The sequence below is a fragment of the Dokdonia sp. Asnod2-E02 genome, assembly GCF_045063915.1.
In the GTDB taxonomy this organism is placed as follows: domain Bacteria; phylum Bacteroidota; class Bacteroidia; order Flavobacteriales; family Flavobacteriaceae; genus Dokdonia.
Genome location: NZ_JBEFNX010000005.1, coordinates 575,718 through 633,388, shown reverse-complemented (window position 1 = coordinate 633,388; position 57,671 = coordinate 575,718). Strand labels below are relative to the sequence as shown.

Below are 57,671 nucleotides of genomic sequence, written 5' to 3'. Positions count from 1 at the left end.
ATGGCAATTGCTATTGCTCAAGAAGGTGGTATAGGAGTATTGCACAAAAATATGACTATAGATGAGCAGGCTATCAAGGTGCGTAAAGTAAAGCGTGCAGAGAGCGGGATGATTATAGACCCTGTGACATTACCTCTTAAATCTTTAGTAAGTGATGCAAAAGCTGCAATGCGTGAGCATAGTATAGGAGGAATTCCTATTGTAGATGATAATGGGAAATTGATAGGTATTGTTACAAACCGTGACTTACGTTTTGAAAAAGACAATGACCGTCCGGTAAGCGAGGTAATGACATCAGAAAATCTTGTTACTGCAGCAGAGGGAACCTCTCTACAACAAGCAGAAGAGATACTTCAAAATCATAAAATAGAAAAACTACCTGTTGTAACAGGAGATAATACACTCGTGGGTCTCATCACTTTTAGAGATATCACAAAACTTACGTTAAAGCCTAACGCAAATAAAGATAAATTTGGTCGCCTACGCGTAGCTGCTGCTATAGGTGTTACTGGTGATGCTGTAGAGCGTGCTGGAGCACTTGTAAAAGCTGGAGTAGATGCTATTGTTATAGATACAGCTCACGGTCATACTAAAGGTGTGGTAGAGGTCTTAAAGTCTGTAAAAGCATCTTACCCAGAACTAGATTGTGTGGTAGGTAATATAGCTACTGGAGCAGCAGCAAAATATCTTGTAGAAGCGGGTGCAGATGCTGTAAAAGTAGGTATAGGCCCAGGATCAATCTGTACAACACGTGTTGTTGCAGGAGTTGGTTTTCCTCAGTTTAGCGCTGTGCTAGAGTGTGCAGCAGCAATTAAAGGAACAGGAGTACCAGTAATTGCAGATGGAGGTATACGTTATACAGGTGATATTCCTAAAGCAGTTGCCGCAGGAGCAGACTGTGTGATGCTAGGTTCTTTACTTGCAGGTACAAAAGAGTCACCAGGAGAGACTATTATTTATGAAGGACGTAAGTTCAAATCATATAGAGGTATGGGATCTGTAGAGGCTATGAAGCAAGGCTCAAAAGATCGTTACTTTCAAGATGTAGAAGATGATATTAAGAAACTAGTGCCAGAAGGTATTGTAGGTCGTGTACCTTACAAAGGTGAGCTTAACGAGAGTATCCACCAGTTTGTAGGAGGTCTTAGAGCTGGTATGGGTTACTGCGGAGCTGGCAGCATCGAGGCTCTTAAAGAAAACGGACAATTTGTAAAAATCACTGCTAGTGGTATAAACGAGAGTCACCCACACGATGTGACTATCACAAAGGAAGCTCCTAACTATAGTAGATAGAATTTTTTTAATTACGCTTTCGCGAAAGCGTAATAACACCCACAATAATAGGGTCTTCTTATAAATAAAGAAGACCCTATTTTCTTTCTGTAAATTAACGGGTGAAGTGTCTTAATGTCTCCTTAAAATCCCGTACTTTTACATCCCGTAAACGAACCTTCAGAAAATCCTTAAATGGCATCTACAAAATACATCTTCGTAACGGGCGGAGTATCCTCTTCACTAGGTAAAGGTATTATCGCAGCATCACTAGCAAAACTTTTGCAAGCGCGAGGATACAGAGTCACTATTCAAAAACTAGATCCTTATATTAATATAGATCCTGGTACACTTAATCCTTATGAGCACGGAGAATGCTATGTGACAGATGATGGTGCAGAGACAGATCTTGATCTGGGACATTACGAGCGTTTTCTTAATGCACCTACCTCACAGGCTAACAATGTTACAACGGGGCGTATCTATCAAAGTGTGATAGATAAAGAGCGTAGAGGTGAGTTTTTAGGTAAAACAGTGCAAGTAATACCTCACATTACAAATGAGATCAAGGAGCGTATCCAGATTTTAGGGAAGAGCGGAGATTATGATATCGTTATTACTGAGATAGGAGGAACTGTAGGTGATATAGAGTCACTACCATATATAGAGAGTATACGCCAGCTCAAATGGGAGCTAGGTAAAAAGAACTCGCTAGTTATACATCTTACACTTATACCATACCTTGCAGCAGCAGGAGAGCTTAAAACTAAGCCTACCCAGCACAGTGTAAAAACACTTATGGAGAGCGGTATTATGGCAGATATACTTGTATGCCGTACAGAACACGAGCTAGGGTATGATCTTAAGGCAAAACTTGCACGTTTTTGTAACGTAGAGCAAGAAGCTGTTATAGAGTCTAGAGATGCTAGTACTATATATGACGTACCAAACTTGATGCTTGAAGAAGGTCTTGATGCAATCTCTCTTAAAAAATTAGACCTGCCAGATGCTACACAACCAGAACTTACGAGATGGAATGAGTTTCTAGCAAAGCATAAAAACCCAAAATCTGAAGTAACGATAGGCCTTATAGGTAAATATGTAGAACTTCAAGATTCTTATAAATCTATACTTGAAGCATTTATACACGCAGGTGCAGAAAATGAGGTAAAGGTAAATATAGAGAGCATACATAGTGAGCATATCACTCCAGAGGTGATTAAAAATAAAATTGCAAACCTTGACGGTGTGCTAGTAGCACCAGGTTTTGGAGAGCGCGGTATAGAAGGTAAAATTAAGGCAGTGCAATATGCAAGAGAGCATAAGATTCCGTTTTTAGGGATATGTCTTGGTATGCAAATGGCAGTTATTGAGTACGGAAGAAATGTTTGTGAGTTTACAAAAGCAAACTCAACAGAGATGGACCCAAACACTCCGCACCCAGTCATAGATATAATGGAGGAACAAAAGAGTATCACAGATATGGGAGGAACAATGCGTCTAGGGGCTTGGGCTTGTAAGCTTGCGCCAGATAGTATTGTAAAAGACGTATATGGCGATGAAATCATTATGGAAAGACACCGCCATAGATATGAGTTTAATGACGCATATCGCGAGCGATTAGAAAAAGCCGGTATGAAAATTACAGGTACTAACCCAGATACAGGTCTTGTGGAGATTGTAGAAATAGAAGATCACCCTTGGTTTGTAGGCGTGCAATATCACCCAGAGTATAAGAGTACGGTAAGCAACCCGCACCCGCTATTTGTAGCGTTTGTGAGAGCAGCCGTTAGTTATGCTCAAGACAGTACGCGTGCCAGTATGGCATAAATAAACCCTTTGGCGAGTAAATTGCTTTGAGAAAATCACGCTTTCGCGAAAGCGTAATCAAAAAACACCCACCTAAACAGGATTAATGAAAAAGAACTTTGACACAAATTCACTTATTGGAATGCTCCTTATGGGAGGAATCCTTTTATGGATCATCTACTTTAATAAGCCTACAGCCGAAGAGCTAGAAGCTGAGAAAGCAGCACAAACAGAACAGGTAGAATCACAAGATACAGATGTAGCTAGCCTGCCAGTTGCACAAACAGCTCCTGCAGTAGCATCAGACTCTATTACAAATATTGCATTACAAAACAGACTAGGTGCATTTGCTTACTCTGGCTCTTTACCATCTGCAAAGGAGGGAGCAACCACTACTATTTCTAATGATGTTTTAGAAATTAAAGTGAGCAATAAAGGTGGATATATAACAGAGGTGAAGATGCTACAGCATAGCACTTATGACTCGATACCTGTATACCTTATTAAAGATGGAAACAGTACTTTTAATGTAAGTTTTAGTACGTCTGATAACCGTAATCTTAATACTAAAGACTTGTTTTTTGAGCCTAGTCTTTCTAAAAATGGTAACAATGATGTGTTATCTATGAAGCTTAAAGTTTCTAATAATGAGTACCTAGAGTACCGTTACGAGCTTAAGGAAGGCGATTATATGATGGATTTTGGGATGCGTTCTCAAGGACTTTCTACTAGGCTTAACACATCAAACCCTATGCGTATGCAGTGGGACTTTAAAGGGATGCGTCACGCACGTAGCCAGTCTTATGAAAATAGATACACGCGCCTTACATACAAGTATGAAGAAGATAAAACAGATAAGCTCTCACCAGCAGGAGATGATGATGAGATAGAAGAGGATCTTGTGTGGATGAACTACCGCCAGCACTTCTTTAGCTCAATGCTTATTTCTGAAACTCCATTTAAAGAAGCGAGACTTACCTCAAAAGATCTTTATAAAGAAGCAGACGATAGAGATGAAGAAACCATATTTACAAAACAATATGGGTCTGACGTTTTACTAGAAGCCAAAAATGGAGAGTTAGACTATGCAATGCAGATGTACTACGGTCCTACAGATTACACAATCCTTAAGTCTTATGATCAAGGACTAGATGAGGCTATGCCATTAGGGTGGGGGATATTTGGGTTCTTAAACAAGTACCTTGTGATTCCGTTTTTTGGATTCTTATCTGGATTCTTACCAGCAGGTATTGCTATTATAGTAATGACTATTGTTATAAAATTATTTTTATCTCCTGTACAGTATAAACAGTACACGTCACAGGCTAAGATGAAGATTCTTAAGCCAGAAATTGCTGCTATCTCAGAGAAGTATAAAGATAACGCAATGAAGAAGCAGCAGGAGACTATGGCGCTGTATAGTAAGGCAGGGGCAAGTCCCGCCGCAGGTTGTTTACCAGCGTTATTACAAATTCCAGTGTTTTATGCGCTATTTACGTTCTTCCCATCTGCGTTTGATTTAAGAGGAAAAAGCTTCTTATGGGCAGATGATTTATCTAGCTATGATGAGATTGCAAAGCTTCCGTTTGAGATTCCTTTTTATGGTGATCACGTGAGTTTATTTCCTATACTAGCTGCAGTTACTATTTTCTTCTCTATGAGATTAACTACAGGTAACCAGCAAATGCAACAGCCTACTCAAGAAGGTATGCCAGATATGAGTAAGATGATGAAGTATATGATGTATTTCTCACCATTACTTATGCTTGTTTTCTTTAACCAGTATGCAAGTGGTCTGAGTTTATATTACTTTATTTCTAACTTACTTACTATAGGTATTATCTTAGTTATTAAAAACGTGATTATCGACGAAGAGAAGATAAGAGCAAAGATAGAAGTGAAAAAAGCTAAGCCTAAGAAGCAAGGTAAGTTTGCAAAGAAAATGCAACAAATGATGGAGCAAGCAGAGCAACAGCAGAAAAACAAAAAGTAAGCTGCTCTTTTATAAGTATCATATCACAAACTCCTACCTCTTCAGGTAGGAGTTTTTTAAGTTTTATGGGGTATGAGAGCGCTTTCGCGAAAGCGTAAAAAGAAAATGTAACAACTGCTGTAACAAAACCTATGATGTATCGTCTTCCTAATAACTAACCAATTAATCGATGGACCAACACTCGTTCATAAAGCTTGTAAATCCTTTTAAGGATAAGATATATCGCGTTGCAAAGCGATTGCTCGTATCACAAGATGAGGCGCAAGATGCTACGCAGGAAGTACTACTGCGACTATGGACAAAGAGGTCTAAAATAAAAGAATATCGAAGTGTTGAAGCATTTGCGATGACGATGACAAAAAATTATTGCTACGATAAGCTTAAAGCTAAGGGAAGCAATAATCTTAAAATCGTTCATAACAATTATGAAGATCACTCAGGTAATACAAGCAAGCATATTGAGGTTGCAGATGAGGTCGCGTGGGTGTTTAAACTTATGGAAGACCTACCAGAGCAACAACGACTTATTGTACAAATGAGAGATGTAGAGCAAATGGATAATGCAGAGATTGCCGTGGCACTCCAGATGAATGAGACCGCTGTGCGAGTAGCACTCTCTAGAGCCCGCAAAAAACTAAGAGAAGAATTGATTAAAAAACGAAATTATGGAATCTCATAATATAGAGAAACTACTAGAAGATTACTTTGAAGGAAGTACTACGCTCCAGCAAGAAGCACAACTACGTGACTACTTTACGGGTGATAACGTGGCGCCACATCTTAAAGAGTATGAAAGTATGTTTACAGCATTTGCCGTAGCAAGTGAAGAGACTTATGATAGACCTATTGTATTACCTAAGCAGCACAAGCCTAGATATAGATTTATGGCAAGTGCAGCAGCAGCGGTAATAGTAGGACTAGTAATCTGGACACAAGGTACTCAGGTAGATAATCGTATCTCTACAAATTATGAAAACGAAGAAGTAGCCATCTTAAAAACCAAGCAAGCCCTTGGTATGATGTCTCAAATGATTAACAGTAGCACCACACAGCTGGATGTGGTAGAAGAATTTGACAAAGCCTCTAGCACCTTATTTAAATAAAAATCAAAAAACAAAGAAGATGAAAAAGTTAATAATGATAGCAGCTCTTGCATTAGTAACCCTAGCAAGTAAAGCTCAGAGCCCTTTTGATAAGTACGAAGACCTTAAAGGAGTAAGCTCTATAGTAATGAACCAGAAGATGTTTAAGCTACTCAGTAAAGTAGACCTTAACTCATCAGACCCAGAGATGCAGCAGTACATAAACCTAGTAGATAATCTAGAAAATGTAAAGATGTATACCAGTGCAAATGCAGGTATAATGGACCAGATGAACGCCTCTATGAAAGGCTACATAGCAAGCAGCGGCTTACAAGAACTAATGCGAGCAAAGGATGATGGTAAGAATGTAAAGTTTTACTATAAAGAAGGAAGTAGTGAAGACTATGTAAAAGAGTTTGTAATGTTCTTAAACGGAAATATGGAAGGTGAGCAACGCGCTGTATTCTTTCAGGTAACTGGAAACATAGATTTAAAGCAAATATCTAAGCTAGCTCAAGACCTAGATTTTAAAGGGAGTGAAGCTCTTAAGGAAGTTCAAAACGCAAAAAAGTCATAATATGTATAACACAATAAAAACAGTAGTAGCAGCCTTTGCGGTGGTGCTCACACTTGCAAGTTGTAGTAATAAACAATCGTTGCAAGAGTATTATGTAGATAATCAAGAAAACGGCGACTTTATTCTTGTAGACGTACCTACTAGTTTACTAGGTAAAAATGTAGAGGCGTTAAGTGAAGAGCAGCAAGAGGTTTTTAAAACCGTGCGTAAAATAAACCTAATGGCATACCAGACTAAGTCTGGTGACACGGCAGCAATGCAAGTAGAGCGCGATAAGGTAAAAGACATCCTTACCTCAGATGATTATGAGGAGCTTATGAAAGCCAGCGGAGATATGGGACAAATGCGTCTCTATTTTAAAGGAGAAGAAGATGCTATAGATGAGGTGATCTTCTTTGGTGCAGATGATAATAAAGGTTTTATGCTTGCTCGCTTACTAGGTAATGATATGAATATAGGAGATATGATGCGTATGGCAGAGTCTCTAGAAAAGAGTGATATAGATGTATCACAATTTGGAAGCATTATGGAAGTTTTTGATAATAAATAAAGTCAAAAAATGTTGAACGCATAAGCCCTATTTGGCGATAGGCTTTCCATATATAGAGGTACCCGCAAGGGTGCCTCTTTTTTTTTGGAGTATATTCAGCAGGTGTATTTACAAGAGCAGTATCCCGCTTTACGTTGCAATTCCTCAGGATGGCACAGCCAGCCCTGCGGGATTTACACTACAATCGGGGCTAGCTATGAGATTTATAGAGTACTCCCTTAGTACCTTATAATTGGCAAGTATATTTTCATCTAAACGTGTATCTTAGACAACCTAATTTTACGATATGAAAAAATACAGCATTCTTGCCATTTGTTTATTAGTCGCAACCAGCACCTTTGCACAGTTTTTAGATTCAAAAAAAGATCTAGTAACCTCAAAAGGATTTTTCACACTGCATTATGATGAGAGTGATGATAAGATATATGTAGAAGTAGATAAGCTAGATGAAGAATTTTTATACGTACACTCACTGCGTACAGGCTTAGGAAGCAACGACATAGGTCTAGATAGAGGGCAACTAGGTGGTAATGCAGTAGTAAAATTTCAGAAAGTAGGTAATAAAATAATGCTGGTACAGCCTAATATGCGCTATAGAGCAAATACTACAAATGAGCTAGAACGCAAATCTATAGAAGAAGCCTTTGCAAAGTCTGTACTCTTTGGGTTTCCTATAAAAGAGCAAAAAGGAGGGAAGTACCTCATAGACTTCACACCGTTTTTACTAGAAGACACACACGGTGTAGCTGCGAGATTAAAACGTGGTAAGGAAGGTACTTATAAATTAGACAAAACAAGAAGCGCTATGTATATGGAGCGCACAAAGGCTTTTCCAGAAAACACAGAGTTTGAGGCGTTACTCACTTTTAAAGGAAGCCCAACGGGAAGAAACATACGCTCTGTTGCACCAGATGCAAAGGCACTTACTGTGGTACAGCACTACTCATTTGTAAAGTTGCCAGATAATAAGTACGTGCCTCGTCCTTTTGATCCTCGTGCTGGAGTAAACGCAACTACATACCTAGATTACGCAACACCGGTACAAGAGCCTATAATAAAGCGCTATGCAAACCGTCATAGACTGGAGAAGAAAAATCCTAATGCAGCTATGAGTGAAGCAGTAGAGCCTATTATCTACTACCTAGATCCTGGTACACCAGAGCCAGTAAGATCTGCATTACTTGAGGGAGCAAGCTGGTGGAATCAAGCATATGAGTCGGCGGGATTTAAGGATGCATTTCAGGTAAAAATGTTGCCTAAGGATGCAGACCCTATGGATGTGCGTTACAATGTAATACAGTGGGTACACCGTAGTACTAGAGGGTGGAGTTATGGAGCAAGCGTGCGTGACCCACGCACTGGGGAGATCATAAAAGGTCACGTAAGCCTAGGGAGTTTAAGAATACGTCAAGATTTTTTAATCGCTCAAGCTTTGATGAATAAGCCTTTTGCAGAGCGTGATGATAATTATGAGCCTATGCTAGAGATGGCGCTCGCAAGAATAAGACAATTAAGCGCTCACGAGGTAGGTCACACTATAGGGTTTGCACACAACTTTGCAGCAAGTTCAAACGGTAGAGCCAGCGTTATGGACTACCCGCATCCTACACTTACGTGGGATGGAAGTGAAGTAGATTTTTCTAATGCCTATGCAACAGGTATAGGAGAGTGGGATAAAGTTACTGTACAGTATAACTACGGAGTGGCTCCTAAGGGAGTTTCAGAAAAAGACTTTCTCAATACTATCTTAACTAAAGCAGAGCAAAGCGGCTTACGTTATATAACAGATAGTGATGCAAGACCGCAGGGAGGAGCTCACGCTAAGGCGCATCTATGGGATAATGGCGCTAGTGCTTACCAAGAGTTAGATAAGATGCTTGCTTTAAGAAAAGGAGCTATCACAAACTTCTCTGTAGATAACATACGTAGCAATGAGCCCTACTCTGTGCTTGAAGATGTATTTGTACCACTATATTTTTACCACAGATATCAAACTGAGGCAGCGGTAAAAATGGTGGGAGGTCTTGAGTATAACTATGCTGTAAAAGGAGATAATAATCTTGACGTTACAAAAATTCTTGACGCTGGTGAGCAAAAAGCAGCGCTTAGTAGTGTTTTAATAACCTTAACTGCAACAGAGCTGGCTATACCTAAAGACAAGTTGGCCTTATTCCCTCCTCGAGCACAAGGGTATGGGAGATCACGTGAAAGTTTTAAAAGTAATGATGGCGTAGGCTTTGATGCTTTAGGCGCTGCAGCAACAGCAAGTGATATGACGTTGTCACTGCTTCTTCATCCAGAAAGAGCAAACAGACTTGTGCAACAGAAGGCGATAGACCCGTCTCAAATGGGACTTGATGGAATGCTCTCTACGCTTGTAAATAGCACCATATTCAGCAACGAGCAAGATTCTTATAAAGCAGGAGTACAACAAACTATAAATTACAATGTACTTAAACATCTTATGAATCTTTCGGCGCATAGTAAGTCTATACCACAGACTAAAGCTTTTACGAGAGCACAGCTTAAACAGGTGAGAGCAAAACTCGCTAGTCAAACTACAGATGCAAATGCGGCATTTATGGTAGATGAAATTGAGACATTCTTAAAAGCACCAGAAAAGTTTAAGGTGTTACCATCACCAAAAATTCCAGATGGATCACCTATAGGATGTATGTAAGTACGCTTTCGCGAAAGCGTAAACTTAAAACTCACCACCACATATTATAATTATATCATACACTAGAATTAATGAAAATAGATTTACGCTCAGATACACTCACAAAGCCTACTCCGGCTATGCTCGATTTTATGATGAAAGCACAAGTGGGTGATGATGTTTACAAGGAGGACCCTACAGTAAACGAGTTAGAAAGTCGCCTGGCTAGAATGTTTAAGATGGATAGCGCTCTATACTTTCCTACGGGGAGTATGGCAAATCAAGCAGCCATTAAGTTACACACACAGCCAGGAGAGCAACTTATAGCAGACCAATATGCGCACGTTTATAATTATGAAGGAGGAGGAGTATCCTTTAATAGTGGCGTGTCGTGCAAGCTTATTAATGGCACTAGGGGTATGATAACTGCATCCCAAGTAGAGGCAGCTATAAATCCGCCAGATTTTTATCATAGTCCGCTCACAACATTAGTGTGTCTAGAAAACACAACAAATAAAGGTGGAGGAGCTTGTTATGATCTAGAAGAGATAAAGAAAATTAAAGCAGTATGCAATAAACACGGTTTAGGTTTACACCTAGATGGTGCAAGATTATGGAATGCTCTTGTGGCAAAAGGAGAGGAGCCATCTAGTTATGGAGAACTATTTGATACAATATCTGTGTGTCTTTCAAAAGGTCTTGGAGCGCCTATGGGATCTGTATTAATAGGCAAGCAGCAATTTATGGATAAGGCAATGCGCGTGCGTAAAGTTTTAGGCGGCGGTATGCGTCAAGTAGGTTATATGGCGGCTGCAGGGCTGTATGCGTTAGATAATCACGTAGATAGAATGGTAGAAGATCACCAGCGAGCGCAAGAGATAGCAACTTTATTAAAAAGTCAAACTTACGTTAAATCTGTTGAGCCTACAGAAACTAATATTGTCATATTTAACCTTAAAGAAACAATTAATGAGACTTCATTTGTAAAGTATCTTTTTGATAATGAGATAGCTATAAGTGATATGGGCCAGGGTAAATTAAGAATAGTTACTCATTATGATTATAATAAAATTGCACACGCCCGTGTTCTAGACGTTTTAGGCAGATTTTGAGCGATTTATCATAATTAGAAAAATCACTAAAAATGCGTTAAGACGTGGAGATTGAGTTTTTTTGTGTTGTTGGTCGTTTTAAACGTGTATTTAATCCTTTTTAAACTTTCTTAAAAAAAAGTTAACGTCTTTATAAGGGAAAGCGGTTATTTTTGTACTTTTAAAATTGAATTCCAACACTTTAATCTTTTAACTATCAATTATTATGAAGAAAATTTTATTTTTATGTGCATTAGTAGGATTTGCATTTGCAAATGTTCAAGCACAAGATTTACCTACAAATCCAGAACCAGGTAAGTGTTACGTACGTTGTACAACTCCAGACATCTATGAGACTCAGAGTGTACAGATCCAAAAAACACCTGCTTACAAAGTACTTAAAGTAGTACCAGCTCAATACGATACAGTAACTGAGCGTGTAATGGTAAAAGAAGCTTCTAAGCGTCTTAGAATTATACCAGCTACTTACAAGACTGAAACAGTAACTTATGTAAAGAGTACTTCAGGTTCTTCTTTAAGAGTAGTTCCTGCTTCTTTTTCTAACGATTCTGAAACTATCGAAGTTAAGTCTGCTTACGCGCAGTGGGAATTAGGTGCTCCAGCTCCTGATTGTGCTTCTTCTAACCCAGACGATTGTCGTTACTGGTGTTACAAAGGATACCCAGCTGAGTATACTACAGTATCTAAGCGTGTACTTGCTGCAGATGCAACTGTACAGTCTACTCCAGGAGGTTCTGCAAACGGAACTTACACTAAGAGAGTTGTTGATCAGCCTGCAAGCGTAGTAGAAGAAGAAATTCCTGCTGAATTTGCAACTATCACAAAAACTGTTCTTGTAAAAGATGCTACTACTACTGAAGATGTAGTACCTGCAACTTTCAACACTGTTTCTAAAGAAGTTCTTAAGCAAAAAGGTGGTCTTACTACTTGGAGAGAAGTTGAGTGTGCTCTTGTTGAGTACCAAGCACTTCCTATCAACTGGAATACTAACTCTGCAACTTTAACTCCTGCTGCAAAAAACATTATCGATACTAGATTAATGCCATTACTTGCTGAAAACCCAGGTGTAAAATTAGAGATCGCTTCTCACACAGATTCTAGAGGAGCTGCTTCTTCTAACCAAGATCTTTCTGAGCGTCGTGCACAGTCTGTAGCAAACTACCTTATCTCTAAGGGAGTAAACAACAGTCTTCTTGTAGCAAACGGATTTGGTGAGCGTAAGCTTAAAAACCGTTGTGCAGATGGTGTTTCTTGTACTGAGCGTCAGCACGCTGCAAACCGTCGTACTGAGTTCCGTCTTATCAACAACTAAGACTTACATTAGCACTAGCTAATCAGTTATATATTAAAGCGCCTTCATAATGAAGGCGCTTTTTTTTGCTTTATACTCAAATAAGTGATTATAACAAAAAAGGCAACCACGGTATGTGGTTGCCTTTTTTAATGCATAATATATATTGTATTATTTAAACATATCCATTCCTGGTATATTAGGCATACCTTCCTTAGCAACGGCAGCCATTTCTGTGTCGTGTATACCTTGTGCCTTTTCTAGTGCCTTATTAAGGGTTAATACAAGATAGTCCTCTAGTTGTTCTTTATCTTCAAGTAACGCTTCATCAAGGCTAATCTCTTTTATACGTCCACTTGCTGTAACAGTAGTTTTAAGCAATTGGTCTGACGATACTTCGTCTATTAAAACTGTTTTAAGTCTTTCTTTTGTTTCTTCAGCTTTTGCTTTGGCTTCTTGTAGTTTTCCCATTAAGCCCATCATATCTCCAAACATAAGTATTGTTTTTAATCATTAGTGAGTACAAAGTTATTAAAAGCTTTGATGACCTATTTCATACAAGCCAGAATTGTTAGACAGATGGGTTGTACTTTTGCATTTCTATAAAATATAAAGCTCTTGATAAAAAATAATATACCACCTGTAGCCAAAAAAATCGCTGTTCAACTAGAAAAGCATAATGATACCCGAGTAGATGATTATTTCTGGATGAATGAAAGAGATAGTCCAGAGGTGTTATCACATCTTAAAGAAGAAAATAGGTATTATGATGAGATGACGTCCCATACCAAAGCTTTTCAAACTGAACTTTTTGAGGAGATGAAAGGTAGAATAAAAGAAGATGATACCTCTGTACCTTATAAGCATAATGGATACTGGTATTATAGGCGTTTTGAAACAGGTAAGGATTACCCATTATATTGTAGAAAAGAGGGAAATTTAGATGCCCCAGAAATCATCGTTTTTGATAATAATGAGATGGCTTCTGGTCATTCATATTTTAGTCAAGCTAGTTACTCTGTCTCAGAAGATAATACCATTGCAGCTTACGGTGTTGATACTGTAAGTAGACGCCAGTATACCATACGTTTTAAGAACCTCCTTACTGGAGAGATATTTAGTACAGAAATTAAAAATACAACCGGTGGTGCTGTATGGGCAAATGATAATAAAACTGTCTATTACTCTAGAAAAGACGAAGAGACACTGCGCTCTAATCAGATATTTAAACACACATTAGGTACAGATCCTAGTGAAGATGTGCTTGTTTATCAAGAAGACGACGAGACTTTTTATACATATGTCTTTAAGTCAAAGTCAAAAAAATATATTCTCATAGGTTCTGACAGTACGATGACGAGTGAGTTTAGATTTGCATCTGCAGCCCGAGGAACAACAGATTTTAAAGTTTTTCAAGAGCGTACACGAGGTCTTGAGTATGCAGTATCGCATTATGATAACGCGTTTTATATACAGACTAATAAAGATAAGGCTACTAACTTTAAGGTAATGAGAACCCCAGAAAACCAAACAGCGATGCAGCACTGGGAAGACCTTATACCTCATAGAGAAGACACGCTTATAGAAGATGTAGAGATTTTTAAGGAGTACTTAGTGATAAGTGAGCGCAGCAACGGGTTAAATAAGATAAGAATCAAAAGCTGGGATGATAGCGTAGACTATTACCTTCCTTTTGATAATGAAACTTATGATGCATACCCTACGACAAATATAGATTTTGATACTCCGGTACTCAGATATGCCTACAATGCTCTAAATACGCCTGCATCTGTTATAGACTTTGATATGAAAACTCAAGAAAAAACGGTTCTTAAAGAACAAGAAATTCTGGGTGGTAATTTCTCAAAAGATAACTATAAGATGGAGCGCATCTGGGCACCTGCTCAAGACAGTGCAAAAATTCCAATCTCTATCGTTTATCATAAAGATACAGTACTAGATGGAAACGCTCCGCTATTACAATATGCATACGGAAGCTATGGAAGTACCATAGATCCATCCTTTAGCAGTATACGTCTTTCTCTGCTTGACAGAGGTTTTATCTATGCCATTGCCCATATACGAGGTGGTGAGTATCTAGGTCGTAAATGGTATGAAGATGGAAAACTCTTAAAGAAGAAAAACACTTTTACAGATTTTATAGATGTTTCAAAACATCTAATAGCACAAAATTATACGTCTTCAAAACACTTGTATGCCTACGGAGGGTCTGCCGGAGGGTTGCTTATGGGTGCGGTAATAAATATGGCACCAGAGCTTTACAACGGGGTCATTGCTGCTGTTCCTTTTGTAGACGTAGTTACAACAATGCTTGATGATACCATACCACTCACCACCGGAGAGTATGATGAGTGGGGTAACCCTAATGATAAGGAGTTTTATGAATATATGAAGAGTTACAGTCCATATGATAACGCTTTCGCGAAAGCGTACCCAAACTTATTAGTAACAACAGGATATCACGATAGCCAGGTGCAATATTGGGAGCCAGCCAAATGGATTGCAAAGCTAAGGGAGAATAACACTTCTAATAACCAAATCATCTTTCAGTGTAATATGGATGCAGGTCACGGCGGAGCATCAGGACGTTTTGAGGCTCTAAAAGAGGTGGCGCAAGATTATGCGTTTTTGCTTGATTTAGAAGGGGTTACTAAGTAGTGGTGAGCGGTGTTGTTTATAACTGTGTGGAATAGAACCCATAAGAAAGAACTTATTTTTAAAAATTATGGTACTTTTGCCCTGTTTTGAGCACAAGTTTTAACCAGAAACCGCTCAAGGCGCTAACCTAGATATATGAACAAGGACTTAAATGTTTATGATAACGCGTTACAACTTATAGGTAACACACCACTCATAAAATTAAATAGCATTACGGCAGACTTTGATGGTGAATTTTTAGCCAAAGTTGAAGCTTTTAACCCAGGCCACTCATCAAAAGATCGTATAGCACTTCACATTATAGAAGAAGCAGAGCGTACGGGAGTACTTAAACCTGGTGATACCATTATAGAAACTACATCTGGTAATACAGGTTTTAGTATTGCTATGGTAAGTATTATAAAAGGTTATGAGTGCATACTCGCTGTAAGCTCAAAATCTTCTCCAGATAAAATTGATGCTCTTAAAGCAATGGGAGCAAAGGTGTATGTATGCCCGGCAAATGTAAGTGCAGACGACTCTAGATCTTATTATAGTGTAGCAAAAAGACTGCACGAAGAAACTAAGGGTTCTGTATACATTAATCAGTATTTTAATGAGCTCAATATAGATGCTCATTACTTATCTACAGGTCCAGAAGTGTGGAATCAGACAGAAGGGAAGATTACTCACCTCATTGCTTGTAGTGGTACAGGTGGCACAATATCTGGTACGGCTAGATTCTTAAAAGAGCAAAACCCAGAGATAAAAGTAATAGGAATAGATGCTTATGGGTCTGTGATTCAAAAGTATCACCAGACACGTGAGTTTGACGCTACAGAGATTTATCCATACAGAATAGAAGGTTTAGGTAAAAACTTAATACCTACAGCTACAGATTTTGACGCTATAGACGAGTTTGTAAAAGTAAGTGATGAAGAGGCAGCACATAGTGCTAGAGAGATTGCGACCAGAGAGGGGTTATTTGTAGGTTATACAAGTGGTGCCGCTATACAAGGTTTAAAGCAGCTTGCTGCACAAGGGGAGTTTACAAAAGATAGTAAAGTAGTTATCATATTTCCAGATCACGGAAGCCGCTATATGAGTAAGGTCTTCTCTGATAAATGGATGAGTGACCAAGGCTTTTTTGATAGTCAAAATGAAGAAGCTGTCGCAACTATAGAATACATAAAGTAATCTAAAATATTACGTATATTTAAACTCCTACCTCGTGTAGGAGTTTTTTGTTTTTGGCAATCATACTATTAGATTTTACTGTTAGGTAAAAATGTCAAAATTGTGTACTTTTGCACCTGTTTTCAAAACAAGCATATGAAAGATTTATTTGATAAAATTTACAAGGATAAGGGACCATTAGGTAAATGGGCATCAGTAGCAGAGGGATATTTTGTATTCCCAAAGTTAGAAGGGCCTATTTCTAACCGTATGAAGTTTCAAGGGAAAGAAGTGATCACGTGGAGTGTAAATGATTATTTAGGTCTTGCAAATCGTCCAGAAGTAAGAGCAGTAGATGCACAAGCAGCTGCAGATTATGGATCTGCTTACCCTATGGGTGCTCGTATGATGTCTGGTCACACAGAGCTACACGAGCAACTTCAAAATGAGTGTGCAGCCTTTGTACAAAAGGAAGCAGCTTACTTACTTAACTTTGGTTATCAGGGCATTATGTCTACTATAGACGCGCTGGTAGGTAAGGATGATATCATTGTGTATGATGTAGATACCCACGCTTGTATTATAGATGGTGTGAGATTGCATATGGGTAAACGTTTTACCTACAAGCATAACGATATGGCAAGTATCGAAAAAAATCTTGAGCGTGCTACAAAAATGGCAGAACAGACAGGTGGTGGAATCTTAGTGATTTCTGAAGGTGTGTTTGGTATGCGTGGAGAGCAAGGAAAACTAAAGGAAATAGTTGCTCTTAAGAAAAAATTTAACTTCCGTTTACTTGTTGACGATGCACACGGTTTTGGTACACTAGGTGCTACTGGTGCAGGAGCAGGTGAGGAGCAAGGTGTTCAAGATGATATAGATGTATACTTTGCAACGTTTGCAAAGTCTATGGCATCTACAGGAGCATTTATTGCTGGAGATCAAGAAATAATAGATTACTTAAAATATAACCTACGTTCACAAATGTTTGCAAAGTCACTGCAAATGCAACTTGTGGTAGGAGCACTTAAGAGATTAGATATGCTACGCTCTATGCCAGAACTTCGTGAGAAGTTATGGGAGAATGTAAATGCATTACAAGGTGGTCTTAAGGAAAGAGGTTTTGATATAGGTACAACACAATCTTGTGTAACACCAGTATATCTTAAAGGATCTGTGCCAGAAGCAATGGCACTTGTAAAAGACTTACGTGAGAACCACGGAGTATTCTGTTCTATTGTTGTATACCCTGTAATACCTAAAGGTCTTATACTTCTTAGAATGATACCTACGGCATCACATACGCTTACAGACGTAGAAGAAACACTTAACGCTTTTGAGGCGATACGTGAGCGTCTTGATAATGGAACGTACAAGAGACTTTCGGCAAAGGTGGCAGAGGCTTTTGGAGCTTAAGTCTTAAGGATAATAAAAATGAAAACCCGTTACTAGTTATAGTAACGGGTTTTTTTATGCTTTCGCGAAAGCGTAATAACAACTATTCACTTTCCTTTACCATTGATAGTTTGTTATCAAATTGCAGCGTTCTTATAGGGAATGGAATATTTACATCATTTGCATCAAATGCTTTTTTAATAGCTAGCATCCCTTTGTGCTTTGCTGTGAGCTTCTCTTTTCCGTTTTGACAGTCTACCCAGTAACGACATACAAAGTCTATAGAACTGCCACCAAAGGCCGTGTAAAAGAATTCTACCTCCTCATTAGACCCATCTTGTGCAAATGTATTATTAATGGTCTCTTTAGTAAGCTTTTCTACCATCTCAAGATCAGACTCATAGCCTACACCACATTCTATAACTATACGTGCGCGGTCTGTGATAGAGTAATTCTTGAGTGGATTATCTGTAATCGTTTTGTTAGGAATGATTACAATATTGTTATCTGGTTCACGTAAGCTAAAGTTATTGAGTTTTATGTCTTCTACATAGCCAGTATACCCACTCGTTTCGATCCAGTCACCTATATTAACTCGTTTTCTAAAGGAGAGTATAATCCCTGCAATACCATTTGCAAGCGCTCCTTGTAGGGCTAGACCTATAACGAGTCCAGATACACCAGCACCAGCTATAAGTGTGTTGAGCGTTTTATCAAGATTAAGAACGCCTAAGGCAAGAAATAAGCCTACAAGCACAACGATTACGGCAAGGGCTCTACCTATAAGTTTTGTAATAGACTTTTGCGGTACATACTTCTTTACTACCTTTTGTGAGTACTTGTTTACTAGGCGCGATACAAAGTATGCGATCACAAGTACAAGTATAGCGACTGCTAGATTAGGAAGGTTTCTTATAAATGCTTCTACCCATCCCCATAATTTGGTCGATAGGTTATTTAATGATTCTGTTATTTTATCCATTAGGGTTTTTCTTTGGTTTAAAACCAAATTACCGTCAAATGTTAAAATTTCTATCTCATTTAACCTTCATTAACTAGTAAATATGGGTATTTCTAAAAAAAATTAAGAAAAATAGGAGTACGCTTTCGCGAAAGCTATCTCGTCGCCTCTAGCTCTTCTTGCTCTGCAATGCGGGCAGAAATCCTCCCATCTGCTATGATCTCTTTGATGTCTTGAACTTCTTCTTTTGACATACTAGGGTTAGGAACGTCAACATCTACAAGCGGGAAGGCGATGTTATAATACATCGCAAAATGATCTGAACCAAATCGTGGTAAGCGCTTCATCTGGGTGACGTGCAAATCCTTTGAATAAAATAAATGATCTAGCGGAAATCTAAGCAACCAGTAGTTTGCGTGGAAGGATGGATACAAACCTCTTCCTACACGTGGGTCAAGATATCCTGTCATTTTACTAAAAAGGCGTGAGGTTTTAGACCATACCACATCATTGAGATCACCACATACTACGGTAGCGTCTTGTGACTCTCTACATTTTTTACCCACAAGCATAAGCTCTGCATCCCGTTCTTTTGACGTTTCATTTTCTGTAGGGCTAGGTGGAGCAGGGTGTATTGCTATGAGATTAAATAGCTGGTTTGCGTAGTTTATCTCACAATGTATGGAAGGAATATCCTTTTCTACTAGATAATGTACATCTGCACTCTTAAAGGGAATTTTAGAATATATATGCATCCCATAAAAGTTATCTAGCGTAGCTTTAACAGTATGAATATACTCTGGAAATGCCGCAGAGATGGCGTCATCCCACTTTTGGTCTGACTCCATTGTAATAAATATATGAGGTTTGCTTTCTTTTATGAGCTCTATAAAGGCATCATAATTTGTATTAGTTTGTAAAACGTTTGCTGTGACCAGCGTGAGTTGTTCTTTGTGAAATTGCTGCTTAGGCTTGCGGCGGTGATAAAAAGGCGTGTATGGTCTTATAAGAATGACCTGGTATAGCAGTACAGCAGCAATGGCAGAAATAGCAATTATTTGCAAGACATTAAATTGCTTCCAGAATATAAAAGCAAGGGCAATGAGTATAACTTGTATAACAACCGTTTGTAATCGCACAAAATCAAAAAACCTAACGGTCCAGTGAGATTTAGGCAATAGCGGTAGCAGTGGTGCTACAATAAACAAACAGATAAGCCCTATTAACATAGTAGTAAATGTAAACAGGCTATATGATATTTGCTATATTTTTTACAATACTTTGTGACGACAGCTTTTAGCTCTCGCCTAAAAGCTCTTTCATTTTTGCACCTAGGGCAGATCCTCTAAGGTCTTTTGCGATAATAACTCCATTCTCATCAAGTAAAAATGTAGCTGGTATTGCACGCACACCATAGCTTCTAGGTATTGGGTCTTGCCAGTAGTTTAAGTTAGAGACGTGGTACCAGTCCATTTTATCATCTTTAATAGCTTTTTTCCACCTAGCATCTTGCCCTGGTCTATCTAGAGATACACTTATAATGTTAAGTCCTTTATCGTGATACTGGTTGTATACATTTACAACATTAGGGTTTTCCATACGACAAGGTCTACACCAAGAAGCCCAAAAGTCTATAATCGTGTACTTTCCTAATGCATCAGATAAGGCAAGTTCTTTACCTTCTGGAGTCTTTGCGCTAAACTCTGGAGCTTTATTACCCACACTAGCCAGAGCACTTGCAATGCGTTGTGATTTGAGCTGTGCGATATAGTTTTCTACACTTTCACCTATAGGAGAATCTTGTATGTCTTTTGATAAGCTCTGGAAATAAGCATCAGACTCTTCTACCTTAAGAACTTTTGCATTAATAAGATCAGATAGAGCTATAATTGAGACCATCTTGTCTGTATTATTCTCTACTACGGCTTTTTTATCAACAATAAATTGCTCGTCTATGTCTGAAATTTTTTCACGCATAAGAGTGACCATTACGCCATCTGTCTCACGTTGCGCTTTTTGCATTTCTTTAATGTATTGTTGTTTTTTTACAGCAGTCTGTCTAGCGCTATTTCTGTAAGAATTAAATAATTCATTTTCTAAACTTCCTGTCACAATTGATGCGCCTAGACTATCTTTGTACAATTCTACAGTAAGAGGTTTTGCATCCTTTACTAGTAAGAGTTGGTTATTTGGTTTTCCTTGGCTTAAGATTAAAATGCCTGTACCGTCAGTAATAGGTTTTTGAAAAGTAAACTTTTCTGCTGTTACAAGAGCAGTATCTACAGCTACACGTTTATTGTTAGAACCTAATTCTTCTAAGTAAAGCTCAGTGCCATCAGGCATTCCAGCAGCGGTACCTTGTATTGGAGAAATGTCATTATTCCCACAAGAATAAAGTAAGAAAAGTACGGCTATCGCTACTAATTGTTTCATAAATGATTATTTTAAGTAACAAAAATAAGAATAGTGCGTATAATAAAGAAAGAAAGAGGGCTATAGAAGCCAGAAGTTATGAAAACGAGTATGCAATTTAAAAATCAAGATTTTCCGTTGGACCTACGTTTTAGCGTGGAGAAGCTTATGGCGCACTACACGCAAGAAGCAGCAACAGATCATCTACAGGCTCAAAATAGAATTAAAGAGCTTACTCAAATAACACAAAAGTTTCCAGAGCTTGTAACAGGTATAAGCGATCTAGACAACTTATCACAATATCAAGAGCAGATAGATAATTTACTCTTAGATCTTTTTCCTGCAGTATTACAAGGCAATGAGATAAAAATAGTCTCAATGCCATTTCAAGAGACGGTATTACAATCTACAAAGCGATATAAGTCTATTATAGCTAGCGGAGGTGAAGAGTATACTCCAGAGATAACAAATTTTGATGATAACCATTATTACATAATGGGCTGCAGCATTATCTTAATGCAGTATTACGGATATAAGATTGATTTTAGAAGGCCATTTTATTACGAGATACCAGATGCAAGTGGTATGACACGTTCATATAGAATGCTATATAACGGAGACTTTGTAGGTATAGAAAAAAAGCCAGAAACTCCAGAAATCACAGAAGAGGATGTTGCCGTGTTACTAGATAACTTTGATAACATAGAGGTGTGGAAAGAAAAATTCCCCTCTCAAGGTTATATTTTTAAGGGCTTTGTAATTGCAAATCTATATGATGCTACGGTAGATGTATCCATATCAAACCTTAAATCTGGTCTATTACAATATGACCAAGAGAACACAAACTTTACAGAAGATTTCCATAAAATCTTTCAGGCAATATTCAATTTACCAGAAATCCAAATAGGTTTTTCTAACTATAATGAGCAAGAAGGTAAATTTGAGCTGGTACCCCTTAAAAAAATAAACAGCTATATCCTTTATGGTGAGACTGAGGCTACCTGTACATCTGCACTCTGTACAGGATCATATGACGCCGTTTTTAAGACAGGTAAGTATTTTGCAGTTTCAGACATCAACCATCATCATAAAAGTTTTCCAGACATCAAGATGTATGAAAACTTTAAAGACCAAGGTATAGGGAGTGTGATTCTTGCCCCTGTGAGGTATAAGGGCAAGTTACTAGGTATTTTTGAGTTAGCTTCTCCTAATGTAGGTGAGCTTAACACTATTAATGCAAATAAGCTAGAAGATGTAATGCCTTACATTGTAGAGGCAGTAGTTAGAAATAAAGAGCAGCAAGAAAATGAGATAGAGCTCATTATTCAAAATGAGTGTACCTCAATACATCAGAGTGTTTACTGGAAGTTTGAGCAAGAGGCAAAACGCTTCTTAAAGTTGCAAGCTCAAGGAGATGCAAATGTTCAGTTTAGAGATGTTGTTTTTAAGGATGTATATCCGTTATTTGGTCAGATTGACATAAAAGGGTCATCAGAGTCACGTAATAAAGCAACCCAAAAGGATATCTTGTTACAGCTAGATAAGGCTATAGAAATTCTAAAAGAAGCGCGTAGCATTGAGAATTTACCCATATATGAGCAACTAGAGTTTAATCTTAATGAGTTTCTAATTGAAACTACTGAGCAACTTGAGGTAGACAGTGAGCGTAAAATACTTAACTTTTTAAAAGAGAATATACGCCCATTATTCAGCCATTTATTAAAACGCAGTGATAAGCTTAAATCACTCATCACATCATATAGAAGCCAGATAGAAGATAATCTAGGGCTTGTGTACCGACACCGTAAAGAGTATGATGAGTCTGTTATGTTGCTTAACAAGCGTATGGCGGCCGTACTTGAAAAGAAGCAAAAAACGGCTCAAAAAATGTATCCACACTTTTTTGAATTGTTTAAAACAGATGGAGTAGAGCACAATATGTACCTGGGAGAGTCTATAACAAAAGACGATAGCTTCAATAAAATTTACCTCTATAATTTACGCTTGTGGCAACTACAAGTAATGTGTGAGATGGAGAATGAACATTTCTCGCTTTCGCGAAAAATGGATCACCCACTAGAAGTTGCTTCTATGATATTAGTTTTTAACACCTCATTATCTGTACGTTATAGAATGGACGAAAAACGTTTTGACGTAGATGGTACTTACAACGCAAGATATGAAGTTGTAAAAAAACGTGTAGATAAAGCTTATATAAAAGGCACTCAAGAGCGTATTACACAAGCTGGTAAAATTACCATCGTGTACTCGCAATATGAAGACGAACAAGAATACCTACGCTACATTAAATTTTTGCAAACTAAAAATTATTTAGGATCTGAGATAGAGATATTGCAGTTAGAAGATTTACAAGCGGTTACTGGCCTCAAGGCATTACGCGTTAACGTACTTTACGCTCAGAAAAAGGGAAAAGCAAAAAAGAGCTTCTATACCTATGAAGATCTTATGGAAGAGATAAAGGCATAAATAATATATCTTAGGTTTTATTTATATAAACCCTAAGGTCATATTAGTGAGATCTCCCACGCCTTCTACCACTGTTGCAGCCTTATCTCTATAGATAAAGAATACTGCAAACGTGATTACAGATATGATAATACCTATCATAAAGACATTATAGGTCATACGTAACAACTTATATTTTCTATCCAGTACAACGCCTAAAAAGTATAAGTCCTTTGTAAGTGCAGAGTATATGTATTCTTTATCTTGTAACATCTCTCCTATAGCCCACTCATAATCTTCAAGTTTCATTTTATGAAAATTTCCAAAGAAGAGTAGGTTTACCTTTTTCTGGCGCACATCTTCTTTGTCAAATTCACCACGAGTAACATTTGGTCTAGTAGCTATAATAGACATTACCATAGAGATCATAGCAAATAGTACAAATACGGCAGTAGGATATATTAAGTGAGCATTACTTTCATTCTCAAGTTTTGGGATAAGATTTGCAAGAGCAAGAGAGATCACAATAGCGTTTACAGAGAGTAAAATGTTTGCCTTCGTATCAGCAATATCACTAAGCTTGATATGATTACGCAAGGCGATGCGATACATAGACTGTATACCTTTCTCTGGGCTTGCATCTTTAAGTTGCATTTTAAGTTTTTCCTTCTTTTTGGCTTTTTTTGCCTTTTTACGGGCCTTTGTTAGGTCATTGAGGTTACTATCTTTCTTGGGTTTCCAGTTTTCTTGGGCATAGGTGGTATAGTACCTATGCTTAACTGTAAACATCTCTATATTAGCCTTTGTCCACTCCTCCGGAGTATATTCTTTTATATCTTTAATTTTAAGTTCTTGGCGTAAATATTCGCTAGCTTCAGGAAAGTAGTCTTTTGCAAAGTGTGATGCATCTGCATCTCTAAGCACCTTCTCTAGGTAGGTTTCTGGCTCTACTCGCATATCTGTTGCGAGTATTACTTTTTTAACTTCAGAGATGATATGATCATCTACACCTTCACCTTTTAAGAAGGTCTCAGCCATTTGTGCACTACGTGCTTCGTGCTCTTTTGTACCGTCTACATATCCTATATCGTGCAATAGTGCACCTAGTTGAAGAATGAGTTTTTCTTCATCTTTAAGGTTTTCTTCACTATTATCTATAATTTCTTGGGTACTTTTAAGGACTCTCTTAGTATGTACGTAATTATGATATATACACGTCTTAGGTAGTTCGTTATCAAAAAGTTGTGAGATATAGTTATCAGTTTTTTCCAGTAATTCGGTCATAGTGATCGTAAACGATTAGACTTCTAAAGTACATTAAAAATAGCCATATGAACAAATATTACGTTTTTCTTAACTTCTTACTCGCCCTCTTTTTAAGTGGTTGTGCGACGTATGCGCCTAAGTATGCAAATGAAGTAGCTGAGCCTCAAAATTTTGATAGTAGTACGCTTTCGCGAAAGCGTATACATAAAACCTTTTACCTTATAGGTGATGCTGGTGGTGACAAAGACGGCGGTAGTACATATGCGCTTGATGCTTTCAAAAAAGTAATAGATACAGCAGATACAGAAAATGACTATGCAGTCTTTCTGGGAGATAATATTTATGATGCTGGATTGCCTAAAAAAGATCACCCAGAGCGCGCAGAAGCAGAGCGCAGACTTGATATACAAACCGCTGCTGTAGAAAACTTTAAGGGGAAAACACTTTTTATACCTGGTAATCACGACTGGTATGCAGGTGGAGTAGAAGGTGTAAAACGTCAAGAAAAGTATATCGAAAAGGCGCTAGATGATAAAGAAGCTTTTCAGCCAGAAAATGGATGCCCTATCGAGATGAAAGAGGTAAGTGAAGATGTGGAGTTAATGATTATAGACACGCAGTGGTATCTAGAAGACTGGGATGAAAATCCTACTATAAATGACGATTGTAACATACGTACTCGTGAGGGTCTATTTTTAGAAATAGAAAATGAGTTTAAAAAGAACAATGAGAAAACGATAGTTGTTGTAATGCATCACCCTATGTATACAAATGGGGTACACGGTGGTAAATTCAGTTTTGATAAGCAATTATATCCTACGCAAGGTAAGTTTCCGCTTCCGGTGCTAGCTTCTCTTGTAGCACAGATTAGATCACAAGGTGGTGTTTCTATACAAGATAGATATAATAAACGCTACAATGAGCTTATGAAACGTATAGCGGTACTTGCTACAGATACAGATAAAGTAATTTTTGCGTCTGGTCACGAGCATAGTATACAATATATAGAAAAGGACGGTATCAAGCAGATCGTGAGTGGAGCCGGGGCAAAAAACTCTGCAGCAGCACTGGGAGAAGATGGGCTTTTCTCTTACGGAGGTCAAGGCTTTGCAATATTAGATATTTATGAAGACGAGTCTTCGGCAGTACGATTTTATGCGGCAAACCAAGGAGAGCCAGAATTATTATTTACCTCACAAGTACATCCACCTCGCGAGCCGGTTAATCTAGACTCGCTGCCAGAGTTTTATCCAGAGACGGTAATGGCAACGGTATACGAACAAAATGATACAGACGTCTCAGATGTACATACGTCACTCTGGGGAGATCATTATAGAGAAGTTTATGGTACGCCAGTTACCGCTCCTGTTGCAACGCTAGACACGCTTATGGGAGGTTTTACAGTAGATAGAAAGGGTGGTGGGCACCAGACACGCTCTTTACGACTTAAGGATAAAGACGGGCGCGCTTATAACTTGAGAGCCGTACGCAAGAGTGCAGTTCAGTTCTTACAGAGCGTGGCATTTAAGGATAATTTTATTCAAGAAGATTTTAGGGATACGTTTACAGAAGACTTAATTCTTGATTTTTACACATCTGCACACCCTTATGCTTCACTTGCGGTGGCACAACTCTCTGATGCGGTAGGTATATACCATACTAATCCGCGTTTAATTTATGTGCCTAAGCATAAAGCTCTTGGTAAGTATAATGCAGATTATGGAGATGAACTATATCTCATAGAAGAACGACCAGACGAAGATTTTACAGATGTAGACTCTTTTGGTAACCCAGACAGTATAGATAGTACAGATGACGTATATGAAAATTTAAGAGATGATGAGGAGTACCAGATAGATGAAGCAGCTTACCTGAGAGCACGTATTTTTGATATGCTTATAGGTGATTGGGACCGTCACGCAGACCAGTGGAGGTGGGCTCGATTTGATTCAAAAGGAACAAAACTTTATAGACCTATACCTCGTGATAGAGATCAAGTGTTTTCAAAATTTGATGGAGCAATTTTAGGTCTTCTTAAAACGCTTATCCCAGCGGTAAAACAATTTCAAAACTATGATGGAGATCTAGAAAACGTAAAGTGGATTAATGAGGCAGGTATCAAAATGGATCGCGCACTACTCAAAAATGCCGTAAAAGAAGACTGGCTACGTGAGGCTACATATCTACAAGAAAATCTAACAGATCAAGAGATAGATGAGGCTTTTAAAGCTTTACCTCTAGAGGTGCAAAACCTAGGAGTTGATGAAATTAAAAAGAGCCTGCGAGAAAGAAGGTCTAATATTGTAGATATAGCAGAGACTTACTATGACTATATCTCTACACTCGTAATTCTTACGGGGACAGATAAAGATGATCACTTTGAGATTACAAGAGGTGATGAGAGTACCAGAGTACAAATCTCTAGAATAAAAGATGGAGAGGTTAAAAAACCTTTTGTAGATAGAACAATTTCATCACAAGAGACTAGCGAAATATGGATTTACGGTCTCGATGATGATGATGTTTTTAATGTAAGTGGAGGAGGGAAGAGACCTATTAAAATGAAAATTGTAGGTGGTCAAAACAACGACATTTATGAGATAAAAGACGGTCGTAGACTTAAAGTATATGAGCATAAAACTAAGCCAAATACCGTAAAAGAAAAGAGCGGAGCAAATGTGAAGTACTCAAATATCTATAACTTTAATACATACGACCCACTCAAGAAAAAAAGTACAGCAAATAGTACATTACCAGCCATAGGCTTTAACCCAGATGATGGGCTTCTCATAGGCGTGACTAATGTCTTTTCTACATATGGGTTTAAAAATGACCCTTTTAGCAGTAGGCATACACTTAATGCGACATATTCATTTGCGACAGAGTCACTTAATTTAAAATATGAAGGCGACTTTGCAAATGCTTTCGGACAGTGGAATCTCGTAGTAGGAGGTAAGTTTACAAACGAGGCATTCTCTCGTAACTTCTTTGGTTTTGGAAATGAAACAGTAAATAATGACGACGATTTAGGACTCGACTTTAACCGTGTACGTAATGGCGAGATTGGTGCACACATAGGTGTAGAGAGTGATAATACCTTTGGTAGTAAACTACGTTTTGTAGCAAACTTTGAGCGTATAGAAATAGAGCAAACAGGAGGACGTATTATAGATGATGCTACACTATTTACTCCCGATACAGATAACTTTTTTGGAGGGCAATCTTTTATAGGTGTAGAAGGTTCATACAGTTATATAAGTGCAGATAATCAAGCAAACCCAACTAGAGGTATGGAGTTTGAAACAGTTATAGGTGCTAAGCGCAACTTGAGCTCTGGTGATAGAATGTATGCATATATCAACCCAAAAATAGGGTTTTATAATGCGCTTTCGCAAAATAGGAAATTAGTCCTAAAAACACTCGTACAATCACAAATAAGAATAGGTGACGACTTTGAATTTTATCAAGCAGCCTCACTAGGAGCAAGAACAGGATTGAGAGGTTATCGCTTTAATAGATTTACTGGGGAGTCATCACTAGCAGCTTCTGGAGATATAAGATATAGTTTTGATCGTTTTAGTACAGGTCTTATCCCTATACAGCTAGGAGTTTTTGGAGGAGCAGATGTAGGTCGTGTGTGGGTTGATGGTGAAGACAGTAAGAAATGGCACAACGACTTTGGAGGTGGTTTCTGGATAAATATGGTAGAAACTGTATCTGGACAAATAGGAGCCTTTGCTGGTGAAGACGGGATGCGTATAGATTTTAGATTTGGAGTTAGATTGTAATTATCTATAAATCAAATAGCTTTAACAAATAAAGGCTCCCAAGTGGGAGCCTTTTTATTAGTCTAATCTCAAGCATACCTTTACAAACCTAATGATAACCCAAAACCTAGTCTGCCTCCTTCTGGACCGTAAAAATAATATACATCTGTTTTAAGCACTGCAGCGGTAGTAAATTGTAATCCGCCGCCATAGCTGTAATGTAATGTGCTATCTTCATTTCCGCCAGTCCAGACGCGTCCCGTATCGTAACCTACGTATCCTTGCGTACGCACAGGGAATAAAAAGGTGCGTATGGGTTTGAATTTAAAGCCTATATCTACAGATCCAGCAAGTGATTGCTCACCTCTAAAACGACCTTGTCTATAAGATCTCAATCCATTATTTGCACCTAGCCTTGCAAGTCTATAAAATGGAATATCATCACCAAATCTTAACTCACTAGCAATACTTGTTTTTAAAACAATATTGCGTGATCTATCTATAGCATTCCAGAATGTTATACTAGGATCTATGGCTCCCACATATTGTGATGAGGTAAGCTCATCTGCTACACTACTACGTATTGTAAAATGCATTCCTCTTGTGGTAAAAGCTTCATCATCTCTACTTTCATACTCATATTTCCCAGTGAGGGAGAGATACTCTGTACTTGCTAGTGCAGGAGTCGTGACGTTTATACCTCTCAGATCTGTGTTTTCATAAGTAAGATCAAAAGCTGTAGAAGAGCCATATTCACCAGTATAGTATAGACCTATCCCACCTTGTAAATATTGAGTGTACACTCTATTGTCATCAAAGCTATTTGCATTGTTCAAGCTACCATTACCGAGTCCAAAAAAGTTCTCTGTATAATTTGCAGATGTCAAACGCCCAAAAGCTTTAAAATTCCAATCGTGAAAGAGGTGGGCTTTATGCCACTCTAGTGAAGCGTCTACCGCCTGTGTAAGTGATATATAACGGGCATCTAGCTCAATCTTTGTTGTAAAAGGATGCCTCTCGTAACCCAACGTAGATTTCCCAAAAATAAGTCGCGGTGAGAAGCCCTCATCCGGATTGTAATTTGCCTCAAGGCCAAAAGTACCGCCGCTATCTGGTCTACGCTCGCTGTCATAAATATGATTCTCGTATATATCATCTATGTGGCGAGTTGCTTTCCCTTTATCTACAATCGTATTTTTATAAGACTTTTGATCATAAATGGTAATATTCTTTCCGCCATTTACAGTAAACGTGTCATTCTCTAGTCCTCCTACAAGCACTATTTTTATAGGACTAATAAGTGAGCCGTTTACTTCAAATATATCTTTATCATCAAGGCCATAAATCCATATGTTTTCTGTCACGTCTTTATCCAGTGTTCGGTCAAAGAGTAGTGTACCTTTCTCACCGTCCTTAATACGATAAGCCATCACTCGTACATTTCCATTTGACAGATTTTCAATGATAAAGTGATCATCTTTATCAGTTCCTTTAAGAGATACAAACTTGCTTAAATGGCTATAATAACGTTGTACGATATTGGGAAGATTACGCTTTCGCGAAAGCAAACTCTCCTGTATCTCCATCCACGTAGCATCTTGGATTTCTTTTGGAGCAGCTTTAAAAGCGCTTTGCACAACCTCTTCTGTAATGCGTTCTTGAATATAAGTTACCTCCTCTAGCCAAAGCGATAGATCTGCTCGCTGTAATATGGCTCTGTCTAGGTTTACGGCACTCTCGCTAAATTGCTCAATAAATGGAATGTCTGGCCCATAGTTACCAAACTGTCGCATCCCGCTCATTATTTTTTGTGCGTTTTCTAAAAATGCTCCGTCAAATTTTGCAAACACCTGATCCCTATCTCTTGGGACAGCAAGATATTTTATGACACCATCTGCCTCATCTACCTTATCTTGTGCCCAGCGCCACTGGTCTTCGTGTCTATCCCAGTCACCTATGAGCATATCAAATATGCGCGCTCGTATGTACATACGTTCATTAAGCTGGTTAGACTCATCTTCGCGTAGTTCTTTAAATAAATCTGGTGTGCTTTCTACCTCATTACTAAATTCAAACATATGTGACCTATTAAAGTCACCACTAGGTTTTTCTACAATCATATAAAGCACATTACCGTGGTCTTTATTAAAATTGCCTAGTGCTTTTTGCTTAGGTATATAATATAGTTTTGGGTGTGTATGTGGGACATCTATAGCACCAGCAAGTCTTGGTATTGCAAATGCACCATATGGATGCGCGGCTGTATAAAAGTCTTCAATTACAGTTGCGGGCACGGTATCTTCAAAATAATTTTCGGCATCAAGATCATTATACCCCGCCGATTTTAAAAAAGCAAGCGGATCTTTTGCAATAGCTCGCATATTATACTCACGCCCTTCTTTGTCCTCAAGGCGTAGACCATTAGTTTGATTTCCGCCACCAGCACGTTGTACCGTAAGGCCTCCATACAATGTGTCGAGCAGGGCAACGGGAGCTTCAACAGGCACTCCATATACATACCTATAGTGCTTTCCCCAGAATTTCTCATACTTAGCACTTTTTATAACGCTTTCTTGGGGGTAAATAGATGCCACCATCGTTTTTGGAAAACGGGTAGGAAGGCTGTCTATATTATAATCCTTAGGTTTTTGAAAAGCTGTTTTTGAGTATAGTTCTGTCAGGGCCCCATCTTGTAATCCATAAAAATGAACAGAAGATGCACCTCCCTCATACAGTCTCACCTCAGAAAAACCAGGTTTTGTAGACGTAAAAAGTCCTTTTTTACTCAATCTTGCAGGCTTTACAGAACTTCCCGTACCGGCAATGACTTGCTTTATTTCACTCTGGTCTATGTATTGCATAGATCGCTCGTGTGAAGAGAGGATAATAACCCTAGGTGCGTCAAAACTAGCCAGCTCTATATGAGACATAAGCTCGTTCATAAGTGGGTTGTATCTGTCTTGTTTTGATAATCCTCCTTGTGATCTTAAAAAAGACCAAAATGTTCCCACGCCTGGGATAAAAAGATTTTCTGCCGTGGGACGATATGCAACCTCTGCAGGTATTTCGCCTCCGTATACACCATTTGCATAGAGCGGGTGGTGCATCCCTATAATAATTGTTTTGTGACGAGCCTTGCGTATCTCACTACTTAGTAATGTCGTAAACTGCTCGCGTGTCTTAAGCTCACACTTGTCGTTCATCTCTTTTACTTTACTCCAGTCTTCTATATACCACTGTGAGTTTATGAGAATGAGCTCAACTTCGTCATTAATTTCTATGGTTTCTAATGGGCAACCATTTTTCGGCATAAAATGATCTTCTTCGTCATAAAAGTCTTCTATGGCATCTTCTATTTCTTCCATTCCTTTTAGACCAGTCTCGTTCCACTCAAGTTCTCCTGGTAAAAAGAGTGCGGTGCCCTTAAAGTTTTTGGTGATCTCAAGCTGTTGTAAAAGTTGTTTTTTACTGCGACTATCTTTTAGGTCATTGCGATGTAGGTTATCGCCCGTAAATAAAAAGTAATCTTCTTTTTTACTATGTTTTTTTATATAGTTACCTACATCATTTAGCAATGACTCATTTGCACCGCGCGCATAGGCACCAGCGTTACCTAGCTGGAAGAAACTTACATAATTTTGGCTGGTGTCAACTGTTATGTTATGTGTTTGTTCTCTATACAAGTCGTGATGTACAGCACAAGATGCACATAGTACTATGGCCCCTAGCAGGAGGAATTTTGTGATTATAAATGAAAGGGAGTGTACTGTTTTATTCACGTTTTAATTTTATTCAATCTACACATCATTTTTCATAATTATCCTTAGCAAAAGATTAATGTTTGTTAAATAAAAACTGCCTATCTCATTAATGAAATAGGCAGTCTAAAGAAGCTTTATGTCTTTGTCTAAATGCGAATATAATTTTTGTTGAGGTTCGTATCTGCTATCATATCACGTGTAAAACTTAGATGCCCTTTTGTGGTGATAATTCTAAAGCGATAGTCTTTCATTTTTGTAAGTGTGTCTAGTAGTAGCCACTTGGTTTTAAGTAGCTGAGGCTTTGTAGATTTTAAACTCACCTCAAAGAAGTATTTTATGCCACGCTTTTCGGCCACGATATCTGGTATGATGGTGTTTCCGGTTTCTTGTCTTGTAAAGGATGTAGGCGTCTCATAGCCAACTACATCTGCTTTGATATTTTCAAAACCTTTGTTTTCAAGATAGGTAATGGTCGTGTTTAAAAATGCGTTGTTTTTGTTTTCTTCTTTGTCTAAATGTATCATAACCTGTAAGATACAGTTGTAACATCCCATTTTGTACTAAAAAAGGGTTAAAAGAAAATGACACAATGTTAAAACCTAAAGGGTGTAGTGGTACGCTTTCGCGAAAGCGTAATTCCTCAGCCCCTTTGTTTTATCTCACAATGAGTTTACGTGTTGTGGCAGTTGTTTTTGTCATCACTTTTACAATATATACACCGCTAGGTAGGTTGTGAATTATAGGGCTACCACTCTGAAAGTTATCTTTATAAACCTCACGACCTAGAGTGTCAAACAAGAATACCTCACCAGTTTCTTGAGGGGTAGTTATAGTAATTGCACCCGAAGATGGGTTAGGATATATAGTCATATCACTAAGCTCATTATCTTCAACCCCCAACGGATTAGTCCACTGCTCACCTACGTTTGTACCCCAGATATACTCTACAAGGTCTGGCATATCTATAAAGGGATTACGGTTAAACTGCCAGTTGTAAATAACGTTATTACGATTCATCTCATAATCATCTGGTGGGTCGTTGCGGTGCCAGTCTAGTAAAATATCTAGGTCACCTAGAGCTCCTACAGTCGTATTTGCAGGGTTACCAGATACTACGTCAAGCCCGTTATAGCGTATGGTTAAGAAAAAGATACTACGCGCTACATCACCATAAAAACTACCTTGATTACCTGTGGGGCCACTATACTCGCCGTAGTCTTGGTTACCGCGAGAGCTATTTTCTGGTCCATCTGCTGCACGCAGTGCGTGGGCATCACTATTTGCGTGGCGTAGTGAGTCTGCCTTTGTAGTTGTAAAAATGTCTATGCCATCTGCTACTTGATCGTACTCTATGTCATTAAAACCTCCACGTGATCGTGGGTAGGTGTGCTCTCTGTTCCATAAGCCCTCATTACTACCTCCAGAAGTCTGAAAATCTAACTTAGGTCGCTGCTGCTCTGTATAGACTAGCCATACCTGATTACTGTTAAGCGGACTCTGGTCTGCCTCTTTTAAAATATCTATAATATCTGCATAGGTTTGTGCACGTACCGTAGAAGGATCTGCTATGATATCTTGTAAGGCTTGTATAAGTGCGTCATCTGCAAGTGTGTCAATGGAGTTGTAATAGCCATCAGGTTGTGTACTTTCTACTTGGTCATAGGTAGGAGCTAGTGGAGTACCGAATGAGGCAGTTGTAAAGTCATTGTCTATGATACGTATGATAATATTATCATTTGCTCTTTTAAAACCATCTGGCATTTCGCCAAAGGTGATTTTCAGCTCCTCATCACCCTCATCGTCTTGATCGTCTATAATTGTAATGGTAGTTTGTCCTGTAGAAGCACCCGCTGAAATGGTAACACTTGTGTCACCCATAAAATCTGCCGAGTTAAAGCCTGCATTGTCAAGAATAAATGTAAAATCGGTAGTATTTGTAACGGCTGTAGTCGTGGTGAAGTTTATGGTAATCTCTTCGCCTTCATTATAAGCTGTTTGAGAAGTACTAGCGCCTATAAAATTAAATACCACTCCAGATCCATCATTAAGTTGTCCTGGGGTAGGGGTTGTGACATCATATCCTCCCGTACTATTAAGTTGGATGGAGTTACTAGATGATGCACCATTACCACCTTCGTTTACTTGTGTGGTTTCTCCTAGTAGATTGAGGAGGTTTGTATCATCACTATCATTAGTATCATAAACCAGTGCATCTACAAGATTTGCTGTGGTTGCGAGCGTACCTTCGGGAAAGTCTTGTTCGTCTCCTTGATATATTGCAACGGCATCTGCGCCGTTTTGTATCGTATTATCAAACAATATAAAATCTGGTACAGGCACCACATTATTACTGCCTATAAGTACAATACCGTTTATATCTGCCACAAGGCCATCTAGATCAAGTGCAAAGTAGCTGCTATCACCGCCACTACTAGATCCATTAAATAAAACAAGTACATAGCCGTCTAGAGAAGCTTCTGGAGTGGTAAGGAGTTCTATAAACTCTTGGTCATCTGTACTAGGTGTATCTGCATCAAGTTCATTTATAGTGACCTGCGCTATTAAAGGATTACAGCAAATAGAAATAAGAAAAGCAACTAAGTAAAAATGTTTCATACAAGAGATATTGTAGCTACAAAATTATTACTTAAGTGTTCTAGGGGTGTTAAGTGAGCGTTAAGTCCCTTGAGAACAAATTACTAAAACAACTAGTTTACATCCATATTGAGTAAGTTCTGCTCTTTGAGTTGACTTTTTGCACTTTTTATTTCAGAGTCTGTTGGTTCTTGGGGAAGTTGTAAACTTGCTCCTTGTGGCTCATAGGTAAGCTCTGAATATACTGGGAAATGATCAGATTTTATATGACCTGTGCGCTCTAGCTTTTTTACTCTAAACTCTTGAGAGGTAAAAAGGTGATCAAGAGGCCATCTCATCAATATATTTTTCGCATTAAATGTGTTGTAAAAACCACGGCCTATGCGGGGGTCTAGTAGTTTACTCACTTTTCTAAAGAGCGAAGTCGTTCTTGACCAAGCCACATCATTAAAATCACCCATCACAATTACGGGAAGCGTTCTTTTATTTACTGTAAATGCCGTTTTCATCATCTCTGTGTCTCTATCCGAACTCATAGGGTTGTGTTGAGGCATAGGCGGAGTAGGGTGTATGGCATAAAGTTGTACCTGATCTCCGCTCTCTAAAGTGACTATAGCCTCCATAGATGGAACTTCCTTATCTACGAGGTGTCTTACCTTTTTTTGGGTAAGCGGTAGTTTTGAATAAAGTAGCATTCCATACGTATTACCACGTGGCTCAAGTAAATGGTGGGAGTATGTAGATGCGAGACTACTGTGTACCGCTTTTTTCCAGACTGTATCTGTTTCCATAAGTAATACAATGTCTGGATTATAATCTGCTACTTGAGATAGTAGAAGGTCATATTGTGTGTTTTTTTGTAAAACGTTTGCACTATATATTTTTATAGACTTGCTAGTGTCTGTGATTGTATTTTCTAGTGCTTCTGGAGCTGCAAGTGGTGTATAGTCATAAATCTTAACAAGCTGAAATATAAAACACGCAGCGAGAACACTCACAAAAATATAATCTCCTACATACTTGATATTAAAGCGTATAAAATAGGTGACAAGAGCTATAAACGTAAGCAGCGTAAGCTGCGCGTGCGGAAAATCAAAAATGCGTATCCACCAGTAGTCTATAGCAATAAGCGGTAATAAGGTGAGGATAATGGCTATAATACCAAAACCTTGTAGGAAGTTTTTAAGTGAGAATTTCATTTAATGTGATTGGTTAGTACAGTAAAGTTACTTCTAACCTAGCCTAACTATCTTAAAACCATATTAAATGGGATAGATTTAAGATTTTAATTGTTTCATAAAACAGAGGCTATTTGCTACTCCTTTATATTGCCCATAGTTTGCGATACTAGTGTAACCTAACTTGTTGTAGAGTTGGACGGCATCTTGCATACGCTTACCAGTTTCTAGTACGGTATGTGTGGCACCTAGTTCTTGCGCCCATTCTTCTAGTGCATTTACAAGTTGTATTGCATATCCTTTACCTCTTGCAGTGTGGTGTACGTACATTCTTTTTATTTCAAAGCTTGTGGACTCAAACTTTTTGATGGCACCACAACCTACGGCAACGTTATCATCATAAATTACGAGGCAGTGTTGCAAGGTAGTTATGCCATTAAACTGGTTATAAAAATGGTGGTCGTCACCATCTACTTGAGCTAGATATGCATCAAGTAATGCGACTAGTTTTATAAAGTCTGGATGCGACGAGCTTGTACGTTCTAAAAGTATCATCACCTTAATACTACAGCGGTACCCATTGAAGAGATTCCTAATTTAAAACCTTCATTTATGACCTCTACATCCATTGTAACTCCTACAATCGCGTGGGCTCCCATTTCCTTAGCTTTCGCTTCCAATTTCTTGAGTACTTCTTGTTTTGCAGCGTCTATTCCTTCCTCACTTCGCTCATAAATCTTATCTCTATTGAGTGAATCTCGAAAACTAAGCCCTTTAGTATCGTAAATCTTTGCATAGATGAAGTCTGTAATCACCCCTACGTACTGTGTAATCTCTCTTCCTTGTATACTGTTTGTAGTTGTTATAATCATTTATATGAGTTTGTATGTAAGTAGCTTTTAAAATGGTTTTGTTACGCTTTCGCGAAAGCGTAATTGAAAACAATCAAAATTACAGAGGTATTTAATAGTAAACAATCTCTTATATTAGTACTCTATGCTCACGACCACTGTTTACACCGTTACTGCCATTGTCTGTCTTATTACGGCTGTGGTTATACAGCGCATTTACTTTAAGGAATTACAACGCGGAGCTTCTTTGAAGGCTGTAAACGGTATAAAATGGTTTGGATGGGCCATTTTAGTTTGGGGAGTAGGCGCATTATCTAACCTTGTACTGGTAGGGATATTTGACAGTAATTACAGCAGTAGATCAATCATATATCTAGGTGTACTTTTTTCCTTAGTAAACTCGCTGTGTATTTTACTCTCATTACCATCTATAGAACATAACAAAGAGCGTAGCCTAGTTGTACGACTAGTAGAACGTTTTACAGAGCGTGAGTTTGTGCGCGTATTTTTAGGGATACTTATGATGATCTCTTTTGTTTTTATAGTAACCTCGTATAATAATACAGCTATAAGCAATACACTTATCTGGCTTATAGATATCCCTATTTCTATTGTTGTGGCGGTGGCATTACTTATCGAGTTGCATAAAGCATTTAATAATAGAGATATGCGATTTATGGTAATCCCTGTAATTGCTCTTTTTATCCTGATTGTAATTGCAGTGACGCATCGTATTATACCAAATAGCTATATAGAGAATACATCACTAGCAGCAAGTTGGGCAGCCATAGGTGCGGTAACTTCTATATCATTTAAGTTTCTCTTTATTTTATTATTTTCCATCTTGTTATATAGTTGGAAATTCTTATCAGAAAAAGAACAAGAAGAAAGTAGAGTTGCATCACTCACCCTTGAAAATAGTAGACTACTTAAAAATCAAGAGCAACTTACACTGGCAAATGAGAGCCATCTTGATACTATAAAAAGTATGAAGTCTGAACTTAAAACGCTCAAGGCAGCACATAAGATTGAACTCTCAGACAGGCAAAAAGAAGTTTTAGGCAACTTAGGGTTATATGGCGATATAATGTCTTATGGAGAGATGGCAGAGGCGATGCACATCTCGCTAGATGGTTTTCAAGCCCATATACACCAAATCAAAAAGATGCTAAGCATAAGCGGAACAGGAGGTAAGGAGCGACTTATTGCATTTGCAAAAGCAAATGATTTACTGCAACACGCTTCTATAAAACAAGAGGGTTAAGAAGTACTTAAGTACTTAACTATGTCTTTTTGAACACTGCGTAACCTTTTATAGTGAGCATAAGTATATGACTTTTGAGAAGATCAAAAACATATACTATGAATCTCCTTTTATGTATTCAAAACAGCTCTCTAGATGAGCGTATTAATGAACAATTTGATAAGGCAACTAGCTGGTTTGTAGATGCAGTAATGTGGCAAATTCCCATTACAGAAAATGTAGGCTTGCCTTGGGTACTTATCGTTCTTATTGCTGGAGCTACATATTTCACCTTCTATTTTAAGGCTATTAATGTAAGAGGTTTCTGGACTTCTATTCAGGTTGTGCGAGGTAAGTATGATGCAATAGAAAAGGGAGGAGAAATGCATACACCCACAGTAGATATACCTGACACTATAAGAGATGAAAGTGAGCAGGGAGAGGTGAGTCACTTTCAAGCCCTCACAGCAGCATTATCTGCAACAGTAGGACTTGGTAATATTGCAGGTGTTGCAATCGCGCTTTCTATAGGTGGTCCAGGTGCAACTTTCTGGATGATTGTTGTCGGGTTGCTAGGTATGTCATCAAAGTTTGTTGAGTGCACGCTAGGTGTTTCTTATAGAGAAGTAGCAGCAAATGGAACTGTATATGGAGGGCCTATGTATTATTTGAGTAAAGGTCTTAGAAGTAAAGGATTCACAAAACTAGGAAAGGTGCTAGCTGTTGTTTTTGCTATAATGTGTATAGGTGGGTCTTTTGGTGGAGGTAATATGTTTCAGGTAAATCAAGCATTTAAGTTATTTGAACACGTCACGGGAGCAGAGCAAAGTTGGTTTTATGGTAAGGGATGGCTTTTTGGACTTATAATGTCCATACTTGTGGGCATCGTTATCATAGGAGGAATAAAGAAAATAGCCACGGTTACAGATAAAATTGTTCCAGCTATGGTGGTGATGTATGTACTTGCCGTGCTCACAGTAATAGGACTAAATATAGACGCTTTGCCTGCAGCATTACTAAGTATATGGGACGGAGCATTTAGCCCAGAAGGTGTTACTGGTGGTTTTGTAGGTGTGATGATACAAGGCTTTAGGCGTGGCGCTTTTTCTAATGAGGCGGGTATAGGAAGTGCCTCTATCGCACACAGTGCTGTGAAGACCAATTATCCAGCAAGTGAGGGATTAGTAGCTTTGCTAGAGCCTTTTATAGATACCGTTCTGGTTTGTACAATGACTGCGTTAGCACTTATTATAACAGATACACTAGTGGTAGGGGCAATTTTGAATGATGAGCAAGGCGTCTTGCTCACGGCATCTGCGCTAGAGAGCGGGATTTCTTGGTTTCCTTATTTACTTTCTTTTGCAGTGATACTTTTTGCCTTTTCATCTATGGTATCGTGGTCTTATTATGGGTATCAATCGTGGAGTTATCTCTTTGGGAGAGGTAAAAAAGTGGAGTATGCCTATAAGACGCTCTTTTGCATATTTGTAGTAATTGGTGGTGCAGCTAGTCTAGGAGCGGTCATAGGCTTTTCTGACGCAATGGTATTTGCGATGATGGTACCTAATATGATAGGGCTTGTGATACTTGCTCCTAAGGTTGCAAATGAGTTAAATAAATATATGTCTGTCATTAACAAGAAATCGTAATGCGTTAGGGATAGAGGCAATTGTTGAAGCTCCTCGTAGAGAGCGACTGCCGAAAGCCCGACCGACAGGTAACGCCCAACTATTAAAACTGCATAGGCACCTCGATAAGTAATATTTTAGAGTCAGATTGTGCGGTAATTTCTAGCTGGGCAATGTCATAAACTCCTATGGCATCACGTCTGTCTAGTAGTTCGCCAGCGGCGTGGGCGCTACCTTCAAGTACAAAAATAAAAAGGCCATTTCCTTTTTTATGTAATTTGTGTACAAGTGTTTGCTCTTGTGTAAACTCACCCATATGAAACCAAGCGTCTTGGTAAATCCATACGCCCTCATCATCTTGATTTGGTGATAGTATTTGTATAAATTCATTTTTGAGATGATGCTCATTTATTTTAATCTGGTCATAACGAGGCGAGACTGGACGCTGGTTAGGCATAATCCAGATTTGTAAAAACTGCACCTCACGATCACTATTTTTATTATACTCACTGTGATCTATTCCAGTCCCAGCACTCATCACCTGGATGTCACCTTGCTGTATCACCGTCTGATTACCCATACTATCTTTATGCTCTAGATCACCAGAGAGCGGGATGGATACAATTTCCATATTGAGATGCCTGTGCATATCAAAACCTCTACCAGCCGCAACCGTGTCATCATTGAGCACACGCATCGCCCCAAAGTTCATACGATTGGGGTTATGGTAGCTTGCAAAGCTAAAGGTGTGAAAACTCTGTAACCAGCCGTGGTTTGCGTTTCCTCGACTGTTTGCTTTATATAGAATCGTTTGCATAGGTGATAAATTAGGAGTTTAGTAGCTCTATTTTTAGTGATAAAGTTACGATATGTGTACTTGTTTTTAAATGTGTTTGTTACGCTTTCGCGAAAGCGTAAACCTCATACTACTCTACGTAGGATATATTTTTAATAGTGAGTTTCTTCTCCTCATTACCTAGCTGAAATGTAGTTGTTTCATCCACCTTTTTGCCAATAAGGGCTCTAGCAATAGGAGCGGTGAACGCAATTTTTTTGTCTTTTACACTAGCCTCATCTACGCCCACAATCTGGATGGTAATGGGCTTAGGCATACCAGCGATGGTATAGGTGACTGTGGCGCCAAAACGTATTTCTCCCTCATCCTTTATGTGATCAAGTAGTCTTGCGCTCTGTATGCGTTCCAGTAGTAAGTTGCGCTTCCCATTAAGTACGGCGAGTGCGCGCCTACGCTCGCGCTCATCTGTCTCATCTAGGGTGGAGATTTTATTATCTAGCGTACTAAGCTCTTCCTTAAGTTGCGTTAATCCGTGGCTAGTGACGTAGTTTGTTACACCATCTGGTAGTGCTGCCCTAGGCGGAATTATAGGAGTTTCTTCTTGGTCATCTTCTTTTACAAATCCTCTGCTCATCTTCTTTATTTTTCGTTCTTCATTAAGGCTATACTGCGCTCAGACCAGCTTATAGTGCGCGGTCCAAAACACTCTAAAATTGCATCTACACCTATCACACTTCCCTTAGATAGTCTACCTAATACCGCTAGTGGCACAAAACTTTTACCCTCGGGTACTTCTACATAACCATAATCGTCTGTGCGTATGCCTAGATCAGTATGTTTAGGCTCAATCATTTCATAGCTAAGCAAGTTTTTAATAATTGGTGTATTTACCGTAACAAGCTGTGGAGAGTCTAGTACAGCGTTAAGCATTACGTCTACGGTAACCTTATTACCATCCGATTCAAGTTGCCAGCCTCCATCAACGCAAGTGATTTCTGGATTATTTACAAAGTCAAGATCTAACAATCCTGCTTTTGCAAGCGCAATAAGTTGTTGTATACTTTCAACAGGCGGGCCGTAAGAATATCGTTTTGATGCTTCGTCTAGCGCAATAACTTCTGCCACTACATCATCTGAAATTGCTGGATATGAGAAATCTCTATAGATGGTAGGCTGGCAGTGTCGCCATACTTGACCTATAAAATAGTCAAGACTTATCGGTGCTTCTCCTACTGCCATTTCCACCTGCTGTTGCATCATTTCTAATATGGGCGTATGGTGTGATAGGAGTAGGGGATGCGATAGTGATTTATTGTTGAGGTAATTTATGGTTAAGAAATAAACTTCTTCTTCGGTAAGATCGTGTTGTATGGCTTTGTCTTCTAATTTTAAAAACAAAGGAGCCACAACAGCTGCCATTGCTTCTAGTAGAAAGTATTGATCTTTTGCAGGGTGATCGCCGCAGGCGCCTTTATGTATCGCTTTCGCGAAAGCGTTTATAGCATTATCAGTTGGTATAAACCATTTATCTACCGCTTTATTTATAGGTTTTGGCACCATAGGAAGTCCGTCTAAGGAAAAGGGAATAAACCGCTGCGGATGGTTTTCTCCAGCGTGAAAAGCTACTTCTTTGGAATCATTGTCAAGTATTTCAAAATGTGCACCGCGTCGCAAGGTGAGCGCACGTATCTGATCAATCATTGCAAGTCCAAAACCTCTAAAAGCAACTACGCTCTCTGAGGTGATGTTTGCATTTATCATTTTTTCTACGGGATAGGCTTCTGTAAATAGTAAGGCGTTATCAGTTTGTGCAACGTAATCTTTCCACTCTTGCAACTGCTCTGATAGCTCCGTATCCTGATGTCCTATTGTGAGAACCACTTCATCTATTGTGTTGATTGATGTGTTTTCTGTAATTGCTGTGAATTCTGGTGCGATATAGGTGAGTTTGGTAACAGTTTCCTCAACAATATTTAATAAATCAAACCCCTTAAGCGCACTAGCAATAGTCTCAAAACGAGTATTAAGGTAGGTTCCCATCTTTGCCCGTGGAGGAAACTGATCTGGATGCGTCGCTGGTGGGTTTTGTTGTTTTTCTGGTAACCACTCCGTATATGAGGGAAATGCAGGGATGATATCATCACCTAATTTCATTTCTGGTCTGCCAGGTAAGTCTTGTAAGGCGCGCTCAGTAATATTAAGCCAGTTGCTTTCTACTTGCTCAGGATTCCATACCCAGCCTGCTCCAGGATATTTAAAAGGTTCAAATAAGGTGACCTTTATTTGAGCTTTTGGAGCGTTATTGTAGAGCGCGGTAAAAAGGCTTTCAAGAGCAAAAAGTCCTCTGGGACCTCCTCCTATTATGGCGTAGTGTTTCATAGATTGGTTGTTATACTCACCCTTTATAAAAGGGCAAGTGTAACAAAGCTATGGCATTACTACGCTAGACGGTAGTTGTTTAAGATTGTGTTAGGAGTTATTTAAGACCCCATACTGATAGTAACATCATTTGCAAAGCGCTCGTTGTTAACCACAAACCGTGTGTGCAACTCTTTAAATAAATCCATAAGTGGAAGCACAGGACTGTTCCAATTATCAAATTCTAGATGATATTTTGCTATCAATAGATAATGATCATCTTCGTTTGTACCCTTAATTATAGGCTGGAAGCTATCTTCTTGAGCAATTTCTTTTAAGATTGCAATATGACTGTTGTTTCTTAAAAAGTCAATCATTTTAGAGCTGTCGCTATTGATGTTAAAGCGCTTTGATTTGCCTATAAAAAGTGATTTAATATGCGAGTTTGTAGTGAGTTCAAAAGTGTGACTCTCTGGCTGTTTTGGTAACTTCATAGAGATATGACCAGAAAATTCTTTTCCAGTGATATTAATGATATTCATCTCAGTATCTCCTACAGGTATTTTTAATAAATACTGAACCTTAGGAAGGCGTATGCCGCCACCTATACTAGTATCTTGATCTTGGTATAAAAAAGTACCTCCTTGCTCTGTCGCTATATTTTGAAAAAATGATTTATACATACCCTATATGTAGGAAAGTATTTCATTTTGTTACATTAACTACGTTTTTTTAATCTGTTAAAGTCTAAAAACCAACGCATACGTAAACTCAAGGTTTCTAAACCAGTAGCATCACTAAGTGTATGTATTCCGTCTAAGTAATCTCCATTTACATTATCTGCAAAGGCAGTTTTACCTACACGATACCCTAGTGATAGCTCACTTGCGGGAGCAAACTGCCAGCGCGCAACAAAGTCAAGGTTAAAGGCATTAAATGTGCTGTCAAAACTATCAGGATCTATAGAGAGATTATTTACCGCCAGGTTCCCGTCTTGCTGTAAAGCGTATTGATTTTTATAATCTACTTTAATCCAGTAGTGACGTAGTCTTAGATTCATATTGATTTTTGCGTTTACCGCATAGTTGAGCTGTATTGCATTGGTGAGCTGGTTTATAGAACGCTGGCCTATGATGATCTGTTCCTCTTGATTTGTGATATAACCTATATCGTTAGGGTTATCTGTATAATCTTGCTCAAACTCTGCAAAGAAATGTTGCCCCAGTCTTGCACGTAAACCATAACCCATCACGTACTGTTCGGTTTGTATGTTGTGATTTTTATAATCTACTGCTACAAAGTAGCCAGCCCACGATAAATTTTTGTTTCGGTTAGTTTGATATTCTAGAACGATCTCAGAGAGCGCAGGTCTATTAAAAACGCGGTCTTGTACTCGTGCTTCAAAAAAGTCTTGACGTTTTGAGACGTAGCTTAGCGTGACAAACAGATTTTGGTTACCCTTGGTCGTAGCAAAACTTGAGAAACGATATTGTGAGCGCTCACGTTCCATAAGGCTGTAATAAAATCGCTGCTGGTGATCTAGGTCTAGTTGATACTGCTGGAACCATTTTTTTGGAGCAGTATTGCGATAATTTACATTACCACGGAAAACCATACTGTTGTTACGCTGCAAGAAGCCAAAATCATTATTATCAAAATCTTCATCCTTTAAGTTCCAGCTCACGCCTCCCGTCCAGGCACCACTTACTTTTGATACATAAGCATTATACTCGTGTCCAAAAACATTATCTCCGCCCAGCCCATATTGCTGTGATACGGCTTTCTTAAAGCTAGCCCTATAAGTGCGTTTTGCATTAAACCATTCGTATAAAAGTGCGCTAAAGTTACTGTCATAAGCACTTCCAGATCGTAATACGGAGTTATTTATGAGCGTGACAGAACTATTGTTTTTGAGTTGTTTATCTATCACCAGCGCATTATAATTCGTGAGCGGATTTGTAATTACCTCTCTTACTTCATCTGTAGATGTGTTTTTTATTTCCGCTTTCGCGAAAGCGGTTACCCCATTAAGCACCCCTATGGAGAGTCCGTTTTGTGACTTTCCGGTAAATTTTACAAGATTTATAATATTTGAACTAGTAGGGTTAGTAACCACCGTCTCATTTTCTGAAAGTATAAAAGCATTTGCATTTATAGGTCTACCACCTATGCGACGCGTAAAGAGGTAGCCGCCTTTATCAAAAAGCTCTGTACCTTCAATAAAGAAAGGACGTTGCTCTGCAAACTGTACTTCAAAAGGAGAGAGGTTTAAAACCTGGTCATCACTGCGTGCCTGGCTAAAATCTGGAATAAGAGATACATCAAGCGTGTATGCATTATCAATCACATACTTTACATCGAGTCCAGGGTTAAGCGTGGTCTCTGTAGCGCCATCGCTATCTGTCTCGTGTACGGCAGATACAAAGGGTACAAAAGACAAGTTGAGCGGTGGGTTTACAGGCTCGATACCTACAAGCGACCCAAACTGGTTGAGGTATCCATCTATAGTAGGATCTATGGGACTCCAGAAAGATTCTTCATTAAGCGCCCCAGAAAAACGCTGAAAGTTAATCGTAAAATCTGATAGGTCTTCTTTTGGGAAACGTATGCTATTCCAGGGGATGCGTATCTCAATGTCCCAGTGAGTATCGTGCACGGTGACTTCACTTTCCCAGATAACATTAAAGTTTTCGTCTGCACCAGTGTTACCAGATATCTTACTGTCAAACTGCACACCGGCTGCCGTCACAGTAAAGTCATAACCCTCGCGTGTCTGCCCAAAGGGATCAATTTGCACCCCAAAATAGTCTGCATTACCCACATCATCACGAGCGGTAAGGAGGCGTCTTATTTCATCTTTATCATTTGTATGGAGTACAGCGCCTACGTAGAGGTAATTATCATCATATAGTACGGCAATCTCTGTTGCTCGTAGAGAGGGTTGCCCAGCATTAGGTGCTTTTTGTGTAAACGTTTTGGTTTCTAGTTGTGCTTTCCAGACTGCCTCTGTGAGGTTTCCATCTATTTTAGGTGCCTCTCCTGTGCGATGCGCTTTAAGAGATTGCTGTGCAGTGACGCTTGCTGTGAGTAAGGTGAGTATAAAAATGAGTACTGTTTTCATAAGGTTGGTTCTTTTGTTTGATGGCACAAAAGTGAGATCATCTATTTGATAATCAGGTTAACCACGGGTTAAGGGCTAGGTTAATGTAAAAGCAAGAACAACAGTCGTTGTATTAACCTAAGAGCGAAGTACATACTGAGTAAGGGTTACAAGCAATTTTAAGGTTAATGCTCGGTTAACGATGGGTATTAATTATGTCTAACTGTACTTTCCCACTACATTTACAACATCAACCAGCCACAGATGAAAAGTAAATTCTCCTTATTAATAGCAATATCTGCACTAGCATTACTAGCGTTATGTGCCATACAAGCTTATTTAATAAGTAATACCTACGAGCTCAAAAAAACCGCTTTCTTTAATGAAACCTCAAATGCGGTTTCTGAGATTGCAAATGATAGAGAACTAGATTCTCTCTATGACGCACTTATAGAAGTAGACCTAGAAGATCACCTAGCAGATTACTTTAATGAGAGTATAACTAAGCGACAGGTGGTAGAACGATTTTACCGCAATGCAGATACTTATAACGAGCAGTATATGCAACGCTATGAAGCCTTGCAATTACAAAAAGAATTGGGTTATGAGGTTGCTTATAGACAGAATTTGTTAAGCATTGTCATCATAGACTATCCTAATACAGACACTATTTTTCCTATAAAAGATAATGAGAGAGAACGCATTTTTGGGCAGAAGTTTAAAACAGGAATTTCAAGAAGTATCAACTATGCACGCACCTTTGATACAAATGAGTTTATAGACCGTAGGGGTGACAGTATAAGTATAAGCTCGTACGATTTTGAAGTGCGCACTACACAAGAGATACAAGTACCTAACTGGAAATCTCTGGTACTTAAAAGAATGTGGGTACTCATTGTGGGAAGTATCATTTTGTTCCTTTTTGTAATAGGGTTACTCTACTACTCAATAAAAAACCTAATTACTCAGAAAAAAATTGCCGAGGTAAAAACAGACTTTATTAATAATGTCACTCACGAGCTCAAAACACCGCTCGCAACACTAGGTATCGCTACCAAAAGCTTACGCAATGAAGCAATAAAAAGTAATCCAGATGCCTTTAATAACACGCTGGGTATCGTAGAGCGACAAAATAGTAGATTACAAAAACTCATAGATCAAGTACTTACTAATAGCTTGAGCGCAGAGGAGCTACAACTTAATAAAGAGCAGGTAAGTGATAATGTGTTTTTTAACAACTTACTTTCAGATTTTGAGATTGCTACACAGCACGCACATCTCACAGTCTTAAACAAGGTCTACAGTCCAGAAGTGCTCTTGCGCATAGACAGATTTCACCTCACTACGGCACTCCTTAATGTGCTAGAGAACGCAGTAAAGTATGGTAAAGACCAAGTTACCGTGACGGTCATCACGCGCCTTGTAAATAGAAACTATTGCATTGAGATATCAGATAACGGGATGGGTGTCTCACCAACAGATCAGAAAGCTATTTTTGACAAGTTTTATCGCGCTGGTAATAGTGATATACATAACGTAAAAGGGCTAGGTCTCGGTCTCTATTTTACACACCAAATTATTACTGCTCACGGGGGAACGATAACCCTTAAAAGCATAGAAAACGAGGGAAGCACCTTCACCATAAAATTGCCTTTATAATGATTGCAAAAAACAACATACTACTCGCCGAAGATGATTTTGATTTTGGGAGTATCCTCAAGCAATATCTCGAGATACACAATTTTCAAGTTACTTGGTGTAAAGATGGGGAAGAGGCTCATAACGCTTTCGCGAAAGCGCACTCAGAAGGAGTAACCTATGACATCTGTGTTTTTGATGTGATGATGCCTAAGATGGATGGGTTTACACTTGCAGAGAAAGTGATAAGTATTAACCCAGAAGTTCCCTTTGTGTTTCTCACCGCACGCAAGATGAAGGAAGACCGCATACAGGGGCTCAAGCTAGGAGCAGACGATTATATCGTAAAACCCTTTGAGGCAGATATACTCGTGCTACGCCTTACTAATATTTTAAAACGATCTAGACCTAACCTCGCAAAGGTTAGACCAGATATAAATGAAATCACTGCGATAGGAAACTATCACTTTGATGCTCACAATCACACGCTCACCTTTGGAGAGACCGTACAATCTCTCACAGAAAAGGAAGCACAGTTGATTCAGTTTTTTTACGAAAACAAAAATCAGCTACTTCGAAGAGAAGATATTCTGTCTAAAATCTGGGGAAACGACGACTTTTTCTCAGGCCGCAGTATGGATGTCTTTATCAGTCGGCTTCGAAAATATTTTAAAGATGATTCTTCCATTTCAATCGCTAGCACAAGAGGTGTAGGGTTAACCTTTACAATTGAATTATCAAAAAATGAATAGGTAATCGCTTTCGCGAAAGCGGAAGACTAAAAAAGTAACACAATGAAAACAGTAAGAAATATATGCACAGCAGCCCTCATAGGCTTAGGAATGAATGTAATAGCACAAACAGTACCACCTGCTCCGCCAGCGCCACCTGCACCACCAGCAACGGTTTATGAAGATGCAACCACCACGGTAACTACAAACTCGTCTAATGTATCTGTAATTACCCAAAACGGTAATTATGGAAGTGGCGGCAGTACGTCATACTCAGTAAGTAACTCAAATGATGAGTACCGAGTAAAATCTCGTTACCCGAGTAATAGATATGCCGCTATAAAAGACTTCTTAGTAGCCGAAATGGGCACAAAAAATATGCAATCTAGCGGGAAGGATATGGTCTGGAGTCTTGAGGGTGATGAAGATACCGTTTATGAAATCGCACTGAGTGAGAAACGCCTCAAGATTGAACTAGATAAAACGATCGCTGCACCAGATATGATTGCAAAGTTTACAGATATGGGTAACATCTTACGTACCCTTGTTTCTGGAGGAAGCGAGCGACAAGAAATACAACGATTAGAACGCGATGCAGACCGTGCAAGACGTGATGCAGCACGTATGCAGCGAGAGGCTGCACGACTTAGGGAAGTTTCTGTAAGAGATGCTGCACGGCTAGAGAGAGAGGCACTGCGCCTCTCTAATGAAGCAGAGCGACTAGGTCTTAACTCAAAAAGAGGTGGAGGTATAGATAGTTACGTGCGTGATTTACTAGAGTTACCTAGTACAAAAATGGCAGCAAGTGATGAGAAGAGTAGTCTCTGGCAGTGGCCGGAGGTACAAGAAGCTCTCATTAGCACTCTAAATGCTGAAGGATTACTTAAAGGTGAAGAAACTATTGTATTTGTAAAAGAAGATGCTGGAGCATATATAAACGGTACACGTTTATCTACTACTCAATGGTCTAAGGTAAATAGTGTTTTTAGAAAATATGGTATGCAAGATGTTACAGAGGTGAGTTTCTATAAAAAGGGAAACCATATTGTTATTGTAGATGGCTTTACAGCTGTAGAAAAGATTGTAATGTGGTTAGTACGTAATGATTACATAGCTAGTTCTAGTAGATCTGTAAAAATGATGCTTAACGGAAGTTCAGTTGTAGTAGATAATGTTGCCTTGACTAACAGTGATGTTAAGAAGATAAACAGCTATTTACTTACTGAGGGAGTAATAACAGCTCCGGGCAAATCGCTTGTCATAAAAGAGACTGGTATGTCGCTGGGTTACAGTTATGATAAAAGTACACTAGGCACTTGGGTAAGTAAAGACTAGTTTTTACTCCTCTTCGTCTTGGAAAGTATCTCTTGCGAGCAACTTTGCAGATACTTTGTAGGTTGCAGCGTAGGTAAGACCTGCTTGTTTTGTTTTTGAAGTTAAGAATGCTCTTTTAAACCAGCGATGGTCGGTAGCTCTTTTCTTTAAATCTTCGTGAGTGGTTGTAGCATATGGAGTCCCTTTAAAGAATGACTCAATGGTATAGATACCCAGCCCATAATGCTCTGCACGATCTAGTACAGTTTCAAAATCTGCTTCAGAAAATTGATAAGCAGTATCTGTTCCTGATCCATCATTTTCTGGTGTTAATCCTGCAAATACTTGTTGTTCTAAAAACTCTGATTTTTCCATAATGCAAAAGTCGTTATTTAATCATCAAATCTATCACGATTTATAAAATAAGAATACCCTTATGGCGTTTTACGCACACCATTTAACAATGCCTTGTTAAGCACACCATCATCATCTGACGATGAGGTGTGTAACACAGATATGTCACCTGTAGATTCTAGTACGACTGCCTCTACTTGCTCATAGGTGAGTACATTTGCCTCTCTAAGTTTGGCAATAAGTTGCCCTTTTTCTATACGAGCATACTTTAGGTTTTCTTCAAGAATGGTACTTCCGTCCATAAGGAGTAGGGGTTTATTTGATATAAGTTTGTTTATGGCCGGCACAGCACGCTGTAAGTAAGAAAATATAAATGTAAGAATCAGTAAGGCTCCCACAGCTACAGATCCGTGTGCAATTGAGGTACTAGAAGTTAGTGTAGAAGATATGATACTACCTATTGCGATGGTAAAAGCAAAATCATAAGCCGTAAATTTTGCAAAAGATCGCAACCCTATAATACGTGTTAGAATGATTACTACTATAAAAATCATTAAGCTACCTGCGAGTGTTTGAAAGAGCGGGTCATCTGTGCTGTAAATCCAATCCATATTGTTGTTTTTTGAGCATAGTTTATTCACAAGTTGTGATAAGCTATTATTGGTTAGACTGTAAATTATTAAATAATCACAGTAAACCCACGACCCATAACAAAGGTTTAATATCTATTGTGAAGGTATTAACGTGCTGCTTATTATATATGCCGACAGATAGCTATGTATGGATTGACCAGTTGAGGTGGGAAGCGTGTATTTACGCTTTCGCGAAAGCGTAATTCTCAACTTTATAGATTGAGCAATTATAAGTATGATTTCAGTTTATTAATACTTACTCTCAGACTTGTCATCCTCTTTGAGAGGTTCAAAAGTAATTGTAGCATTAACTCCAAGTTCTGGTCCAGCGTCTATGTAAAGCTCATAATTTTTGAGAAGCTTTATTTTTTCTGGCGTGTGTGAAGAGATCTCGATGGTATCTATAATCTTCCCTTCTTGTTGTATCCTTAAGATAAAGTGGGCACTGCCTATATTGCGTATGATAGCGTAACATTCTTTACCATCATACGGATTTATTACGCCGTCTTGCCCCTGGCCTTTACCAGTGAGTAGCATACTTTCTGAAGCGCCTATCTCAACAGTTTCTTGAGCAAAGCTATCTAGTTGACCTAAAAAAGTAAGGCAAATAAGGAGGAGGAATGTTTTCATTTATAGTAATTTAAGTTTTAATAACTCTTTTAAAGGTACTTATTAATTTACTTTTTAGGTAAGAACAGCTTTAAATTATCAATAGTTAAATTGTCAAGATGCCCCATTTTGGACTGGTCTTTTGTAATGAGATGTAGGTGAATGTTGCTGTCGTGATGGGTAAAGATACCCTTATGCATTATAGAGAAAAATCCTATAATTTCTACTTCTTCGTCTTGCAGCGTGTAATTTGTTTGCCCTTGATGCGCTTCTTGTGGAGAAGAAACTTTTGTGTCTCTAGGCAAGTTTTGTATGTGTATCTCTGCCTTAGATACAGTACCCTCTAGCCTAAATGCAAATGGTCGCTTTGCTTCTTTTGTGCGTTCACTTACAAAGTCTTCTATATCTTTTATAGTCTTCACAGACGCGGGAAGATTTATCTCATACCAGTCTGTCACGTTAGTATACACAAAAAAAGGTGCAGAGACTTCATAAGTAGATGTTACTGTCATTGTAGTGTCTGAGTTCACTTTTGATAGATAGCTAGTACCGTTTATAATGAGAAGTTCGCCAGTGAGATAACTCTCAGGGCCTAAACCATAAAGTCCTTCCTTATTTGTGATGGTGTCTAGTAATATAGAACCTTCTAGTTCCCCTTTCCACATCACGTTTTTCATAGCACCCACCACCTTTACATCTGGATACGTCGTGGCGGTGGCGGTTTCACCTTTTGAATTGCAGCTTGCTAGGCATATAGCAAATGTGAGTAGTAAAATGTATTTCAAAATATAGGTCTCTTAGGGTTCTATAGAGCACAATATAATACTAATTCATTTTATACTTCTGCCTGTACTGGCTAGGGCTTATGCCTTCTTTCTTTTTAAAGAGTCTTGAGAAATAAGGAGGGTATTCAAACCCTAGTTCATAAGCTACTTCAGAAATAGACTTCTGCGGATTAAGTAAGGTGTTTTTAGCCTCGTCTATTAAGTACAACTGTAAGTGTTCTGTTGTGGTTTTACCTGTTTCTTTTTTGAGCGTGTCGCTCAGGTAGCGTTGTGATACAGAAAGCTTGCCTGCTATTTGTTCTATGCTGGGGATGCCGTTTTCTTGCAGCTGTCCAGTTTCAAAATAGGTGTCTAGTTGTTGATTAAATAGACTTAGTAAATCTGTAGAGAATTCTTTACGATTTAAGAACTGACGTTCATAAAAGCGGTTTGCGTACTTAAGTAGGGTGCTAAGCTGTGAGATGATAATATCTTTACTAAACTCGTCTTGATTATTATGATACTCTGTGTTTATATTAGTTACGATAGACTCTATTTGCTTTTCTTCTTTTGGTGAGAGGTGTAGTGCTTCATTTACATTGTAAGAAAAGAAGTTGTACTTCTTGATTTGAGCCACAAGGTCTGTGCCTTTTATAAAGTCTTCGTGAAAGGTAAGAGAAAAACCTTTTTGATCATAAATCACACTACTATCCCATTGAAGAACCTGTCTAGGTGCAATAAAAATGAGTGCACCATTTGTAAAGTCATACTTAGTGCGACCATAGGTTAAGTCACCTTTTATTATTTTCTTAAGGCTTATGGTGTAGCAATCATTTGTGATAGGAGGGGAGCTTTCTCTTGGACAAGGTAGATATCCATCTCCCACGGTTGTAAAAACACTAAGCATAGGGTGCTCTGCTGGAGGTAATCCTAAGTAGTTAATATATGATGATAAGGTTTTAAAATGCTCCATATTAAAAAACTAATTGTACTAAGTCGCTTTTGTGAAGTTACTTATAACGTTTTAGATCTCTATTTTATTTTAACTATCTAGTAGCTATTATCCTTTTGTGCACTTACTAGATGCTTGTTATAATCGTTTATTCTTGCATAAGCCGTACCATCTATAAGTAAGATTACGATAAGCATTGCTATGGTAGTGATACTTATGGCACGCCAGCTAGGTGTGTTTACAAATATAATGAGCAATGCAGCTATAATAATTATGATGGGGATAGCTCTAAACACAACTGTAGTATACTCCTTAAGGGTTGCTTCTGTACGGTCAATCTCAGAGGTAATAAAAGCTGTTGCGTCCTGCTGGTATGCGGTCTCAAACTGTGTGATTCTAGCCTTATTTGTAAAAAACAACCCTAAACCTATGGTGACTAATAATACTCCCGCTACCAGTGTAGGTATAATGTATGCTCTTGCAATATCTGTTTTTCCCAGTTGCCAGAAGCCTATACTTGCAGCTATAAACACCACCCCAAAGAGTACAAAAAAAGGTGTAGAAAATAGCTCTGCTTTTGCCCAGTCTGTTGCGGCTTTTAATATATCCATATCTTAAGGTTATAGTATAATTTTAAGTCTAAATGTTTGTATAACACGTTATAAATTCCAGCTAAAGCCTGTTGCTTCTTCAGACATTTTCCATAGTTGCTCCATCACTTCTTTATTTTTTGCGTGTGGCTCTAAGGTGCATTCACCCACGGGTCCCGTCCAGTAGTTTCTTCCTGTGGGGCCATAAAAGGCAGTTTGATCAAGATCTGGCTCTGTAGCACACATAAGCTCTGGATATGCACCCTTCTCTGCAGATTGTACAAAGGGTGATAGCTTCATAAGTTGCCACATAAAACGAGTTATAAGGCTGCCACTTGTCTTAATTAATGAGGTACGTGAGGCACCTGGGTGACACGCATAGGTTTTTACATTAGTCTTACCAGCTTTTTTGAGTCTGTCTTGTAACTCATAGGTAGTCATAATTTGTGCAAGCTTACTCTGGCTGTATACACTATTAGGGTTATAGTTATGATCCCAGTTCATATCGTTAAACTGTATCGTTTTTATACCCATTTTATATCCTTCACTACCTACGGTGACAATACGACCATTAGATTGCTCTACTAGCGGAAACAACAAACCTTGTAATAAGAAATTACCGTAGTGATTTACACCTAGCTGACTTTCAAAACCATCTACGGTAAGTTGTTGTTGGGGAACTTGGGCAATGGCTGCATTAAGCATAAGGGCATCTATGCGAGGTACTGTTTTAAGTACTTCTGCGGCTGCTTTTCTCACAGATGCAAGTGAGGCTAGGTCCATCTCGATATTAGACACATTAACGGTGTCTCCTATTTCTTGTTTTAAAGTAGCAATGGTATTTGCAGATTTAGTATTATTACGATTAAGCATTACAACAGTCGCACCCTTAGCGAGTAAAATTTTTGCTGCTTCATAACCAGTACCACTCGTGGTACCTGTAATTAAAAAGGTTTTATCCTTAACATCTGTAATTCTATCTGGCATCCATCCATCTTTTCCAAACTGATAATCTTTCATCTTGCTTCGTTTTTAATTACTGGGGCAAAGGTAAGAGTGAGAAGTGGGAGGTTTCTTATACAGATTTTCAGATGTAGTATAGATTTTGGTAATCAGTCCCTTAGAAGGTGCAAAAAAGTATAAGTGTATGTGGTGTTATGGTATTCCGCTTTCGCGAAATTTTAAAATCAACAAATACTACCTCGATAAAATCTTGCTTTCTATTAGTATGTAGTTAATGATACTCTATGACCTGCTGAATGGTAGAAGGGTTTTAATTTGAAGAGGGTTGTTTTTTGTTAAGTGTTTTTGGTCAGTAAAAAATATTATTCTAGCTTCAGGTAATTTCCATTTTCAAAACTTATAAGTTCTATTCCTCTTCCTTCTGATGAATACAAAATAAGCTCAATTGTGTTGTTTTCGTTTAAAAAACTGTTATTGAAAACATAAACATTTTCAAATTCAAATCCATTTACATTGATATTAACAATTTGCTCATTGGAAGGGTTTCTTAGAGTTTCAAAATATTCATTTTCAGTATTATCACTATTTTGAATACCATAATTAATATCAAATGAAGTAATATCATTAGACGTTTCCATATTTAATTGTATTGAAAACCCATTTTGACTAAAATTGATGAAATTTGTTATAGTTTCAACTTCCCAATATCCGCATCTTTCAGCTCCTCGAGATTTTTTCTCTATTTGAATAGTTCGCGGTTGAGTAGTGGCTCTTATTTGCTCACCATTTTCATTTACATAAAACAAATCTTGATAATTGTCAAATGGGATTAATGATTTTTCAAAATCCGAAAGTGAAAATGTATCAATAACTGACTCGTCACAGGTACAACTGAAACAAAGAAGTGTAAATAAAATGGTAAGGCCTTTTAGGTAGAATTTCATATTATTTAGTAGATTTTCTAATCTTAGAATTAAGTTCTGTTATGTGCTTAGACTTTAATTTAACCACTGCCGGTTTTCTTCATTTTTAGTTATTTCATAACTAAGTAAAACTGTGATTTAGTTCTTTACTTTTATTTTATCTAAGTCTATAGCTTGTTTACTGTCATTTCTTTTTATGTATGGATAAAATCGAAATCTATATTTAGTATTAGCGACTTTTGGTGTGTCGTGAATAAAATCGTGCAAAATATTTGTCAAATAGTATCTATCTCCATTTTCAAATTCCAGTTCCCAATATCCGAAATCAGATATAAGCATTGGCATTCTACTTCCTCGGTCTAGTGCATTTTTGTAATAAATACCTAAGTGATAGATGGATTTTTTTATCTCACTTTTTAAATACGCTTTTTTAATACCACAGTGAGTTATAATAATTTTTTCCTTTTCATTGTCTAGAGTGAAAATTGTGTTTTTATTTTCAAAATAATAGTTGAGGTACATTATTAATACAGGGATATTCAATAGTGCAATAAATCCTAAAAACATCCAAAGCCAAATTTCATTATAAATAAAATCAGTTCCGTTACGCCATTTGTAATAAATAGGTAAAAAGATAATGATGACTCCAAAAACTCTTAAGTTGTCTAGAGCTATCTTTCTAATTAGTTTATTGTGTATTTTAAAGTGTTCTTTCAAATATTGGTTATGATAATACTACTCTATACAAGTCCTGTACACTCCTTGTTAAGTCTCTATTAATTTGTTTTTTAATTGTCGGCTTAAATATACATTTATTTATGAGGTTAAGGCCTTAGCATCGCATTGCTTACTTTTTTTTGTGAAGTAATCCGCTTTCGCGAAAGCGTAAATATAAGAACGCGAAAAATCACCGATATCACAGCGTCAAATAACCTTTTAAAACAAGCTATTGCCATCATAAAATGAGAAAATCTTTATGATGAAAATTACAAATCACAATGAGCTCAAAAGCTACCGTTTAGCCTCGTCTAAGCAAAGGTGATTTTTAACTCAGTCTTTTGTTGTTTAACTTTTTATTAAATTATTTTCACTTATTATGTCCTTATTTTTAACTATCAATTTTATTGTGTTGATATTTTGAAGATTCTTCAAAATTAGGTAGTGTCAATATTAAATTTAATTTTATGAAAAATTACATTTTAAGTTCAGTTTTAGCGTTATTTATTTCAGTCTCTTTGTATGCTCAAGAGCCTCAATCAAGTTTTAATGAAGGAGATGTTTTTCAAATTGGTACTGTAGATTATAATAATTATAAGCATATCAATTTTCCGAAAGCAAACTTTATTATTAAAAAAGGCGGAATTGCAAATTACGAGAATGTTAAAGGTCAAAGAGTGGTAATAACCTCAATTAAAGAGAAAAGTAATGGGAAGAAAGTCGCAACAGTAAAACTTGCTGATTCAGGAAGGTTTTTTAACAGTCATAAATATGTAACTGTAGATGTTGATACGGCATTAAAAAATGAAGAGTTGTTACCTGTTAAATAAAAAATTCACTTTTAAAGGCTTTCTATTTTAGAAAGCCTTTTTTAATATAAAATCTAGAAGACTCTATATAGATTGTTGTAGGTCAATAGTTTTAAGATTCTACTCCAGGCGCACCTAGAGTAGACTTGTTTTACTTATTAAAAGAAGGGAAATGGCGTTAATCTTTATCTATTATTGCTGGTAAAAGATATTCACTTATCATCTTATCAACATTAGTATGGGCACTGGGACTATTATATGCCGAAGCAGTTATAACGATGACAAATGGGATGTTTTTGAAAATAAAAATCTTATTTCCACCTCTTCCGCTACAATAAGATACTTCATATTGTTTGTCGTTATATTTATAGACTTTATTCCAAAATAAATAGCCATAGTGACCATTTTCTGTTGGTCGTTTTACTTGCTTAGCTAAGCTCTTTTTAACCCATTGTTTACTTAAAATTTGCTTGCCATTCCACTTTCCATTATTCTTATATAATTGTCCGTATTTGGCAAAATCAATAGCTCTTAACTGTATCCCGCCAGCGGTATTACCAACTTTTTGAGGTGTGTATTGCCACTTATAATCAGTTATATCAAGAGGGTTAAATAGTTTTTTATCTGCATAAGACACTAAACCACTAGGGACAGATTGATGTATGACATCTCCTAGTACCACTACACCTGCTGTAAAATAAATGTAGTCTTCTCCTATA

47 protein-coding genes (2 of these 47 cut by a window edge) are annotated in these 57,671 nt (G+C 38.1%); 21 read left to right on the top strand and 26 right to left on the bottom strand.

The features are described 5' to 3' along the window. The 10 genes from guaB to ACJJVM_RS02720 form a co-directional block, all read left to right on the top strand. Positions 1 to 1,293: the 3' portion of an IMP dehydrogenase gene (gene guaB / locus ACJJVM_RS02765; RefSeq protein WP_038600485.1), read on the top strand. 180 nt of this gene lie to the left of the window's left edge; 1,293 of the gene's 1,473 nt are visible here — the last part of the coding sequence; the start codon falls outside the window, past its left edge; the stop codon is at positions 1,291 to 1,293. A gap of 174 nt (positions 1,294 to 1,467) precedes the next feature. Beyond that, positions 1,468 to 3,102: a CTP synthase gene (locus tag ACJJVM_RS02760; protein ID WP_298354124.1), complete on the top strand. Its 1,635-nt coding sequence runs from the start codon at positions 1,468 to 1,470 to the stop codon at positions 3,100 to 3,102. Positions 3,103 to 3,187: 85 nt separating this feature from the next. Continuing rightward, on the top strand, positions 3,188 to 5,074 hold the full coding sequence (yidC, locus tag ACJJVM_RS02755) for a membrane protein insertase YidC (RefSeq protein ID WP_035328358.1): 1,887 nt from the start codon (positions 3,188 to 3,190) through the stop codon (positions 5,072 to 5,074). A gap of 169 nt (positions 5,075 to 5,243) precedes the next feature. Beyond that, on the top strand, positions 5,244 to 5,753 hold the full coding sequence (locus tag ACJJVM_RS02750) for an RNA polymerase sigma factor (protein WP_035328361.1): 510 nt from the start codon (positions 5,244 to 5,246) through the stop codon (positions 5,751 to 5,753). Next, complete coding sequence (locus tag ACJJVM_RS02745) at positions 5,740 to 6,177, top strand: hypothetical protein (RefSeq protein ID WP_035328364.1); 438 nt, start codon at positions 5,740 to 5,742, stop codon at positions 6,175 to 6,177. The genes ACJJVM_RS02750 and ACJJVM_RS02745 overlap by 14 nt, the downstream gene beginning before the upstream one ends. Positions 6,178 to 6,196: 19 nt before the next feature. Then, positions 6,197 to 6,733 carry a DUF4252 domain-containing protein gene (locus ACJJVM_RS02740; protein WP_405210729.1) on the top strand — a complete coding sequence of 179 codons (537 nt, stop codon included), beginning with the start codon at positions 6,197 to 6,199 and terminating at the stop codon, positions 6,731 to 6,733. Between the two features lies 1 nt (position 6,734). Next, the gene (locus ACJJVM_RS02735) at positions 6,735 to 7,283 is read left to right on the top strand and encodes a DUF4252 domain-containing protein (protein ID WP_298354113.1); all 549 of its coding nucleotides are present in this window, start codon (positions 6,735 to 6,737) and stop codon (positions 7,281 to 7,283) included. Positions 7,284 to 7,569: 286 nt separating this feature from the next. Next, positions 7,570 to 9,963: a zinc-dependent metalloprotease gene (locus ACJJVM_RS02730; protein WP_298354110.1), complete on the top strand. Its 2,394-nt coding sequence runs from the start codon at positions 7,570 to 7,572 to the stop codon at positions 9,961 to 9,963. A 71-nt stretch (positions 9,964 to 10,034) separates the two neighbouring features. Then, the gene (locus tag ACJJVM_RS02725; RefSeq protein WP_298354107.1) at positions 10,035 to 11,054 is read left to right on the top strand and encodes a low specificity L-threonine aldolase; all 1,020 of its coding nucleotides are present in this window, start codon (positions 10,035 to 10,037) and stop codon (positions 11,052 to 11,054) included. Positions 11,055 to 11,259: 205 nt separating this feature from the next. After that, entirely contained in the window at positions 11,260 to 12,366 is a 1,107-nt protein-coding gene (locus tag ACJJVM_RS02720) for an OmpA family protein (RefSeq protein ID WP_298354104.1), read from the top strand. 150 nt (positions 12,367 to 12,516) lie between these two features. On the opposite strand, the gene ACJJVM_RS02715 is transcribed toward ACJJVM_RS02720, so the two are convergent. After that, a complete protein-coding gene (locus tag ACJJVM_RS02715) occupies positions 12,517 to 12,840 on the bottom strand; it encodes a YbaB/EbfC family nucleoid-associated protein (RefSeq protein WP_298354102.1) in 324 nt (107 codons plus the stop codon). Positions 12,841 to 12,963: 123 nt separating this feature from the next. On the opposite strand from ACJJVM_RS02715, the gene ACJJVM_RS02710 reads away from it, so the two are divergent. The 3 genes from ACJJVM_RS02710 (at position 12,964) to ACJJVM_RS02700 (ending at position 17,595) form a co-directional block, all read left to right on the top strand. Next, a complete protein-coding gene (locus ACJJVM_RS02710) occupies positions 12,964 to 15,024 on the top strand; it encodes a S9 family peptidase (protein ID WP_298354099.1) in 2,061 nt (686 codons plus the stop codon). A gap of 135 nt (positions 15,025 to 15,159) precedes the next feature. After that, entirely contained in the window at positions 15,160 to 16,200 is a 1,041-nt protein-coding gene (locus ACJJVM_RS02705) for a PLP-dependent cysteine synthase family protein (protein ID WP_298354094.1), read from the top strand. Between the two features lie 135 nt (positions 16,201 to 16,335). Continuing rightward, complete coding sequence (locus ACJJVM_RS02700) at positions 16,336 to 17,595, top strand: aminotransferase class I/II-fold pyridoxal phosphate-dependent enzyme (RefSeq protein WP_035328391.1); 1,260 nt, start codon at positions 16,336 to 16,338, stop codon at positions 17,593 to 17,595. A gap of 82 nt (positions 17,596 to 17,677) precedes the next feature. Here ACJJVM_RS02700 and ACJJVM_RS02695 read toward each other — a convergent pair whose 3' ends face one another. The 3 genes from ACJJVM_RS02695 to ACJJVM_RS02685 form a co-directional block, all read right to left on the bottom strand. Further along, complete coding sequence (locus tag ACJJVM_RS02695; RefSeq protein ID WP_405210728.1) at positions 17,678 to 18,556, bottom strand: mechanosensitive ion channel family protein; 879 nt, start codon at positions 18,554 to 18,556, stop codon at positions 17,678 to 17,680. Between the two features lie 134 nt (positions 18,557 to 18,690). Then, on the bottom strand, positions 18,691 to 19,764 hold the full coding sequence (locus ACJJVM_RS02690; RefSeq protein WP_405210727.1) for an endonuclease/exonuclease/phosphatase family protein: 1,074 nt from the start codon (positions 19,762 to 19,764) through the stop codon (positions 18,691 to 18,693). Between the two features lie 67 nt (positions 19,765 to 19,831). Next, positions 19,832 to 20,968 carry a redoxin domain-containing protein gene (locus tag ACJJVM_RS02685; RefSeq protein ID WP_405210726.1) on the bottom strand — a complete coding sequence of 379 codons (1,137 nt, stop codon included), beginning with the start codon at positions 20,966 to 20,968 and terminating at the stop codon, positions 19,832 to 19,834. A gap of 78 nt (positions 20,969 to 21,046) precedes the next feature. On the opposite strand from ACJJVM_RS02685, the gene ACJJVM_RS02680 reads away from it, so the two are divergent. Continuing rightward, positions 21,047 to 23,434, top strand: coding sequence for a GAF domain-containing protein (locus ACJJVM_RS02680; protein ID WP_405210725.1), 2,388 nt, complete (start codon positions 21,047 to 21,049; stop codon positions 23,432 to 23,434). A 21-nt stretch (positions 23,435 to 23,455) separates the two neighbouring features. On the opposite strand, the gene ACJJVM_RS02675 is transcribed toward ACJJVM_RS02680, so the two are convergent. After that, entirely contained in the window at positions 23,456 to 24,697 is a 1,242-nt protein-coding gene (locus ACJJVM_RS02675; RefSeq protein WP_298354079.1) for a Pycsar system effector family protein, read from the bottom strand. Between the two features lie 47 nt (positions 24,698 to 24,744). On the opposite strand from ACJJVM_RS02675, the gene ACJJVM_RS02670 reads away from it, so the two are divergent. Next, the gene (locus ACJJVM_RS02670; protein ID WP_405210724.1) at positions 24,745 to 28,467 is read left to right on the top strand and encodes a metallophosphoesterase; all 3,723 of its coding nucleotides are present in this window, start codon (positions 24,745 to 24,747) and stop codon (positions 28,465 to 28,467) included. 80 nt (positions 28,468 to 28,547) lie between these two features. On the opposite strand, the gene ACJJVM_RS02665 is transcribed toward ACJJVM_RS02670, so the two are convergent. The 6 genes from ACJJVM_RS02665 to ACJJVM_RS02640 form a co-directional block, all read right to left on the bottom strand. Beyond that, positions 28,548 to 32,225: a metallophosphoesterase gene (locus ACJJVM_RS02665; RefSeq protein WP_405210723.1), complete on the bottom strand. Its 3,678-nt coding sequence runs from the start codon at positions 32,223 to 32,225 to the stop codon at positions 28,548 to 28,550. A 128-nt stretch (positions 32,226 to 32,353) separates the two neighbouring features. Beyond that, positions 32,354 to 32,731 carry a hypothetical protein gene (locus ACJJVM_RS02660; RefSeq protein WP_405210722.1) on the bottom strand — a complete coding sequence of 126 codons (378 nt, stop codon included), beginning with the start codon at positions 32,729 to 32,731 and terminating at the stop codon, positions 32,354 to 32,356. Between the two features lie 130 nt (positions 32,732 to 32,861). Beyond that, entirely contained in the window at positions 32,862 to 34,823 is a 1,962-nt protein-coding gene (locus tag ACJJVM_RS02655) for an endonuclease (RefSeq protein WP_405210721.1), read from the bottom strand. Positions 34,824 to 34,915: 92 nt separating this feature from the next. Then, positions 34,916 to 36,001, bottom strand: a complete 1,086-nt coding sequence (locus tag ACJJVM_RS02650) for an endonuclease/exonuclease/phosphatase family protein (RefSeq protein ID WP_405210720.1) — start codon at positions 35,999 to 36,001, stop codon at positions 34,916 to 34,918. 78 nt (positions 36,002 to 36,079) lie between these two features. Then, entirely contained in the window at positions 36,080 to 36,535 is a 456-nt protein-coding gene (locus tag ACJJVM_RS02645; RefSeq protein WP_298354061.1) for a GNAT family N-acetyltransferase, read from the bottom strand. Continuing rightward, a complete protein-coding gene (locus tag ACJJVM_RS02640; RefSeq protein ID WP_405210719.1) occupies positions 36,535 to 36,852 on the bottom strand; it encodes a YbjQ family protein in 318 nt (105 codons plus the stop codon). Before ACJJVM_RS02640 ends, ACJJVM_RS02645 begins: the two co-directional genes overlap by 1 nt. A 124-nt stretch (positions 36,853 to 36,976) precedes the next feature. Between ACJJVM_RS02640 and ACJJVM_RS02635 the strand changes: the two genes are divergently transcribed. Both ACJJVM_RS02635 and ACJJVM_RS02630 read left to right on the top strand, forming a co-directional pair. Further along, positions 36,977 to 38,095 carry a hypothetical protein gene (locus ACJJVM_RS02635; RefSeq protein WP_405210718.1) on the top strand — a complete coding sequence of 373 codons (1,119 nt, stop codon included), beginning with the start codon at positions 36,977 to 36,979 and terminating at the stop codon, positions 38,093 to 38,095. Between the two features lie 98 nt (positions 38,096 to 38,193). Next, positions 38,194 to 39,723: an alanine/glycine:cation symporter family protein gene (locus tag ACJJVM_RS02630; RefSeq protein ID WP_405210717.1), complete on the top strand. Its 1,530-nt coding sequence runs from the start codon at positions 38,194 to 38,196 to the stop codon at positions 39,721 to 39,723. A gap of 82 nt (positions 39,724 to 39,805) precedes the next feature. On the opposite strand, the gene ACJJVM_RS02625 is transcribed toward ACJJVM_RS02630, so the two are convergent. The 5 genes from ACJJVM_RS02625 to ACJJVM_RS02605 form a co-directional block, all read right to left on the bottom strand. Next, positions 39,806 to 40,519, bottom strand: coding sequence for a pirin family protein (locus tag ACJJVM_RS02625; RefSeq protein WP_405210716.1), 714 nt, complete (start codon positions 40,517 to 40,519; stop codon positions 39,806 to 39,808). A gap of 109 nt (positions 40,520 to 40,628) precedes the next feature. Continuing rightward, positions 40,629 to 41,132 (bottom strand): GreA/GreB family elongation factor, encoded by a 504-nt coding sequence (locus tag ACJJVM_RS02620; protein WP_396596407.1) that lies wholly within the window; start codon positions 41,130 to 41,132, stop codon positions 40,629 to 40,631. A 5-nt stretch (positions 41,133 to 41,137) separates the two neighbouring features. Further along, positions 41,138 to 42,877, bottom strand: coding sequence for an FAD/NAD(P)-binding protein (locus tag ACJJVM_RS02615; RefSeq protein ID WP_405210715.1), 1,740 nt, complete (start codon positions 42,875 to 42,877; stop codon positions 41,138 to 41,140). Positions 42,878 to 42,978: 101 nt separating this feature from the next. Then, the gene (locus ACJJVM_RS02610) at positions 42,979 to 43,539 is read right to left on the bottom strand and encodes a hypothetical protein (RefSeq protein WP_405210714.1); all 561 of its coding nucleotides are present in this window, start codon (positions 43,537 to 43,539) and stop codon (positions 42,979 to 42,981) included. A gap of 35 nt (positions 43,540 to 43,574) precedes the next feature. Continuing rightward, positions 43,575 to 45,977: a DUF5916 domain-containing protein gene (locus ACJJVM_RS02605; protein ID WP_405210713.1), complete on the bottom strand. Its 2,403-nt coding sequence runs from the start codon at positions 45,975 to 45,977 to the stop codon at positions 43,575 to 43,577. 243 nt (positions 45,978 to 46,220) lie between these two features. Between ACJJVM_RS02605 and ACJJVM_RS02600 the strand changes: the two genes are divergently transcribed. From ACJJVM_RS02600 to ACJJVM_RS02590, 3 genes are read left to right on the top strand one after another with little or no spacing between them, the layout of a single operon-like run. Further along, positions 46,221 to 47,615, top strand: coding sequence for a sensor histidine kinase (locus tag ACJJVM_RS02600; protein ID WP_405210712.1), 1,395 nt, complete (start codon positions 46,221 to 46,223; stop codon positions 47,613 to 47,615). After that, positions 47,615 to 48,346 (top strand): response regulator transcription factor, encoded by a 732-nt coding sequence (locus ACJJVM_RS02595; protein ID WP_405210711.1) that lies wholly within the window; start codon positions 47,615 to 47,617, stop codon positions 48,344 to 48,346. Before ACJJVM_RS02600 ends, ACJJVM_RS02595 begins: the two co-directional genes overlap by 1 nt. A 42-nt stretch (positions 48,347 to 48,388) precedes the next feature. Continuing rightward, positions 48,389 to 49,660, top strand: a complete 1,272-nt coding sequence (locus ACJJVM_RS02590) for a hypothetical protein (protein WP_405210710.1) — start codon at positions 48,389 to 48,391, stop codon at positions 49,658 to 49,660. Between the two features lie 3 nt (positions 49,661 to 49,663). On the opposite strand, the gene ACJJVM_RS02585 is transcribed toward ACJJVM_RS02590, so the two are convergent. The 9 genes from ACJJVM_RS02585 to ACJJVM_RS02545 all read right to left on the bottom strand — a co-directional run bounded on the left by ACJJVM_RS02585 (position 49,664) and on the right by ACJJVM_RS02545 (position 56,143). Continuing rightward, positions 49,664 to 50,014 (bottom strand): hypothetical protein, encoded by a 351-nt coding sequence (locus tag ACJJVM_RS02585; RefSeq protein WP_298354027.1) that lies wholly within the window; start codon positions 50,012 to 50,014, stop codon positions 49,664 to 49,666. 59 nt (positions 50,015 to 50,073) lie between these two features. Beyond that, complete coding sequence (locus ACJJVM_RS02580; RefSeq protein WP_405210709.1) at positions 50,074 to 50,604, bottom strand: DUF421 domain-containing protein; 531 nt, start codon at positions 50,602 to 50,604, stop codon at positions 50,074 to 50,076. 270 nt (positions 50,605 to 50,874) lie between these two features. Next, positions 50,875 to 51,255 carry a hypothetical protein gene (locus ACJJVM_RS02575; RefSeq protein WP_405210708.1) on the bottom strand — a complete coding sequence of 127 codons (381 nt, stop codon included), beginning with the start codon at positions 51,253 to 51,255 and terminating at the stop codon, positions 50,875 to 50,877. Positions 51,256 to 51,302: 47 nt separating this feature from the next. Continuing rightward, a complete protein-coding gene (locus ACJJVM_RS02570) occupies positions 51,303 to 52,019 on the bottom strand; it encodes an acetolactate decarboxylase (RefSeq protein ID WP_405210707.1) in 717 nt (238 codons plus the stop codon). A 40-nt stretch (positions 52,020 to 52,059) separates the two neighbouring features. Further along, positions 52,060 to 52,971, bottom strand: a complete 912-nt coding sequence (locus tag ACJJVM_RS02565; RefSeq protein WP_405210706.1) for a helix-turn-helix domain-containing protein — start codon at positions 52,969 to 52,971, stop codon at positions 52,060 to 52,062. Positions 52,972 to 53,048: 77 nt separating this feature from the next. Next, positions 53,049 to 53,561: a hypothetical protein gene (locus ACJJVM_RS02560; RefSeq protein WP_298354009.1), complete on the bottom strand. Its 513-nt coding sequence runs from the start codon at positions 53,559 to 53,561 to the stop codon at positions 53,049 to 53,051. 48 nt (positions 53,562 to 53,609) lie between these two features. Then, complete coding sequence (locus ACJJVM_RS02555; protein ID WP_405210705.1) at positions 53,610 to 54,560, bottom strand: SDR family oxidoreductase; 951 nt, start codon at positions 54,558 to 54,560, stop codon at positions 53,610 to 53,612. A gap of 305 nt (positions 54,561 to 54,865) precedes the next feature. After that, complete coding sequence (locus tag ACJJVM_RS02550; protein ID WP_405210704.1) at positions 54,866 to 55,447, bottom strand: hypothetical protein; 582 nt, start codon at positions 55,445 to 55,447, stop codon at positions 54,866 to 54,868. A gap of 117 nt (positions 55,448 to 55,564) precedes the next feature. Further along, positions 55,565 to 56,143, bottom strand: coding sequence for a hypothetical protein (locus tag ACJJVM_RS02545; RefSeq protein ID WP_405210703.1), 579 nt, complete (start codon positions 56,141 to 56,143; stop codon positions 55,565 to 55,567). Between the two features lie 467 nt (positions 56,144 to 56,610). On the opposite strand from ACJJVM_RS02545, the gene ACJJVM_RS02540 reads away from it, so the two are divergent. Then, entirely contained in the window at positions 56,611 to 56,973 is a 363-nt protein-coding gene (locus ACJJVM_RS02540; RefSeq protein WP_405210702.1) for a dihydroorotase, read from the top strand. A 157-nt stretch (positions 56,974 to 57,130) separates the two neighbouring features. On the opposite strand, the gene ACJJVM_RS02535 is transcribed toward ACJJVM_RS02540, so the two are convergent. Then, a protein-coding gene (locus tag ACJJVM_RS02535) for a serine hydrolase domain-containing protein (protein ID WP_405210701.1) crosses the window boundary here: on the bottom strand, positions 57,131 to 57,671 show its final stretch. The gene runs 1,088 nt beyond the window's last position; only the last 541 of its 1,629 coding nucleotides appear in the window; the start codon falls outside the window, past its right edge — the gene reads right to left on this strand; the stop codon is at positions 57,131 to 57,133.

What these genes read in the sequence shown, in the direction of transcription:
- ACJJVM_RS02625 (WP_405210716.1), bottom strand. Translation starts at nt 40,519, where the DNA reads ATGCAAACGATTCTATATAAAGCAAACAGTCGAGGAAACGCAAACCAC.
- ACJJVM_RS02640 (WP_405210719.1), bottom strand. Translation starts at nt 36,852, where the DNA reads ATGATTATAACAACTACAAACAGTATACAAGGAAGAGAGATTACACAG.
- ACJJVM_RS02730 (WP_298354110.1), top strand. Translation starts at nt 7,570, where the DNA reads ATGAAAAAATACAGCATTCTTGCCATTTGTTTATTAGTCGCAACCAGC.
- ACJJVM_RS02685 (WP_405210726.1), bottom strand. Translation starts at nt 20,968, where the DNA reads ATGAAACAATTAGTAGCGATAGCCGTACTTTTCTTACTTTATTCTTGT.
- ACJJVM_RS02745 (WP_035328364.1), top strand. Translation starts at nt 5,740, where the DNA reads ATGGAATCTCATAATATAGAGAAACTACTAGAAGATTACTTTGAAGGA.
- ACJJVM_RS02695 (WP_405210728.1), bottom strand. Translation starts at nt 18,556, where the DNA reads ATGGATAAAATAACAGAATCATTAAATAACCTATCGACCAAATTATGG.
- ACJJVM_RS02560 (WP_298354009.1), bottom strand. Translation starts at nt 53,561, where the DNA reads ATGGATATATTAAAAGCCGCAACAGACTGGGCAAAAGCAGAGCTATTT.
- ACJJVM_RS02540 (WP_405210702.1), top strand. Translation starts at nt 56,611, where the DNA reads ATGAAAAATTACATTTTAAGTTCAGTTTTAGCGTTATTTATTTCAGTC.
- ACJJVM_RS02740 (WP_405210729.1), top strand. Translation starts at nt 6,197, where the DNA reads ATGAAAAAGTTAATAATGATAGCAGCTCTTGCATTAGTAACCCTAGCA.
- ACJJVM_RS02680 (WP_405210725.1), top strand. Translation starts at nt 21,047, where the DNA reads ATGAAAACGAGTATGCAATTTAAAAATCAAGATTTTCCGTTGGACCTA.
- ACJJVM_RS02630 (WP_405210717.1), top strand. Translation starts at nt 38,194, where the DNA reads ATGAATCTCCTTTTATGTATTCAAAACAGCTCTCTAGATGAGCGTATT.
- ACJJVM_RS02595 (WP_405210711.1), top strand. Translation starts at nt 47,615, where the DNA reads ATGATTGCAAAAAACAACATACTACTCGCCGAAGATGATTTTGATTTT.
- ACJJVM_RS02555 (WP_405210705.1), bottom strand. Translation starts at nt 54,560, where the DNA reads ATGAAAGATTATCAGTTTGGAAAAGATGGATGGATGCCAGATAGAATT.
- ACJJVM_RS02645 (WP_298354061.1), bottom strand. Translation starts at nt 36,535, where the DNA reads ATGATACTTTTAGAACGTACAAGCTCGTCGCATCCAGACTTTATAAAA.
- ACJJVM_RS02585 (WP_298354027.1), bottom strand. Translation starts at nt 50,014, where the DNA reads ATGGAAAAATCAGAGTTTTTAGAACAACAAGTATTTGCAGGATTAACA.
- ACJJVM_RS02575 (WP_405210708.1), bottom strand. Translation starts at nt 51,255, where the DNA reads ATGAAAACATTCCTCCTCCTTATTTGCCTTACTTTTTTAGGTCAACTA.
- ACJJVM_RS02590 (WP_405210710.1), top strand. Translation starts at nt 48,389, where the DNA reads ATGAAAACAGTAAGAAATATATGCACAGCAGCCCTCATAGGCTTAGGA.
- ACJJVM_RS02635 (WP_405210718.1), top strand. Translation starts at nt 36,977, where the DNA reads ATGCTCACGACCACTGTTTACACCGTTACTGCCATTGTCTGTCTTATT.
- ACJJVM_RS02675 (WP_298354079.1), bottom strand. Translation starts at nt 24,697, where the DNA reads ATGACCGAATTACTGGAAAAAACTGATAACTATATCTCACAACTTTTT.
- ACJJVM_RS02700 (WP_035328391.1), top strand. Translation starts at nt 16,336, where the DNA reads ATGAAAGATTTATTTGATAAAATTTACAAGGATAAGGGACCATTAGGT.
- ACJJVM_RS02735 (WP_298354113.1), top strand. Translation starts at nt 6,735, where the DNA reads ATGTATAACACAATAAAAACAGTAGTAGCAGCCTTTGCGGTGGTGCTC.
- ACJJVM_RS02660 (WP_405210722.1), bottom strand. Translation starts at nt 32,731, where the DNA reads ATGATACATTTAGACAAAGAAGAAAACAAAAACAACGCATTTTTAAAC.
- ACJJVM_RS02610 (WP_405210714.1), bottom strand. Translation starts at nt 43,539, where the DNA reads ATGTATAAATCATTTTTTCAAAATATAGCGACAGAGCAAGGAGGTACT.
- ACJJVM_RS02705 (WP_298354094.1), top strand. Translation starts at nt 15,160, where the DNA reads ATGAACAAGGACTTAAATGTTTATGATAACGCGTTACAACTTATAGGT.
- ACJJVM_RS02655 (WP_405210721.1), bottom strand. Translation starts at nt 34,823, where the DNA reads ATGAAACATTTTTACTTAGTTGCTTTTCTTATTTCTATTTGCTGTAAT.
- ACJJVM_RS02760 (WP_298354124.1), top strand. Translation starts at nt 1,468, where the DNA reads ATGGCATCTACAAAATACATCTTCGTAACGGGCGGAGTATCCTCTTCA.
- yidC (WP_035328358.1), top strand. Translation starts at nt 3,188, where the DNA reads ATGAAAAAGAACTTTGACACAAATTCACTTATTGGAATGCTCCTTATG.
- ACJJVM_RS02720 (WP_298354104.1), top strand. Translation starts at nt 11,260, where the DNA reads ATGAAGAAAATTTTATTTTTATGTGCATTAGTAGGATTTGCATTTGCA.
- ACJJVM_RS02690 (WP_405210727.1), bottom strand. Translation starts at nt 19,764, where the DNA reads ATGTTAATAGGGCTTATCTGTTTGTTTATTGTAGCACCACTGCTACCG.
- ACJJVM_RS02615 (WP_405210715.1), bottom strand. Translation starts at nt 42,877, where the DNA reads ATGAAACACTACGCCATAATAGGAGGAGGTCCCAGAGGACTTTTTGCT.
- ACJJVM_RS02605 (WP_405210713.1), bottom strand. Translation starts at nt 45,977, where the DNA reads ATGAAAACAGTACTCATTTTTATACTCACCTTACTCACAGCAAGCGTC.
- ACJJVM_RS02600 (WP_405210712.1), top strand. Translation starts at nt 46,221, where the DNA reads ATGAAAAGTAAATTCTCCTTATTAATAGCAATATCTGCACTAGCATTA.
- ACJJVM_RS02620 (WP_396596407.1), bottom strand. Translation starts at nt 41,132, where the DNA reads ATGAGCAGAGGATTTGTAAAAGAAGATGACCAAGAAGAAACTCCTATA.
- ACJJVM_RS02725 (WP_298354107.1), top strand. Translation starts at nt 10,035, where the DNA reads ATGAAAATAGATTTACGCTCAGATACACTCACAAAGCCTACTCCGGCT.
- ACJJVM_RS02565 (WP_405210706.1), bottom strand. Translation starts at nt 52,971, where the DNA reads ATGGAGCATTTTAAAACCTTATCATCATATATTAACTACTTAGGATTA.
- ACJJVM_RS02550 (WP_405210704.1), bottom strand. Translation starts at nt 55,447, where the DNA reads ATGAAATTCTACCTAAAAGGCCTTACCATTTTATTTACACTTCTTTGT.
- ACJJVM_RS02670 (WP_405210724.1), top strand. Translation starts at nt 24,745, where the DNA reads ATGAACAAATATTACGTTTTTCTTAACTTCTTACTCGCCCTCTTTTTA.
- ACJJVM_RS02650 (WP_405210720.1), bottom strand. Translation starts at nt 36,001, where the DNA reads ATGAAATTCTCACTTAAAAACTTCCTACAAGGTTTTGGTATTATAGCC.
- ACJJVM_RS02750 (WP_035328361.1), top strand. Translation starts at nt 5,244, where the DNA reads ATGGACCAACACTCGTTCATAAAGCTTGTAAATCCTTTTAAGGATAAG.
- ACJJVM_RS02715 (WP_298354102.1), bottom strand. Translation starts at nt 12,840, where the DNA reads ATGTTTGGAGATATGATGGGCTTAATGGGAAAACTACAAGAAGCCAAA.
- ACJJVM_RS02580 (WP_405210709.1), bottom strand. Translation starts at nt 50,604, where the DNA reads ATGGATTGGATTTACAGCACAGATGACCCGCTCTTTCAAACACTCGCA.